Raw genomic sequence first — 55,409 nt, 5'->3', positions numbered from 1 at the left:
GTGCAGCGTCTGCGGACCGAACACCAGGTCGACGTACGGGGCACGCGCAACGATCGACGCGCCTTCCTGGCTCGCCACGCAGCCGCCCACGCCGATCACGAGATCGGGGCGCGCTTCCTTGAGCTCGCGTACGCGGCCGAGGTCGGAGAAGACCTTTTCCTGCGCCTTTTCGCGTACGGAGCAGGTGTTGAAGAGGATGACATCCGCGTCTTCGGGGGAGTCGGTCTTGACGAGACCTTGGGCGGCACCGAGCACGTCGACCATTTTGTCGGAGTCGTACTCGTTCATCTGGCAGCCGAAGGTCTTTACATACACTTTCTTGATCATGAAACTCGCCGTTCGCAGTGGTTGACCTGGGGGCGTTAGGGGGAAATGAATATTATAGCCGCTCGGCTTTTCCGGGCGCCGCGGGCGGCCCGCCCGCGGCCGCGTCGATGCCGGGCAGCCCTGCCCAGTCGCGCTCGACGCACGCGAACCGCTCGATCAGAAAGTCGAGCAGCGCGCGCACGCGTGGCGGCCGATAGCGATTGCGGTGAAACAGGGCGTGCAGCGGCGAATCGGGCGCATAGCGCCACTCGGGCAGCACCACCTGAAGCCTGCCCGTCCGCAGATCGGCGTCGATATCCCACAAGGACTTCAACACGATGCCATAGCCGTCGATGGCCCACGTGCGCGTGACGGCCCCGTCATTCGTCTCGCGCGAGCGCTCGAGCGGCACCGTGTACTGCTCCGTTTCGTCGCCGCGCACGAAGCGCCATTCGTTGAGCGGCCCCGACGCGATGACGAGCACGATGCAGTCAAAGCGCGCCAGATCGGCCGGCGAGGTCGGCCTGCCGTGGCGGGCCAGGTAGTCGGGCGAAGCGACGAGCACGCGCCGGTTCGATGCGAGCCGACGCGCGACCAGTGAACAGTCTTCGCGCGGCGCGCCGAAGCGGATCGCAAGGTCCAGATCGTCATTGAGCAAGTCCGAAACCGAATCCGATAGCGACAGCGCGAACGTGACGTCAGGGTGCAGCGCGTTGAATTCGTCGAGCCACGCCATCAGCAGATTGCGGCCGAAATCCGACGTGGTCGAGATGCGGATCTTGCCGCTCACGACGTTGCGGCCCGCCTGCAAGGCCGCGTCGGCATCGTCGAGCGCTTGCAGGGCCTGCATGCAGTGGCGCAGGTACAGGCGCCCCTCGTCGGTGAGCCGCAGCTGGCGCGTCGTGCGCTCGAACAAGCGCGTGGCGAGCGCCGCTTCGAGCTTGGCGAGGCGCGCACTGGCCGCAGCCGGTGTCACACCTAGCTTGCGGCCCGCCGCGGAGATGCCTCCCAGGCGGGCGGCTTCGACGAAAAGCCGGATGTCGCCGAGTCTGTCCATCGTTTATTCGATTTCAATTGAAAATGATTCAAACGATAGGCCAATTATCAAATCGGCGCAGCGTCGCGAGAATACGGCGGTCTCCTGTCCCCGTCTCCATCTCCTCGTATCGGACCGCATCCATGCCCATTCCCCTGCTCGCGCTCGCGTTGAGCGCCTTTGCCATCGGTACGACCGAATTCGTGATCATGGGCCTGCTACCCGAGGTCGCGCACGATCTGGCCGTCTCCATTCCTTCTGCGGGCCTGCTCGTGTCGGGCTATGCGCTCGGCGTCGCGGTGGGTGCACCCATACTCGCCGTGCTGACGAGCCGGCTGCCGCGCAAGGCCGCGCTGCAGCTTTTGATGGCCGTGTTCATCGTCGGCAATGTGCTGTGCGCGGCCGCCGGTGACTACCGCATGCTGATGATCGCGCGCATCGTCACGTCGTTTGCGCACGGCTCGTTCTTCGGCATCGGCGCCGTCGTCGCGGCCTCGCTCGTGCCGCGCGAGAAGCAGGCGAGCGCGATTGCGCTGATGTTCACGGGCCTGACGTTGGCCAATGTGCTGGGGGTGCCATTCGGTACCTTCGTCGGACAGAACTTCGGCTGGCGCATGTCGTTCTGGATCGTCGCAGGCCTCGGCGTGCTCGCGTTCGCCGGCGTCACGGCGCTCGTGCCCAATCGTCACGACTCGGGGCCCGTTGGTCTCGCGCGTGAAGTGCGCGTGCTCAAGGAGCCGCAGGTTTGGCTTGCGCTGGCCATGACGGTGCTCGGCTTCGGCGGCGTGTTCGTCGTGTTCACCTACATCGCGCCGATCCTCGAGCAGGTTACCGGCTTCTCGCCGCGCGCGGTCACACTGATCCTCGTGCTGTTCGGCGCGGGGCTCACGGTCGGCAACGTCGTGGGCGGCAAGCTCGCCGATCGTGCGCTGATGCCTTCGCTGATGGGCATGCTAGTCGCGCTCGCGCTCGTCATGGGCGTGTTCGCCAAGACCAGCCATCTGCCCGTGGCGGCGGCCGTCACCGTGTTCGTATGGGGCATTTTCGCGTTCGCGACCGTGCCGCCGCTGCAAATGCGCGTCGTCGAAAAGGCCCGGCATGCACCGCATCTGGCCTCGACGCTGAACATCGGCGCGTTCAACGTCGGCAATGCGGCCGGCGCGTGGCTCGGCGGACTGGCCCTCACGCACGGGCTCGGTCTCGATGCGCTGCCGTGGGTGGCGGCGGCCGTCTCGCTGGCGGCGCTCGTTGTTACGGCGCTGGCCGCGCGTCTGGATGGCGTGCGCGGCAAGCACGAAGCCGCGCCCGTGCCCGAACGCGTGTGCTGAGCGCGCTTGCTGTCGCCCGCGGGCTGGGTCGCCTGGTCAGGCGGGCCGCTTTTAGAGCCCGCGGTCGAGCCGAGGGTTGCTTCGCTGCAAGCGATTCACGTCTGTTGTATGCTCTTTCACGCCGGTCATCCGGCAACATTCAGTGCGTCTTCAGGGCGGGGTGAAATTCCCCACCGGCGGTAGGCCGGCCATGTGCCGGTGAGCCCGCGAGCGCCCGCGCGGAAATCGGCTTTACGCCGTTCGCGCGGGGTCAGCAGATCTGGTTAGAAGCCAGAGCCGACGGTTACAGTCCGGATGGAAGAAGATGCGCAGATAGTCACGTTCGTCACTTCACGTGCCGCGCGGCCCTCGAGCCTGGCGGCGGTGAGGCGTCGTTCTGTCTGTTTGCGATGCCCTGAAACGTTTTTCGCCCATTTTTGATTGCGAGGAGCGTTTCATATGTCCTTATCCGTTTCTACGGCGTTCGCCGAACTTCCCTTGCTGCAATCCGGGGCCGTCCCGGTTCCGCCGCGCATCGCTGCCGCGCTCGACGCATTGCGCGCGGGCCAAGCCGTCGTGCTGCTCGACGACGACGACCGCGAGAACGAAGCCGACCTGATCGTCGCGGTCGACCGCTTGAGCGTCCCGACGATGGCGCTGTTGATCCGCGAGTGCAGCGGCATCGTCTGCCTGTGCTTGACCGACGAAACGGTGCGCGCGCTCGAATTGCCGCCGATGGTCGCGCAGAATGAAAGCCGGCACGGCACGGCGTTCACGGTATCGATCGAAGCGCGTGAGGGGGTGACGACCGGCGTGTCGGCTGCCGACCGCGTGACGACGATCAAGGCCGCCATTGCCGACGGCGCCAAGCCCGAGGACATCGTGCGCCCAGGCCACGTGTTTCCGCTGCGCGCGGTGCCGGGCGGCGTGCTCGCACGCCGCGGCCACACCGAGGGCACGGTCGATCTGGCGATTCTGGCGGGCTTGAAGCCGGCTGGTGTGCTCTGTGAGCTGATGAATCCCGATGGCACGATGATGCGCGGCAGCGACGTCGACCGTTTCGCGGCGGCGCAAGGCATGCCGATTCTGACGGTCGAGGAGCTCGTCGCGTTCCGCCGCACGCTGGCAGCGGCAGCCGAACGCGAGCGCTGCGTCGAGCTGGCGTAAGCGCCGCACAGGCGAAGCCGGCGGTGCCAGCGCACGGTGGTGGTGCCGGCGCGCTGCCGGCGTACAGAGGATAGCGAGGGCGGTTGGGGTGCCCTCGCGCTCACGCCCGTCTTGCCCGTCTTACGACTGCAACTCCCCGAATTCCCCGCGCAAGCCCGCTGCGATCATTTCCGGCAGCTGTTCCATGTGCTCGATGATGCGTGTGACGCCGAGGTTGCGCAGTACCTGTGCATAGCCTTTCGGCACGTGGCTCGCGCCGACGAACGCGATCGTCTTCATGCCGGCCGCGCGCGCGGCATTGAGGCCCGTCACGCTGTCTTCGACGACGATGCAGCGCGACGGCTCGACGCCGAGCTGCTGCGCGGCGTGCAAATAGACATCAGGGTGGGGTTTGGGCCGACGCACCTGTTCGGCACTGAACAGGCGCGGGCCGAACAGATCGGTCAAGCCTGCGCGACGCAGCGAGGCGGCCACGCGCGCCAGACCGCTGTTCGAGACGACGGCCGCCGGCAGCGGCACGCGTCCCAGCGCATCGCGCACACCCGTGATCGGGGCGAGCGAACGCTTGAGCTCGGCGTCGATATTGCGCTCGACCGTGGCAAGAAAATCGTCGGGAATGTCGATGCCGAAGCGCGTTTCGAGGTCGGCGAGAAAAGCGGAGATCTGTTGGCCGAAAGCCGCTTTGGCGGCGACTTCGAAGTCGATGCCGGGAAATGCGTCGACCAACGATTGAACCAGCACCCGGTCGGCGATGACTTCACTGTCGACGAGCACGCCGTCGCAGTCGCAGATGAGATGATCGAACATGAAAGAGAGCGCACGCGTGTGGTCGGCCCAACCGTTGGCATGCTTTTTTGTCTATGAGATGCCAATGATACGAGCAATGCACGTGCGACGCTCTCTTATTTTGCGCTTACTTAATTCGCTCTCGAACGACCGCTCGGTCGTCCGAGATAGCCGTCTCAATGGATGTGCAGATAGAGCAGCGAGGCCAGCGCGCCGCCCGCGAGCGGGCCGGCGACGGGGATCCACGAGTAGCGCCAGTCGCTGTTGCGCTTGCCCGGGATCGGCAGCAGCGCGTGCATGATGCGCGGCGCGAGGTCACGCGCGGGGCTCATCGCGTAGCCGGTCGCGCCGCCCAGCGAGATGCCGATGCCGAGCACGAGCAGGCCGACGGGCAGTGCGTCGAGGGCGCCCAGGCCCACTTGCGGCGAGGCCAGGTACAGCACGCCGAGGATCAGCACGAACGTGCAGATCATTTCGGTCAGGACGTTGTGCACCACGCTGCGAATCGCAGGCGCCGTGCAGAAGCAGGCGAGCTTGATGTCGGCGTCCTCGGTGGCCGAGAAGTGCTGGCGATAAGCGAGCCAGACGACGAATGCACCGGCCATGCCGCCCAGCATTTGTGCCGCCACGTAGCCTGCGACCTTGCTCCAGGCGAACTTGCCGGCGATCGCGAGGCTCACGGTGACGACCGGGTTCAGGTGCGCACCGCTCGACGAGGCCGTCACGTAGACGGCGACGAACACGGCCATTGCCCAGCCCCAGACGATGACGATGAGGTCGGCGCCTTTGCCCTTGGTGCGCGCGAGCAGCACGTTGGCGACGGCACCGTTGCCGAGCAGCACGAGCAAGGCTGTGCCGAGGAATTCCGCGATTAAAGGCGACATGGTTGTCTCCGGTTTGTCTATGTGTTGTGTAAATTGTGTCGGGGACAGCCGGCGTGAGCCGGCTGGTCCGCATCATCGCCCACTGGCGGCGGCGCGCGCCGCCAGTGGGCGATGAGAATCAGCTCGCGTCGGCCCAGGCCTTCGCGGCCGTGACCGCGCGCTGCCAGCCGGCCAGGCACCCGTCGACGTTCGCGCGCTCCATCGCGGGCGAGAAGCGCTTGTCGAGTTGCCATTGGCTCTCGACTTCGCCGACGTTCTGCCAATAGCCGACCGCGAGGCCTGCCAGATAGGCCGCGCCGAGCGCCGTCGTTTCGCTGATGCGCGGACGCACGGTCGAGACGCCGAGCAGATCGGCCTGGAACTGCATGAGCAGGTTGTTCGCGCAAGCGCCGCCGTCCACGCGCAGTTCGCCGATGCGGATACCCGAGTCGGCTTCCATCGCCTTGAGCACGTCGAGCGATTGATACGCGATCGAATCGAGTGCTGCGCGAGCGACGTGCGCGTTCGTCGTGCCGCGCGTCATGCCGAACACGGTGCCGCGTGCGCGCGGATTCCAGTGCGGTGCACCCAGGCCCGCGAATGCCGGCACGAGGTAGACGCCGTCGCTGTGCGCAACGCTGGCCGCCAGTGCTTCGACTTCAGCCGAGGTCTTGATGATGCCGAGCCCGTCGCGCAACCACTGCACCACGGCGCCGGCGATGAAGATGCTGCCCTCGAGCGCGTAGTTCACTTCGTTGCCGATCTTCCAGGCGACCGTCGTGATGAGGTTGTTCTTCGACTCGATCGGCTTCGTACCGGTGTTCATCATCAGGAAGCAGCCGGTGCCGTAGGTGTTCTTCACCATGCCCGACTTCGTGCACATCTGGCCGAACAGCGCGGCCTGCTGGTCGCCCGCGATGCCGGCCAGTGGAATCTTCGAGGCGAACACGGTCGTGACCGTCGTGCCGTAGAGCTCCGACGACGAGCGCACTTCGGGCAGCATGCTGCGCGGAATGTCGAGCGCTTCGAGCAGGTCGTTGTCCCACTGCATCGTGTGGATGTTGAACAGCATCGTGCGCGATGCGTTCGTCACGTCGGTGATGTGCAGCGCGTGCTTCGTGAAGTTCCAGACCAGCCAGCTGTCGACCGTGCCGAACGCGAGCTTGCCTTGCTTGGCCTTCTCGCGCGCGCCTTCGACGTTATCGAGAATCCAGCGGATCTTGGTGGCCGAGAAGTACGCGTCGATCGGCAGGCCCGTCTTCGCGCGCACTTTCTCCTCGAGCCCTTGCGCCTTCAGCTCGTCGCACAGCTCGGCCGTGCGGCGGTCTTGCCAGACGATCGCGTTGTAGATCGGCTGACCCGTTTCGCGATCCCAGACGATGGTCGTTTCGCGTTGGTTCGTGATGCCGATCGCGGCAATCGACGTGCCGTTCAGGCCCGCGCGCGTGACGGCTTCAGCGGCGACGCCGGCTTGCGTCGACCAGATTTCCTGAGGATCGTGCTCGACCCAGCCCGGATGCGGATAGATCTGGCGGAATTCTTTTTGAGCGACCGAAACGATGTTGCCTTTTCGATCGAAGAGCATCGCGCGGGAGCTCGTGGTGCCTTGGTCGAGCGCGAGGATGTATTGATCCTGCATTGTCTCTTCTCCGTTCGTTGTCGTAATTCGCCGCGCTCGCGAGCGCGACGCTCCTGGTGGTAAAGCGCGTCCTGCGGGTGCTGCGTGAAAAGGGTCTTCGTGCGTGGTGCGTTGCGCGCTGTCTGCCTGCTCGCGGCGTTCGGCCGCGAGCGGCTAGGCCGTATGCGGCAGCGAGGCAGACGCGGCCGGCGAATGGGCGAACCAGTCGTCGATGTCGGCGCGCACGGCGCTCAGCGTGCCCGGTGCAAGATGCAGACCGAGCTTCGAGCGGCGCCATAGTACGTCATCGGCCGAGCGGGCCCATTCGACGTCGCGCAGGTAGCGCAGCTCGCATTCGTGAATGCCTGGCGCGAACGCATGGCCGAGGTCGGCCAGCGTCTTCGCCTGACCGATCACGCGCGTGGCGCGGGTGCCGTAGGCGCGCGCATAGCGGCGTGCCAGGTCGGCCGGCAGCCAGGGGTGCTCGCTCGCGAAGCGTGCGGCGAACGGCTCGAATTGCGCATTGGCGATGTCGCCGCCCGGCAGCGGCGCACCCGCGGTCCAGGTGCGCGCCGTGAGGCCGATCGTCGGACCCAGCAGGTCGACGGCTTCCTCGGCGAGCTTGCGAAACGTCGTGATCTTGCCGCCGAACACCGACAGGAGCGGTGCCTCGCCGGCGGGGGCATCGAGCTCGAGCTTGTAGTCGCGCGTGACGGCGGAAGGATTGTCCGCACCTTCCTCTTCGAGCAGCGGACGCACGCCCGCGTAGGTCCAGCAAACGTCGGTCGGGCTGATCTTGCGCTTGAAGTAGCGGTTGATCGAATCGCACAGGTAGCGCGTTTCGTCTTCGCTGATCGCCACCTGCGCCGGGTCGCCGTGGTATTCGACGTCGGTCGTGCCGATCAGCGTGTACTCGCGTTCGTAAGGAATCGCGAAGATGATGCGCTTATCGGGGTTCTGGAAGATGTAGGCGTGGTCGTGCTCGAACAGGCGCCGCGTGACGATGTGGCTGCCTTTCACGAGCCGGACGCTGTAGTGCGCGCCGCGGCCCAAGGCATTGTGCAGCAGCTGGCCGACCCACGGCCCTGCCGCGTTCGCGAGCGCGCCGGCGCGGATATCAAACCGCGTGCCATCGGCGCGCAGCAATTGTGCGTGCCATTCGCCGCCCGCACGCACGGCCGAGACGAGCTTCGTGCGCGTGGCGACCGTCGCGCCGCGTTCGGCCGCATCGAGGGCATTGAGCACGACGAGGCGCGCATCGTCGACCCAGCCGTCCGAGTAGACGAAACCGCGCGCGATCGAATCGACGAGCGGCGCGCCCGCCGGATGGCGGCGCATGACGATGCCGCGCGAGCCCGGCAGCAGTTCACGCCGGGCAAGGTGATCGTAAAGGAACAGGCCCGCCCGGATCAGCCAGGCCGGACGCAGGTTCGGCATGTGCGGCATCACGAAGCGCAGCGGCCACATGATGTGTGGCGCGGCACGCAGCAGCGTCTCACGCTCCTGCAGCGCCTTGCGAACGAGCCCGAATTCTTTGTATTCGAGATAGCGCAGGCCGCCATGGATGAGCTTCGTGCTCGACGAAGACGTGTGCGATGCCAGATCGTCTTGCTCGACCAGCAGCACGGACAGGCCGCGCCCTGCGGCATCGCGCGCGATACCCGCGCCATTGATCCCGCCGCCCACGACGAGTAGATCGTATCGGCTGCCTTGCGTCACTTGCGCTGTCCCCTGTATGCCAGACGGCTATGATGGAAAATAAAGCGAACCTATCATGTTCGTTTGCGAAATCTATCGAACATTATCGAAAAAGTAAAGATCGAGAATAAGGTTCGGATGCGAACCGCGCATGCGAACGGTCGTATCAGCCGCGAACGCGGCTAACATCTCGGGAAATTTCGTGCGAGGTCGGCGATGAGTGCAACCAAGGCAAAAGTGGTGATGGCAGCGGCAGGTGCAGCGGCGGTGCTGCTCGCCGGCTGCGCGGGCGTGGTGTTCGTCAGGCCATCGTTCACGGCGCTGCAGCAGGAGTGCGGCCCGGTGGCCGAATACGGCGAGGACGGTCCGGCCGTTTATTCGGCGTTTTTCGATGCCTACGTGGCCTATCGGCACGGGCGCGTTTCAAAAGACGAATACTGCGCGTTCGAGCGCGGGATCGCCGAGCATCATGCTGCGCTCGGGTCGCACGGTGCCCAGGGGCGCGGCGACTGGGCCACGTTTTTCAACGGTGAGCGCGTGAAGGCGATCGATTGGCGCGCGAGCGTCGATCCGACGTTGCGCGGCGGCTAAGGCGAAGGGGTCAGGTCAAGGGCCGAGCGGCGCGTCGCACCGGGCGCCCGACCGGCACGAAAGGTGCGCGCATCCCGCGGCGCCGTGCCGCGAGCGGGCGGCGCCGGGTCTTGCAAGAGAAATCGAAGCTAGGAAAACCGTTTGATGGCCTTGATGGCCGAGTCGCCTGACTCGGTCAGACGCCATTGCTGATGGCCGGAAGCGAGGCTCTCGAGTTGCACGAGCTGTTGCTCGAGCAGCGCGTCGAGCTCTTCGCGGTCCATGTCGACTTGGTTAGGGGCATCCTTGACGAGCAGCAGCGTGGCGAATTCATGCGGACTCAGCATCGTTCTCTCCGTGGCAATCGAATTAAATTGCCCTGACAGCCGGGTGCTTCGGCTGCCGGTACGCTCAACTATCGGGAGCGGGGAAGGGACACCGCAACACGTGCTCGGGTGGCATGCGTCGGGGAACTGGAGTGTAGTCAAGCCCCCGTTCTTATCCAAATCTCCCTTGAAAATTTTCCGTTTGACAAATATGGGCGCGCCAAGCGGTTCGAGCGGCGCCGCGATTTCGCGAAATGACTTGAGGTTTCGCTTGCGGCGCAGCACGGCGCCGGGCGATCGGGCATTGAGGCTGGCTTGCGGCCGAGCGGCGGCAGCCGTCAATCGGTCCCGGCGACGTACACCTGCGTTCCGGTTTGCGCGAACGTTTCGGCCATTTCAGGCGGCGTGGGCGCGTCGGTGAACAGCGCGTCGATCTGCGACAGGTGCCCCTGGCGCACGAGCGCAGGGCGGCCGAACTTCGAATGGTCGGCGACCAGGAAAACGGTGCGCGAATGCTCCATGATGGCCTCGGCCACCCGCACCTCGCGTGTGTCGAAGTCGCGCAGCGTGCCGTCGGTTTCGATGCTCGAGGTGCCGATGATCGCGAAGTCGACTTTGAACTGACGAATGAAGTCGATCGCCAACTCGCCGACGATGCCTTTGTCCCACGGCCGCACGATGCCGCCCGTCACGAGCACCTCGCAATCGGGGTAGCCGCTCATCATGTTGGCAACGTTCAGATTGTTCGTGATCACGCGCAGGCCGTGATGCCGGTTCAGCGCGCGGGCCACCTCTTCGGTCGTCGTGCCGAGGTTGATGAACAGCGACGCCTGATCCGGAATGTGCGTGGCCGACAGGGCCGCGATGCGCCGCTTTTCCTCATGGAACATGCGCTGGCGCGCCGTGTACGAAACGTTCTCCGAACTCGTCGGCAGGCTCGCACCACCGTGATAGCGGCGCAGCAGGTTCATGTCGGCCAGCCAGTTCACGTCGCGGCGGATCGTCTGCGGCGTCACCTCGAAGTGCGAGGCCAGGTCGTCGACCGTCACGAAGCCGTCGCGCTGTACCCACTCGAGCAGTTCTTGCTGGCGGGCGTTGAGGCTGAGGCGCGGATCTCGGGTCATGGCGTTGTCGGCGGCGCGGCAGTTGAAGTGAGCGTATTGTAAGACCTCCGCGCGATGTCTTTTTGGCGAGAAAAACGTTCCCACCCGCGAGACTACGACATGACCCGATTCGATTGGCACAATCCGTACCCGACGCTGCGCTTGCCCGTGTTTGCCCGCAACGTCGTTTCGACGTCGCACCCGCTCGCCGCACAGGCCGGCTTGCGCGTGCTGTGGCAGGGCGGTAATGCCGTCGATGCGGCCATCGCGGCGGCCGCTGCACTCACGATCGTCGAACCGGTTTCTTGCGGCCTGGGCGGCGACGCATTCGCGCTCGTGTGGGACGGCGCGAAACTGCACGGGCTCAACGCGTCGGGCGTGGCGCCGGCCGCCTGGAGCGTCGATTACTTCAAGCGCCGCCATGGCGAGAGCGACCGCGGCCTTGCGCACCAGCCCAGGCGCGGCTGGGACACGGTGACCGTGCCGGGCGTGGTGGCTGGCTGGGAGGCGCTGCATAGCAAGTTCGGCGTCCTGCCGTTTGCCGACCTGATGGCACCGGCGATCGAGATCGCCGAGCGCGGCCATGCGGTGGCGAGCATCGTCGCGCGCAAGTGGGCGGCGGCCACCCCCGAACTGCACGACCAGCCAGGCTTTGCCGACACCTTCATGCCATCCGGCCGCGCGCCGAACGTGAGCGAGCTCGTGCGCTTTCCCGACCACGCGAAAACGCTGCGGCTGCTGGCCAATTGCGGCCCGCGCGCGTTTTACGAGGGTGAGGCGGCCGAGCGCATCGCGGCGTTCGCGCGCGAAGGCGGCGGCGCGCTGACGCTCGGTGATCTGCGTGGCTACCGGGCCGAGTGGGTCGAGCCGATCGGCAAAGACTATCGCGGCTACACGGTCCACGAAATTCCGCCGAACGGCCAGGGCATCGCCGCGCTGATCGCGCTAGGCATCCTGGAGCATTTCGATCTGCGCGCGCTCGCGTGCGACGGCATCCATTCGCAGCACTTGCAGATCGAGGCGATGAAGCTTGCGTTTGCCGACGTGTATCGCTACGTGGCCGACCCGCGCGCAATGGAGCTCACCCCTGAGGCCATGCTCGATCCGGCCTATCTCGCATCGCGTGCGGCGCTGATCGATCCGCGCCGCGCTACGCACTTCGCTTCCGGCATGCCGCGAGCAGGCGGCACGATCTATCTGACGGCGGCCGATGAGCGCGGGATGATGGTGAGCTTTATTCAGTCCAACTACATGGGCTTCGGCTCCGGGGTCGTTGTGCCGCAGACGGGCATCGCGCTACAGAACCGTGGCTGCGGCTTTTCGATGGACCCGCGTTCGCCCAACGTCGTGGCGGGTGGCAAGCGGCCGTTTCACACGATTATTCCGGCGTTCGTGACCGAGTGCATCGATGGCCGCCGGCAGCCCGTCATGAGCTTCGGCGTGATGGGCGGCGACATGCAGCCGCAGGGGCACCTGCAATCGATCGTGCGCATGCTCGACTACGATCAGCAGCCGCAGGCCGCGTGCGATGCGCCGCGCTGGAAGGTGAATCGCGATTTCACGCTCGACGTCGAGGCCACTTTCGATCGCGATGTGGCGCGCGAATTGCAACAGCGTGGTCACCGCATCGAAGCGATCGACGATCCTTATATGGATTTCGGCTCGGGCCAGTACATCTGGAAGCTCAATCGCATGGACTCCGAGCGCGGCTACGTGGCGGCCAGCGACAGCCGGCGCGACGGTCTCGCCGCGGGGTTCTAGCTGCCCGGCTTCACGCGGGTTCGCATCCGCGGCCCCGTGGAAGTCGTTATACATGGCGAGTCGAGGCATTCGTCTAATGCATGGGCGGTGCCAACGTATCGCCATTCGTCACAGGGCCGGAACCGGGCGTTCCTAATGTGGTCTTTACTTGAGAGCCGAAGCAGGTTCGGCCAAGTGCGGCTAACATGCCGGAAGATAAGGTTTAACGAATTCACGCACCGCATTCGATTCCCGCACGAGGTTCGTGCGTCGCGCGAGCTTTTGGCGCGGCATCGGGTGATCGACGACGGCTTTGGGAGCGCAACGATGCATACCGACTCCAACCATGTGATGCCCTGGCGTATCGAGGACATCGACCTGGACCGGATCGATCGCCAACGCGCCGCAGCCAACGAGGATCTGTTGCTGCTGCTATGCGCGGCCTCGTTTATCGAAAGCGGCACCGATCTTTACACGAGCAATCTTACTGAATATTTCCACGGCGACCCCGAAGTGTCCGCCTGGCTCAACAACGAATGGGAGCCCGAGGAGCTTCAGCACGGGCGAGCGCTGAAGGCCTATATTCATCACGTCTGGCCGGAGTTCGACTGGGACACGGCGTTTCACCATTTCTTCGAGGAGTACTCGAAGACGTGTTCGGTCGAAGAGTTCGAGAAGACGCGTGCGTTGGAGATGGTGGCGCGCTGCGTCGTCGAAACGGGCACGGCCACGCTCTATCGCGCGATCAACGAGTGCTCGGACGAGCCCGTGCTCAAGGAGCTGACCGATCACATCCGCACCGACGAAGTGCGCCATTACAAGCACTTTTTCAAATACTTCAAGAAGTACAACCGGATCGAGGGCCATGGCCGGCTTGCGGTGCTCGGCGCGTTGATGCGGCGGGTCATGGAGATCAAGAGCGAGGATTCCGAGATCGCGCTGCGTCACGTGTTCGCGGTTCGTTATCCCGAGCGCGCACACGATAGCGCATACAACCGCGAACGGGTAGCACGCATTAGCGCACTCGTGCGGCACAATCTGTCGGCTGACATGTGCGTGAAGATGCTGCTCAAGCCACTCGATATTCCCGCACGCATTCAGCCTGGCGTGCACTATCCGCTCGCCAAGATCACGCAGCACGTGTTCTTTCGTTGATCGCTGCCCATGACCGATTCCGCTTCCCGTGAGCGCGCGCTCGAACAAACCGTTTTCGACGAATGGCCGACCGAGCTGCGTGCGCTATTTGACGGCACGTCGCTCGAGACGAAGGCCGGCTTCACGGCTTCGTTGATTCTTTGCGAGGCCAATGGCCATCTGCGCACGTCGCTGCTCGGCGTGGGCGAGCTCTATGCGCCCGATGCGCGCACGCTGGCCTTCGCGTTGTGGCCGAGCTCGCGCGCTGCGCGAGCGTTGCGCGAGCAGGCTGCGCGTGGGCGTGCGCAGGCCGGGCTCACGTTCGTGTATGAGGCGGCGTTTTATCAGGTGCAGCTCGATGTGAGGCCGCTGTCCGATGCAGACGGTGAGCGTGGCGCGCAGGACGCGCTCGCGTGCTTCGTCGCTTCGATCGAGACGGGGGAGGCGCAGCAGGTCCGTTATGCGCGCTTGAACAGTGGCATCACGTTCGAGCTGGGTGCGACGAAGCCGGCAGTGCTCGAACGATGGGGGCAGCAGGTTGGGCGCTTGAGGCAGGCTCTGCTGGGGGCGCGCTAGGCAGCAAGGAGCGACCGTCCGGGCAGTGAATGGCCGCGGGTGATTCAGGCAATGACAAAGGGGCCACGAAGGCCCCTTTGTCATGGTGCGGAAGCGAAGCTGGTCGGCACATCGGCGGCGAGCTTCCTAAGCATTGCGCTCAGCGCCCCCGCGGGCCGTTGCCGGTCGGCGAAGACGGGCGTGGCTTGCCGCCGAGCAGCGCGCCCGGGTTGCTCGACTGCTTGCGGCCGCCGTGGGCGGGCGCGTTGCCGTTGCCACTTTCAGCTCGCGCAGCCTGCGGCTTCGCGGGCCGTGCTTCATGACGCGCTGCGGGTTCGCGCTTCTGCTGCGGGCGCGCTTGCGGCTGCTGTTGCCGCTGCTGCGATTGCGCACCACGCGCGCCACCGTTGTCGTTGCCATTGGCATTGCCACTGCGTTCGCGGCGTGCGGGTTGAGCGGCCTTCGTCGCTTGCTCGCTGCGCCCACGGTTCTCACCTCCGCCTTCACGGCGCGCATTCTGAGCCGGCCGCGCGTTCGACTCCTGGCGCCCACGCGGCTGAGCCTGCCCTTGCTCCTCGCGCGGCTTGCGCGCGCCGCCTTGCTGTTGCCCGCGACGCTGCTGGATCGGCTCGGGCTTCGCGTTCGGATCGGGCTCGAAGCCAGGAATCACTTCCTGCGGCACCGTGCGCTTGATGAGCTTTTCGATGTCCTTCAACAACTGCTTCTCGTCGACGCACACGAGCGAGACGGCTTCACCGCTCGCTCCGGCGCGGCCCGTGCGGCCGATGCGGTGCACGTAGTCTTCGGGCACGTTCGGCAGGTCGAAGTTGACGACGTGGGGCAGCTGATCGATGTCGATGCCGCGCGCCGCGATGTCGGTCGCGACGAGCACTTGCAGCGTGCCGTCCTTGAACTCGGCCAACGCGCGCGTGCGGGCCGACTGGCTCTTGTTGCCGTGAATGGCCAGTGAGCTGATGCCGTCCTTGGTCAGCTGTTCGGCCAGGCGATTGGCGCCGTGCTTCGTGCGCGTGAACACGAGCACCTGGAACCAGTCATGTTGGCGGATCAGATGCGTGAGCAGCTCGCGCTTACGATCGCGATCGACAGGGTAGACCTTCTGGTCGACGAGTTCGGTCGTGGTATTGCGGCGCGCGACTTCGATCAGTGCCGGCGCATCGAGCAAGCTGTCGGCGAGCGCTTTGATCTCGTCGGAGAACGTCGCCGAAAACAGCAAGTTCTGGCGCTGCGCCGGCAGCCGGGCCAGCACGCGCTTGATGTCGTGGATGAAGCCCATGTCGAGCATGCGATCGGCTTCGTCGAGCACGAGGATCTCGAGCGAGGACACGTCAATCGTCTTTTGCTGCATGTGATCGAGCAGGCGGCCAGGCGTCGCAACGACGATCTCGACGCCGCGCTTGAGCGCGTCGATCTGGGGATTGATGCCGACGCCGCCGAACAGCACCGTCGACTTGAGCTTCAGGTACTTGCCGTAGGCACGCACGCTCTCTTCGACCTGCGCGGCGAGTTCGCGCGTCGGCGTGAGGATCAGCGCGCGTACGGCGCGCCGGGCCGGCGCACCATTGGCGTTCGCCGAGGCCAGACGTTGCAGGATCGGCAGCGTGAAGCCGGCGGTCTTGCCAGTGCCCGTCTGCGCGCCGGCGAGCAGGTCACCGCCCGCGAGCACGGCCGGAATCGCTTGCTTCTGGATGGGAGTCGGCGAGGTGTAGCCGAGTTCATTGACGGCTCGTACCAGCGGTTCGGACAAGCCTAGGGAATCAAAGGACATAAAGGGTTCTTAGCAATGCGGGTATGGCGGCCGGCTGGAGAGTCGCAACGCGCGGCGCTTGTGGCGCCGGCTGGCCGCTTGCGTCCGGGTGCGGCCGATTTGCCGCGCCGGAAATGCGAAGGGGCGCGGCCGCGGTTTCCCGCAGCCGCGCCCCTGGTGCGTCATGCGCTTAATCGAGCGGCGCCGAACGCAGGTCGACGATTTGCTGCGGCGATACCGGCGTACCGTGGTTGCCCCACGACATACGGATATACGTCACGACCGCAGCGACTTCCTGATTCGACAGCGATTGCGCGAACGGCGGCATGCCGTACGGCTTCGAGTTGGTGGCCGTGCTCGGCGGATAGCCGCCGTTCAGCACCATGCGAATCGGATTGACCGCCGACGGCATCTGGATCGACTGGTTGTTCGCGAGCGGCGGGAAGTTCGGCGGCATGCCGAGGCCGTTATCGGCGTGGCACTTCGCGCAGTTGTCCGCGTACACCTTCTTGCCTTGCTGCAGCAGTGCGTCGCCGAATTTCTCCGACGTCTCGTACTGCATCGATTCAGGCGCTTCGCTCTTTTGCGGGATCGTCTTCAGGTACGTCGACATCGCGCGGATGTCTTCGTCCGACAGATACTGCAAGCTGTTGTGCACGACTTCGGCCATCGGACCGAACACGGCACCGCGTTGCGACACGCCCGTCTTCAGCAGATCGGCGATGTCCTTGACTTCCCAGTCGCCGAGGCCGGCTTCCTTGTTCGACGTCAGCGACGGCGCGTACCAGTTCTGCAGCGGGATCAGGCCGCCTGCAAACGCCGCCGAGTTCACGGGGCCGCCCATCGCGTTGATCGACGTGTGGCACATGCTGCAGTGGCCGAGGCCTTCAACCAGATAGGCACCGCGGTTCCATTCGACCGACTTCGTCGGATCGGCCTTGTACTCGCCTTCGCGGAAGAACAGCGTGCGCCAGCCGATCAGCAGGTTGCGGTTGTTGAACGGGAAGCGCAGCTCGTGCGGACGGCTCGGCACCGCGACCGGCGCAACCGAGCGCAGGTACGCGTAGATCGCGTCCGAATCGGCGCGCGTGACCTTCGTGTAGCTCGCGAACGGGAAGCCCGGGTAGAGCAGGCTGCCGTCCTTCGAACGGCCCGTGTGCATCGCGCGATAGAAGTCGTCGGACGTCCACTTGCCGATGCCGTTTTGATCGTCGGGCGTGATGTTGGGCGTGTACATCGTGCCGAACGGCGTCGCCATCGGCAGGCCGCCCGCGAACTGCTTGCCGCCGCGAACGGTGTGGCAAGCGATACAGTCGCCGGCACGGGCCAGGTACTCGCCGCGCTTGATCAGCGCTGCTTGATCGGCCGGCGTGGCCGCGGCCGCCGTGCCGTTATGCAGGTTGTCGCCGCCCGACCACAGGACGGGAACGAGCGCAGCGGCCGCCACGACGACGGCCGACAGCGCGAACAGGGACTTGCGTTTCATGAGTAGGTCTCTCCTCGCGCTTTATTGCGGTTCGCTGCCGCAGGTAAGCGGAGTCTTCATCGAGCGGGCCGGGGCCGGGACAGGGTTCTGCGGAGCAGGCTGCGTGGACAGCCACGCGGCGACGGCGCTCACGTCTTCGTCGGTCAGGCGCGTGGCGATCTCGTGCATGCAGTCGGGCGCGATCGCGTGACGCGTGCCCGAGCGCCAGGCGCCCAGCTGCGCGCTGATGTAGTCGGCGTGCAGGCCGACCAGACCCGGAATCGCCGGCTCCATGCCCGTCAGCGCCTTGCCGTGGCAGGCCGCGCAGGCAGGGATGTTCTTCGACGGATCGCCGTTCAGGACGATCTGCTTGCCGCGCTTGACCGTGTCATCGGACGCCGCTGCCTTGGCCGGCTGCGGATACGGCGGGCGCTGCTGCGAGAAGTAGGTCGCGATTTGATGCAGATAGTCGTCCGAAAGGTACGTGACGAGGTAGTTCATCGGCGGGTACTTGCGCCGGCCCTCGCGGAAGTTCTGCAACTGGTTGTACAGGTAGTCGGCCGGCTTGCCCGCGAGGCGCGGGAAGTAGTCGTTGTCGGTACCCTGGCCGTGCGAGCCGTGGCAGGCCGTGCAGCCTTGCACGCGCGCTTCCATCGTATCGGGGGCTTTGGGCTGAGTCTGCGCTTGCGCAGCGCTGAAGACGCCGGCACCGCCAATCAACAGAAGGGCGAGTAGCGGGCGAAAAATGCGTCTTGAAGACACGCGTAACTCCATCGTTATCGGGGACCTACCGGGCTTCGATCGGCACGGTATGGCGCTGTGACTTGGTCTTGACTACGGGTGCGAAGAGGTTGCCAGGCAGGCAGCCGGGCGCTGCGACGCAGCATTCTATCATTGATGGCAAGCCCCGGCTATTCAGGCTGGACGGCATGTTTGGGGGCTGTCGACGGCGCGCGACAATTTGCCGCGTGACCCAAGCAGGTCGCCGCTACTCCGTCACTGCCGCACGTCGCCGGTGCTGGCTGCGCGATGCGCTCGCGTCGCGGCCGCCGCCCGGCGTACACTCTCGGCTTCACAGCCGGGCCGCTCGCCCGCGCGCGGCGTTTGGCGCGGTCCGGCTCCCTCCGTTTGCAGATTTTCCCCCGTTTTGCCAATGAAGCTCAATTCGCCGTTCCGTGTGGTGCCTCTTTCCGCGCTTGCCGCGCCTCGTCGCGCTTCGACACTGCAACGGATGGGCATGCGATGAACCTGGACGGCCTCTCGATCGGACAAGTCGCGCTTGCCGCGTTGATGGATGTCGCGTTTGCTTTCGCGCTCGGCTCGGCGCTGTTGGAAGGCTGGCTCGCCCGGGACGGCGCGGGCATGCGCAGCGCGCCGTCGCACGCAGCCTGGCATCGCGCGCGCGGCTCGCTCGTGGCGGCGGCGTTCGCGCTCGTGCTCGCCGACGCCGGCTGGTTTTTCTACCAGGCGGCCTCGATGAGCGGGACCGGGCTCGTCGCGGCGATCGGCGTCGTGCCGACGGCGATCGCGAAGACGCATGTCGGCCACGCATGGTGCGCCGCTTTCGCGGGCTCGGTGTTGCTGCTGCTGGCGGCGCTCTCGCACCGGGGCGGCCGGGTGGGGCGGATCGCGTTCTGGTTGGCGGCGCTCGTCGTGGCGGCGAGCAAGGCGTCGCTCGGTCATGCGGCCGACGCGGGCGCCTGGTCGGCCGCCGTCGGCATCCATGCACTGCATGTGCTCGCGACCGGCGTGTGGGGCGGAATCGTGCTGGCGGGCGGCTTCGTCGTATTGCCGGCGCTCGATGGGTCGCCGGCGCGGGGCGCGCTGATTCGTCTTGCCTCGCGGGTGTCGCAGGCCTCGCTCGTGGCGCTCGGCGTCGTCGTGCTGACGGGTTCGCTCAATGCCGAGCGCGGCCTCGGCGGCTCGGTCGCGTCGCTTCAGTCGAGCGCCTGGGGGCATCTGCTGACGCTCAAGCTCGCGCTCGTGCTGCTGGCCGTGGTGCTGGGCGGGCTCAATCGAATTTCCGCGCTGCCGCGCCTGCGGCGCACGGCGGCGACGACGGACGCCCATACGTTCAACAACGTGCTGCACCTCGAAGCGCTGGCGATGGTCGCGATCTTCATCGCCGCCGCCGTGCTGGCGCATACTGCGCCGGCCGCGTGACCGGCGACGCCGTGGCAAGGCGGCAAGGCAGTGCCCGCTCACCACTCGGCGACGCTGCCATCCTCATGACGCCAGACCGGATTGCGCCAGCGGTGGCCGACCTTCGCCATCTCGCGCACCTTGTCCTCGTCGACTTCGATGCCGAGCCCGGGCCCTTGCGGAATTGAGACGAAGCCGCCCTCGTACTTGAACACCTCGGGGTTGCGCAGGTAGTCGAGCAGGTCGTTGCCTTGGTTGTAGTGGATGCCGAGGCTCTGCTCCTGGATGAACGCGTTGTAGCTGACGGCATCGAGTTGCAGGCACGCCGCGAGCGCGATCGGGCCGAGCGGGCAGTGCAGCGCGATGCCCACGTCATAGGCCTCGGCCATCGATGCGATCTTGCGGCACTCGGTGATGCCGCCCGCGTGCGAGGCGTCGGGTTGCAGGATGTCGACGTAGCCGCCGGCCAGAATGTGCTTGAAGTCCCAGCGCGAATAGAGCCGCTCGCCGAGCGCGATCGGCGTGTTCGTCTGGTTGACGATGTCGCGCAGCGCCTCGACGTTCTCCGACAGCACGGGCTCCTCGATGAACAGCAGCTTGTACGGGTCGAGCTCCTTGGCGAGCACCTTGGCCATCGGCTTGTGGATGCGGCCGTGGAAATCGACGCCGATGCCCACGTGCGGGCCGACGGCCTCGCGCACGGCCGCGACGTTCGCGATCACGCGCTCGACCTTATCGAACGTATCGACGATCTGCACTTCCTCGGAGCCGTTCATCTTGAGCGCCTTGAAGCCGCGCTCGACGACGGCGCGCGCGTTGTTGGCGACGTCGTGCGGGCGGTCGCCGCCGATCCACGAGTAGATCTTGATGCGATCGCGCACCTGGCCGCCGAGCAGCGCGTGCACGGGCACGCCGTGGTGCTTGCCTTTGATGTCCCACAGCGCCTGGTCGATGCCGGCGATCGCGCTCATCGAGATCGGGCCGCCGCGATAGAAGCCCGCACGGTACATGACCTGCCAGTGGTCCTCGATCAACAACGGGTCCTTGCCGACGAGGTAGTCGGCCAATTCGTGTACGGCCGCCTCGACCGTATGCGCGCGGCCTTCGACGACGGGCTCGCCCCAGCCGATCACGCCCTCGTCGGTCTCGATCTTCAGAAACAGCCAGCGCGGCGGCACGACGAACGTTTCGAGCTTGGTGATTCTCATAGTGCAATCTCCTCCTGAAGCGGTGCGCGGTTCGGCCGATGGCGGGCGTGAACTTCGGCGACCGACGTCGACGACGGAAACCCGCATCCTACCGCAAATCGATAAACAGTACTATTAATAGTACTGTTTGAGAGGGCGAAAGCCTCGGGCTTTGCACGCGTCGGCTTGCCAATTCGGCGCGGGCCGCGATAATCGCTCGTCGCGGTGGGCCAGGTCCTTCGCCTGGCGTTCCGCTCAACTTTTCTGCTTTCAGCTTTCCAGGAGAACGATCATTCAGCGCGATCTGCACGGCCGTGTGACTTATCTGCTCGCGACGGCGATCCTGCGCGGCGACTACGCGCCCGACACCACGCTGCCGCGCGAGGCTGAGCTGATGGCGTCGTTCGGCGTGAGCCGCACGGTGCTGCGCGAGGCCCTGCGGACGCTGACCTCGAAGGGCCTGGTGGAGTCGCGGCCCAAGGTCGGCACGCGTGTGCGGCCTCCCGGCGCGTGGAACCTGCTCGACGCGGACCTGCTCGAGTGGTACTCGGAAGTGGCGCCGCCTTTAGCGTTCGCGCTGAAGCTGCAGGAGATGCGCGAGATGATCGAGCCTTATGCGGCCGGGCTCGCGGCCCGCGCCCATACCGACGCGACGCTTGCTGCGCTCGCCGCGGCGCATGCGTCGATGGAGGCGGCGCGTCACGTCGACGAATGGGTGCGCGCCGATCTGCGTTTTCACCTGGGCGTGCTGGCCGCGACGGGCAACGAACTCCTGCTGCCGCTCGGCGCGCTGATCGAGCGCACACTCGAAGCGCAGCTGCGGCTCAACGCGAAACGCGCAGACGTCTTCAATGCGTCGTTGGCCGAGCACACGGCCGTGTTCGACGCGATTCGTGCACGCAATGCGCAAGGGGCGCATGAGGCGATGGCGTCGTTGCTCGGCGTAACACGCAAGCGCATCGAGAAATAAGGTTTGAAGGGCGCGTATGCGGCAGCGCGCCTCACACGAGCAGCACGGACGAACCACTCACCAGCGAGGGGCGATATGGATGAAAAGACCTTGTCGGTCTACGACGCAGCGGCGGCGAAATTCGCGCAGGACTGGGTCGAGCAGCCGGCACCCGAGGACATGTACAGCTTGCTGCGCACGTACTTCAAGCCGGGCTCGACGGCCGACATCGGCTGCGGCGCAGGCCGCGATACCGCGTGGCTGGCCGGGCACGGCTTCGACGCATGCGGCTACGACGCGTCGGCCGGCTTGCTGCGCGAGGCCGCAGCGCGTTATCCGGGCGTGCGCTTCGGGCTCGCGGCGCTGCCCGAGCTGCCTGGCGTCGCTTCGGCTTCGTTCGAGAACGTGCTGTGCGAGACGGTGCTCATGCATCTGGAGCCGACTGCGATCGGCCCATCGGTACGCCGCCTCATGGAGATCCTCAAGCCGGGCGGCACGCTCTATCTGAGTTGGCGTGTGACCGAAGGGGCGTCCGAGCGCGACAAGCACGGGCGGCTCTATGCGGCGTTCGACAAGCGGCTCGTCAGCGACGCGCTCGGTACGTCATGCACGGTGCTCGTCGATCGTGAAGAGGTCAGCGAATCGTCGGGTAAGCGCATTCACCGCTTGATCGTGCGTAAGGCGTAGCGGCGTGTGCCTCAGATCATCGATGTTTTCGGCGCGACTTGCGCAGATTCGTCGTCCCGATCGTTCTTGCTTCCGGCTTTCCGCTTTTGCGCAGCATCGAAAGGTTTTGTGCGCGCAGGCCTGTTTAACCGAAAGGCCGTGCCTCCTATAGTGGCAAGCAATTCACCACGACATGCCGCAGGAGGCCAGATGTTCGCAGTCCGTATCGATCGCTATGGTCCGCCCGACGCGCTGTCCGCCGGCGAAGTGCCGATGCCCGCTCCAGGCCCGCACGATGTGCTCGTGCGCGTGCACGCGAGCGGCGTCAACCGGCTCGATTTGTTGCTGCGCGAAGGCAACGTCTTCCAAGTGCCGTTGCCGCGCATTCCCGGTTCCGACTTCGCAGGTGAGATCGTCGCGCTCGGCGCCGAGGTGACGGACCGCCGTATCGGCGAGCGTGTGTTCGCCGCGCCGATTCTGTCTTGCGGACGCTGTGAGCATTGCCTGCGCGGCGAAGATAACTTGTGCCGAACCTTCGGCACGGTCGGCTCGACGATCGATGGCGGCTATGCCGAGTATGCGGTGCTGCCCGCGCGCAACGCCGTGCCGCTGCCCATGAGTATGGACTGGCACGTCGGCGCGAGCTTCGGCCTGACGTACGCGACCGCTGCCGCCATGCTGCGTCGCGGCCGTTTGCTGGCCGGCGAATCGGTGCTGATCCTCGGTGCGAACGGCGGCCTGGGCTTTGCCGCCGTCGAGCTTGCACGCGACATGGGCGCGCATGTGATCGCGGTGAGCCGCGAGCCCGAGGCGAAGGCGCAACTGCTCGCACGTGGCGCGCAAGCCGTCGTCGCGCCGGGGCCCGACATGGCGCAAGCGGTGCGCGACGCGACCGGCGGGCGCGGTGCCGAGCTCGTGTTCGAGCATGTGGGGGCCGCAACGTTCGAGCAGTCGATCGCCGCACTCGCCATGGATGGCCGGCTCGTGCTCGGCGGCGTAACGACGGGCATCGAATCGAAGCTGGACCTCAAGGCCATATTTACGAAGCGTCTCGAGATCCTCGGCTGCCGCGGCAGCGGCCGTCGCGATCTCGACGATGTGCTCGTGCGCGTCGCACGTGGCGGCGTGAATCCGCACATTCAGCGTATCCTGCCGCTCGCGCATGCCGCACAAGCGCACCGTCTGCTCGACGGCCCGGGCGTCCTCGGCAAAATCGTTCTGACCGCATGAATCGTCGTTGCCAATCAAAAGAAGGAGAAACCATGTTTATCGTCATGCTGCATTACCTCCAGCCGATCCCGGTCGTCGAACAGCACGTGGAACAGCATCGCGCCTTTCTCGATCGCCACTACGCCGCAGGTCATTTCATCGCGTCGGGGCCGCAAGTGCCGCGCATTGGCGGCGTGATCCTCGCGCAGGGCCTCACGCGCGAAGCGCTCGACCAAGTGCTGGCCGAAGATCCGTTCTATCGCGAAGGTGTCGCGCAGTATCAGGTCGTCGAATTCGTGCCGCGCAAGTTCGCGCCGGCCCTCGCGCCGCTCTTCGCCGCCGAGCAATAACGCGCGGGCCGATCACGCATGGACATGCTCTTTGCAATGCGCGTCTTTCAGCGTGTAGCGACGACGCGTAGCTTCACCGATACGGGTGAGCTGCTCGGTGTCGCGACGTCGAGCGTTTCGCGCCACATCGATGCGCTCGAATCGTTTCTCGGCGTGAAGCTGCTCACGCGCAGCACGCGCCGGCTGTCGCTGACCGACACGGGACGTACCTACAAGGAACAGGTCGACGCGCTGCTCGCCGATCTCGACGCGATGCACGAGAACATCGCCGCGAACGGCGCCGAGCCGCGCGGGCGCTTGAAGGTCAGCGCGCCCCGCGTGTTCGGCAAGCGCCTGCTGACGCCGCTCGTGCCCGCGTTTCTGAAGGCGCACCCGAAGATCACGCTCGAACTGTCGCTGACCGACGACTACGTCGACCTGATCGAGACCGATACCGATCTCGCGATCCGCATCGGCGCGCTCGGCGATTCGAGCCTCGTGAGCCGCGCGCTGGGACGCTATCGCCGTGTACTGTGCTGCCATCCGTCGTATCTCGAGGGCCGCGAGGTACCGCGCGTGCCCAGCGATCTCGCGCGCCATAACTGCCTGCGCTATCGCCGCTCGGGCGAGCGCGTCGTATGGACTTTCTCGCGGCCCGATAGCGGCGAGACGTTCGAATTCACGCCGCAAGGCGACCTGGCCGCCAACGATGTCGAGGTGCTGTTCGAAGCCGCGTCGGCGGGTACCGGCATCGCGCAGCTGCCTCATTGGCTCGTGCACGATGCACTCGGGCGTGGCGAGCTCGTCCAGGTGCTGCCCGAGCATCCGCTTGCGAGCAGCCTGCAGGCGGCCGGCATTCACTTCGTCTATACGCTGAACCGGCGTAAATCGCGCAAAGTGCACGCGTTCATGGAGTACGTGCTCGCAAAGACGAGTACGCTGCTCGTCTGAACAGGCCCTACAATACGGCGGTCCCTGGAATCTTGATCCGGCCGCCGGTTGGCGGGCGGCACGCGCGATGCTCGCAGAACAACGTCATCAATACATTCTCACGCGCGTCGCGCAAAGCGGCGCGCTGTCCGTTGCCGAACTCGTCGGCGAGCTCAACGTCTCGCGCGAAACGATCCGTCGCGATCTGCATGCGCTGGCCGCTCGCGGGTTGCTCGTCACGACGCACGGCGGTGCGCTCGCCAACGATCGGCACGAGCCCGACCTCGACGTGCGCGAAGCGGCGCATGCCGCAGCCAAGCTCGCGATCGGCGAACGCACGGCGCAGTTCGTGCCCGACGGTGCATCGGTCGTCATCGACTCGGGTAGCACGACGCAGGCGGTCGCGCGTGCATTGGCTGGGCATCACCGGCTCACCGTCTACACGAACGACTGGCGCATCGCGCTGCTGCTGGGGCGGCGCAACGACAACCGCATCGTGCTGCTGGGCGGCGAGCTGTCCGACAACGAAGACGCCGCGTTCGGCCTCGATACCGTGCAGCAGCTCTCGCAGTACCACGCCGATCTGGCGATCGTGGGCGCGGGAGGCATCACCGACGACGGCCACCTGACCGACTACACGCGCATGGCGGCCGAAGTGCGCTCGCGCATGCTGCTCTCGGCCGGGACGGCCATCGTCGTCGCCGATCATTCGAAGTTCGGTCACGTCACGCCCGTGCGCGTCGCGGGCTTCGAACATGCGCGCTATCTCGTCACCGAGCGCGCGCCCACGCGCGCGACAGCGAAGGCGATTGCCGCGCACGGTACGAAGATCGTCACGGCATAAGTAGCCCGCGCGTCCGCGGGCACCGTCAGGCGTGGTGCTACGCCAGTTCGGGGGCGCGCACGCGAATGCCGAGTTGCTTCGTCGCCGTATCGATGGCGGCCACGGCGCGGCGCATGTCGTGCTCGTCGATGGCGCCGATACAGCCGACGCGGAACGTTTCCAGACGCGTGAGCTTGCCCGGATACAGGATGAAGCCGGCCTCGCGCACCGCTGCGTAGAACGCGGCGAAGTCCCAATGCGGATCGTTGGGCGCATGAAACGTCACGATCACGGGCGCCTGCACGTCAGCCGGCAGGAACGGCACAAAGCCGAGTGCCGCCATGCCCTCGACGAGCGTTGCACAGTTGTGTGCATAGCGTGCGCCGCGTGCCGGTCGCCCGCCTTCCTTCAAGAAGCGATCGAGCGCCTCGCGTAGTGCCGCGACGACGTGCGTGGGCGGCGTGAAGCGCCACTGCGACGTCTTCTTCATATAAACCCACTGATCGTGCAAATCGAGGGCAAGCGACGGTGAGCGCCCCTCGCACGTTTCGAGCAGCGCGCGGCGGGCGATCACGAAGCCCATGCCCGGCACGCCCTCGAGGCACTTGCCGCTGGCCGAGACCAACGCGTCGATGCCGCCCTTGCGCAAATCGATCGGCAGCGCGCCGAACGAGCTCATCGCATCGACGATGAGGCGCTTGTCATGCCGCGCGCATACCTCTGCGATCGCCTCGAGCGGATTGAGCAGGCCCGCGCTCGTTTCCAGGTGAACCTGCGCAACGTGCGTGATGTGCGCGTGCTCTTTGAAGGCGGCCTCGATCGCTGCGGCGGTGACGGGCTCGTCGTCGGCGAGCGGCAGTGTCACATGGGCAATGCCTAGCCGCTCGAGGATGCGCACGATGCGTGTGCAGTAGGCGCCGTTGACGGGAACGAGCACGCAGCCGTCGCGCGGCACGAGCGTGCCGAGAGCGGCCTCGACCGAGAATGTGCCGCTGCCTTGCATAGGAATACAGACGAATTCGTCTTCGCCATGCGCGATCGCGAGCAGATCGGCGCAGACGCTTTGCGTCAGACGATTGAAGGCGGCATCCCACGAACCCCAGTCGCGCAGCATCGCGGCGCGGGTGGCGGGCTCGGTCGTCAGCGGTCCCGGTGTAAGCAGGATGGGTTCGTTTTCAGGCATGACACGGTCTCCGTTCAAAAGCAGTCGTCACAAAGAGGGGATCAAAAAGTGGATCCGAAGCGATGTGCAATTTAGTGGCATTGTGTGTCATTTTGAGGAATTTGTGGGCGTCGTCATCGCTTTGTCACCAAACCCTGTGATCCTTGCGTTGCCGATTCGATGGAGCGCCATCGCGATCGCGCCGTCCGGATTGTCGGCAATCTGCAATCGATGCAGCGTTGCGATGTGCCCGGGCGCTCTGAATCACTACGGGAAACAATCGGGTTGCCCGGCAAACGGGCTTATGCCTTGGAGAGAGCGACATGACAAGCAAGCATCCCCTTCGTGCGAGCGCCGGTTTCGTGCGCAAGCTGCTGCCGGCCCTGGCCGCAGCCCTGGTGTTCGAAACCCTCGCCATGCCGGCCCATGCGGCAGGCGCGGTGGTGCTCTATACCGCGGACGGGCTCGAGAACCTGTACAAGGATGTCCTGCCGGCCTTCGAAAAGCAGGAAGGCGTGAAGGTCAACATCGTGACGGCCGGTAGCGGCGAAGTCGTGAACCGCGCGACGATCGAGAAGGATGCGCCGAAGGCCGACGTGATCGTCACGCTGCCGCCGTTCATTCAGCAAGCCGACCAGAGCGGTCTCCTGCAGCCGTATCAGAGCGTGAACTACACGAACGTGCCGGCGATCGCGAAGGCCTCGAACGGCGCCTGGGCGACGTTCGTCAACAACTACTTCTCGTTCGCGATCAATCCTGAGGTCGTGAAGAGCCAGCCGAAGACGTTCGCTGACCTGCTGCATCCCGACTACAGCGGCAAGATCGCCTACTCGAACCCGGCCACGGCCGGCGACGGCATGGCCGTCATCATCCTGACGACGTCGCTGATGGGCGAAGACAAGGCGTTCGACTACCTGAAGAAGCTCGAGCAGAGCGCGAAGTTCCATACGAAGGGCACGGGCTACCTCGACGTGCTGCTCTCGCGCAACGAGATCTCGGTGGCCAACGGCGACCTGCAGATGGACCTCGACGATGCTGCGAATGGCGGCCTGACGCTGAAGCCGATCTTCCTCGCGGCGACCGCGGGCGGCCAGCCGACGACGTTCCAACTGCCGTATGCCATCGGCCTCATCAAGAACGGTCCGAGCCAAGCTGAAGGCAAGAAACTGATCGACTACCTGATGTCGACCGAAGTGCAGGCCAAGGTGCCGGACATCTTCGGCATCCCGGGCCGTACCGACGTGAAGCTCGCCGGCAAGAACGGTGAGGCGGTCAAGCAGGCGATCGCGGGCGTCAAGCTGATTCCGGTCGACTGGAACATGGTGATGGCGAAGAAGGCCGACTGGACTGCGCGCTGGAAGAACGACGTGATCGGTTCGTCGGGCAAGCAGCTCGATGTCGTGAAGCCGAAGCAGTAAGCCGTTCATTGCAAGCAGGAGGACGAACCTGGTGAACACCGCCATCCTTGCCAGCTCCGGCGCGCCGAATATCGGGCGTGCGGCGCACGAGAAGACGCACGCGGGCGCGCCCGGCGGCGTGCAGATCGACCACCTGAGCGTGCGTTTCGGCACGCGTACGGTGCTCGACGATCTGTCGCTGTCGATCGGGCGCGGCGAGTTGCTGACGGTGCTGGGCCGCAGCGGCTGTGGCAAGACCACGCTGCTGCGGTTCATCGCCGGGTTCGCGCAGGCCACGAGCGTCAGCGGAAACCTGACCATTGCCGGTCAAGATCTGACGCACGTGCCGCCGCACAAGCGCAACCTCGGGCTGCTGTTTCAAAGCTACGCGCTGTTTCCGCACCTGAACGTGTTCGAGAACGTCGCGTTCGGGCTGCGCGCGCGGCGCTTGCCCAGCGCCGAAGTCACGCGCCGTGTGACCGATGCGCTCAAGCTCGTGCAGCTCAGCGATTGCGAGCACGTGATGCCCGCGCAGTTGTCGGGCGGCATGCAGCAGCGCGTGGCGCTCGCGCGTGCACTCGTCATTGAGCCCGACGTGTTGCTGCTCGACGAGCCGTTGTCGGCGCTCGATGCGAACCTGCGTGCGTCGGTGCGCTCTGAAATCAAGGCGCTGCATGAGCGCTTGCCGAATCTCACGATCGTCTGCGTCACGCACGATCAGGACGATGCGCTTGTCCTGTCCGATCGCACGCTGTTGATGCGCGATGGCCGCATCGCGCAGCTCGGCACGCCGCAGCAGCTGTACGACACTCCCATCGACGCATTCGTCGCGCGCTATCTGGGCGCGGCGAACCTGCTGCCGCCGCGCGTCGCGTTCGCGCTCGGCGATGCCCGCTACAGCGAGCGTGAGCGGCTCGCATGCCTGCGCCCCGAGGCACTGCGCATCGTGCCGCTCGGCGAAGGCCACTTGCATGGCGTGATCGCATCCGTCGACTGGTACGGCGCGGTGTTGTCGGTATCCGTCGTGCTCGATGCGATGCCGGCGACGCCGGTGCTCGTCACGGCACCGCGCGGGCAGGGTATGACGCCCGAGAAGGGCGCGCGCGTGTCATTGCGTTATGAGGCTGACGATGTCGTCCTGGTTCAGCCCTGATACCGCGCCGCAAGCCGGCGCGTCGAGCGACGACGTCCGGCAGGCCAGTGCGGCCGCACACGCGGCGCAGGCCCGTCGCCGTGAACGGATCGCGCAAGGTCATCTGCTTTTCATCGCACTCGTCGTGCTCGCGCCGCTCGTCGCGTATCCGCTGCTCAGGCTCGTGTTGTTGAGCCTGAGCGGTGCGCATGGCTTGACGCTGGACGCGTATGCGAAGTTCTTCTCCAATCCCGATGCGCGTGGCGTGATCGGCACGACGGTGTGGATTCTGGCCGCGAGCGCGGGCATTGCGTCGGTGCTCGGCGTCGCGTTGGCGGCGCTGCTTTTCTTCAAGCCGTTTCCGGGCGCAAGCCTCGTGACGCGGTTTCTCGAACTGTTCGTCGCGTTCCCGTCGTTTCTCGTCGCGTTCACGCTGATCTTTCTGTATGGCTCGCAAGGCTCTGTCAGCATCGGTCTGCAACGGTTGCTGAATCTGCAGCAACCGCCGCTCGATTTTCTGTTCGGTGCCGGCGGCGTCATACTGGCCGAGGTCGTGTTCTATGCGCCGTTCGTCGTGCGCCCGACGCTGGCCTCGTTCGCTTTGATCGACCTGCGGCTCGTCGAAGCGGCGCGCAGTCTCGGTGCCAATGCCTCGATGGTGGCGCTGCGCGTGATTTTGCCGCTCGCGTGGCCCGGCATCGCGGCGGGCACGATCCTGTGTTTTCTGTTGACGCTGAACGAGTTCGGCATTCTGCTCGTGCTCGGCAGCGCGCATCTCGTGACACTGCCTGTCGCGATCTACAGTTCCGCCACCGTCGATCTCGATCTGCCGACGGCCGCGGCCGGCGCGGTTGTGATGCTGGCGATGTCGCTGTCGCTGTATGCGCTGTATCGCCGCGTCAATCGTCGTTCGTTGCAAGGAGTGTCCCGTGGCCGCTGATCCGATCCGGACCGTTGCCGCCCCCGCGCTTGCCGCGCTGCGCGTGCCTCACTGCAAGCTCGGGCGAGTGGTGAGCGCCACGCTGCTGGCCTGCGCCGCGTTGCTGTGTGTCTGGCTGTTCGTCTTGCCTGTCGCGGTGGTGGCGCTTTCGAGCGTCGCCGCGCACTGGTCCGGCACGATCGTGCCCGATGGCTTTAGTCTGCGCTGGTTCGAACGCCTCGACGGCAGCGACTTCGATGCGATCGCCACGAGCCTCGAAATCGGCTTCGGCGTCGCCGTGCTCGGTACGGCGCTGGGCCTGTGGCTCGCGCTCGCGCTCGAAGGGCGCGATCGCCGCGGCCTCGGCGCGCTCGTCGACACGATTGCGATGATGCCCAACGGGGTGCCGAGCGTCGTGTTGGGGCTGTCCGTGCTGATCGCCTATCACAAGGCCCCGCTCGACCTGTCGAGCTCGGCCGCGATTGTCGTATTCGTGCAGCTCGCGCTCGTGTTGCCGTTTTGCTATCGCTGCGCCGCAGCCGCGCTGCGTCCCGAGCTCACCGTGCTGCGCGAAGCGGCCGCGAGCCTCGGCGCGCCACCCGCGATGGTGCTGCTGCGTGTCGTGCTGCCGCAACTGGTGCCGGCCATTCGCGCAAGTCTTGCATTGGGCTTCGCGTTGTCGCTCGGTGAGCTTGGTGCGACGCTGACCGTCTATCCGCCCGGCTTTGCGACGGTGCCGATCGTCGTGGTGGGACAGGTCGAACGCGGTTATTACCTGCCTGCATCCGCACTGTCACTGATTTTGCTGGCCGTGTCGCTCGCGGCACTGATGCTCATCGCGGCCCGCGCGCCGCGCCGCCGCCAGGACTAACCCGAGCGCTGAAAGAGCGTTTTTCATGCCAGACCTGACGATGCCGCGTCGAGCGGCATCCATTTCGCTCGCGGAATAATGTGGCAAAAATTGGCGATATGACCGAAAATATGCAAATCGACCTGACCGATCCGATCGCGGTGGTCCGCAGTCGTTCGCTGACGACGCTCGTGCGCGAGGCGATCGAGCGCCACATCGCCGAAGGTGCGCTTGCGCCGGGCGAGAAGCTGACCGAAGCCGATTGGGCCGCGCGTCTGCATGTGTCGCGCGGGCCTGTGCGCGAGGCGTTTCGCTCGCTCGAAGAGCTAGGCCTAGTGCGCATCGAGAAGAATCGGGGCGTGTTCGTGCGGACGGTTTCGCTGGCCGAGGCCGACGAGATCTACGAATTGCGCGCGGTGCTGGAAGCCGGCGCATGCCGGCTCGCTTGCGCGCGCATCGATGCGATCGGTCTGGCTCGCTTGGACCGCTGCGTCGAGGCCATGGAGGCTGCGTGCGCGGCGAGTGACCGCGATAGCTATGCGCGCGCGAACGTCGAGTTTCACGACGCGATCGTCGCGGCCGCTGGCAACGCGAAGCTGTACGACACGTATCGACGCCTGGTCGGCGAACTCAATCTGTTCCGCCGTGCCGCGCTGGGTGCGCATGCGGGGGCCATCGAGCATTCGCTGGCCGAACATCGCGCGATGCTGGCCGCGCTCGGGGCGCAGGATGGCGAGCGTATGGCGCAGCTCATGCACGAGCATGTGAGCGGCGGCAGACGGCGCGCGCACGAAGCCTATGCGCGGCAGGCGGGAGAAGACATGGCGGGCTGACCCGCATGACGCCGGCCGTGCACGACCTGCGTCACCTTGGATCGACGCGAACGCGCGCAACAAAGCCACGAACGCGACAACGTAACACCGCAACACCGAAACGCAATTACGACACCGCACGAGAATCCCACCATGCAAGAGTCCAACGAACGCGACATCGACGCGTCTTCCATCGTCGTCAACGGCCGTGCCTATCGCACGGCACACCTGGACGCACGGCCCGTGGCGGTCGTGTGCGTGGATGGCTGCGAGTACGACTATCTCGAGGCGGCCGTCGCTTCCGGTTCCGCTCCGTTCATCGCGCGCATGCTGCGTGAAGGCACGGCGCTGCAAGGCGATGGCGTGATGCCGTCGTTCACGAACCCGAACAACCTGTCGATCGTGTGTGGCGTGCCGCCATCGGTGCACGGCATCTGCGGCAACTACTTCTGGGATCCGCACGCGAACGGCGGTGCCGGTGCCGAAGTGATGATGAACGACCCCGCCTACCTGCGCGCGGGCACGATCCTCGCGCAAGCCGCCCAGGTGGGCGCACGCGTGGCCGTCGTCACGGCGAAGGACAAGCTGCGCCGTCTGCTCGGCTGGCAGCTGCAGGGGATTTGTTTCTCGGCGGAGAAGGCGCATCTGGCCACGCGCGAGGAGAACGGCCTCGAGCACGTGCCCGAGTTCGTCGGCTTGCCGGTGCCCGACGTCTACAGCGCGGGGCTGTCCGAATTCGTGTTCGCGGCCGGCGTCCGTCTGGCCGAGGCCGGCTTGGCCAATCTCATGTATCTGTCGACGACCGACTACGTGCAGCACAAGAGCGAGCCGGGCAGCAGCGACGCGAACGCGTTCTACGCGATGATGGATCGCTACCTGGCACGACTCGACGCGCTGGGCTGGACGCTCGCGATCACGGCCGATCACGGCATGAATGCGAAGCACGATGCGCGCACGGGCTTGCCCAACGTCATCTATCTCCAGGACGTGCTCGATACCTGGTTCGGCAGCGGCGCCACACGCGTGATCCTGCCGATCACCGATCCGTACGTCGTGCATCACGGCGCGCTGGGCTCGTTTGCCACCGTGTATTTGCGCGAGCAGGAGAAGGCCGCGATGCCTGAGACGATCGCGCGCCTCGCCGCACTCGACGGCATCGAGGTCGTGCTCGACAACGCGAGCGCGTGCGAGCGCTTCGAGCTGCCGCGCGATCGCGTCGGCGACATCGTCGTCATCGGCCGTCGCGATGTCGCGCTGGGCACGCGCCAAGCCGAGCACGATCTGTCGGGTCTCACGGTGCCGCTGCGCTCGCATGGCGGGCTGTCGGAGCAGACGGTGCCGCTGGTTTTCAACCGCAAGCTCGTTGCGCTCGAACAGCTCGAAGGCGGCCGGCGCCTGCGCAACTTCGATGTATTCGATATCGCCTTGAACCAAGCGAGCACGTTATGAATGCCCTCTTCCAGACGACCTCGGGCGACCATCCCGACTTTCGTGTCGAAGCGCTGCGCTGGTGCGGCGAACGCGCAATGCGCGCGCGGACCTTCGACGTGTTCGACCCGTTCACGGGGCTGCGCGTCGGCACCGTGCCGTGCGCGAGCGTCGACGACGTCCGCGCGGCCTTCGACTATGCCGCGGCTTATCGCTCGACGCTGACACGCTATGAGCGTGCGCAGATTCTCGAACGCGCGGCCACGCTGCTGCGCGAGCGTACCGAGCAGGCATCGGATCTGATTACGCTCGAGTCGGGGCTTTCGAAGGAAGACTCGTGCTACGAGATCGGACGCGTGGCCGACGTGTTGAAGTTCGCGGCGATCGAAGCACTGCGCGACGACGGGCAGTCCTTCTCCTGCGATCTGACGCCGCACGGCAAGAAGCGGCGCGTGTTCACGCAACGCGAGCCGCTCGCGGGTGTGATCGTGGCGATCACGCCGTTCAACCATCCGATGAACCAGGTCGCGCACAAGGTGGCGCCGGCCATCGCGACGAACAATCGCGTGTTGCTCAAGCCTTCCGAGAAGGTGCCGCTATCGGCGCTGTGGTTCGCGGACCTGCTCTACGAGGCAGGGCTGCCTGCACCGATGCTGCAAGTGCTGACCGGTGACCCGCGCGAGATCGCCGACGAACTCGTCACGCACCCGCTGGCCGAGCTCGTGACGTTCACGGGCGGGGTGGCGATCGGCAAGCACATCGCGGCGAGGGCCGGCTATCGACGCGTCGTGCTCGAGCTCGGCGGCAACGATCCGCTGATCGTGCTCGACGATGCCGACGTCGAGCGCGCCGCGTTGTTGGCCGCGCAGGGCTCGTACAAGAATTCGGGCCAACGCTGCACGGCCGTCAAGCGCATGCTGGTTCAGCGCGGCATCCTGGCGCGCTTTACCGAATGCCTCGTCGAGAAGACGCGTGCATGGACCTACGGCGATCCGTTCGACGCCGGCAACCGCATGGGTACCGTCATCGACGAAGCGGCCGCGCGGTATTTCGAAGCGCGCGTCGACGAAGCGGTGGCGCAGGGTGCGCGCGTGCTGGCAGGCCATCGGCGCGAAGGCGCGCTGTATGCGCCGACCGTCGTCGACGGAGTGCTGCCGCACATGACATTGGTGCGCGAGGAAACGTTCGGCCCGGTCTCGCCGATCATCGCGTTCGATACGCTCGACGAAGCGATCGCGATTGCCAATGGGACGGCGTTTGGACTGTCATCAGGTTTGTGCACGAACCGTCAGGATGCGATTGCACGTTGCGTGAATGAACTGCGCGTCGGGACCGTCAATGTGTGGGAGGTGCCCGGCTATCGGATCGAGCTCACACCGTTCGGCGGCATCAAGGATTCGGGGCTCGGCTACAAGGAAGGCGTGCAGGAGGCCATGAAAAGCTTCACGAATCTCAAGACGTTTTCTCTTCCGTGGGAGTAGAGCAGCATGGCGTTGAGTCTCGACGATATCGGCTATCTGTTCGAACGGCACGGCGATATCGCCTATAGCGGCGAGCCTGTCACGCAGCGTGCGCACGCGCTGCAAAGCGGCTCGCTCGCCCAGCAGGACGGCGCTGACGACGCGCTCGTTGCCGCTGCGTTCCTGCACGATCTCGGGCATCTATTGAATCTGCAAGGCGAGACGCCGAGCGAACACGGCATCGACGATCAGCATCAGTACTTCGTGCTGCCGTTCCTGCGGGCCGTGCTGCCTGATAGCGTGCTCGAGCCGATTCGTCTGCATGTCGATGCGAAGCGCTATCTGTGCGCGGTGGATGAGGGCTACTTCGAGCGTTTGTCGCCCGATTCGAAGCGCAGCCTCGTGTTGCAAGGCGGCGTGTTCTCGGCGAGCGAGGCGCAGGCGTTCATCGCGAAGCCGTATGCGACCGATGCCGTACGTCTGCGTCTGTGGGACGACGTGGCGAAGGATCCGGGTATGAGCACGCCGGATGTCGTGCATTTTTTGGCCGTCGTTGCACGGGTGATGCTGCCGCAGCACGTGTAGGGTGTGTTCCAAGCGCGTGGCTTTTGATCGCACGTTTCGTCAGATCGAAGCGCGCGTATCTGACGTTGCAGCGCAACAGGCGCCGTGTCACATTCGTAGGGAGGAACCGGGGCGACGCATCGTTCATGGCGCTCGCTTGCCGTGACGACGATTCGCCCCTGCGAGGCACCGCTTTGCCTCGACGGCCCGACATGCCCACACCACGCTCGCGTTGATCCATATCAACGCGTTGCGTATTCGCACATTGTGCAGTGCATCGTCGAAACCCCAATATCATCGGACGTTGGTGCTGCGATACGATAGGCGTCCTTTCGTGGAGCGCGCCGGCGTGGCTGCGCTACGCCGTTTCACGCCATTGCGTGCCTCTTTTTTCGCGCAGCGTCATCCATGTTCAGTCCCGTCGCTCTCGTCGGCATTGCGATCATGTCCTGCGTGATGAGCGTCGCGGTATTGGGCTCGCTGCTGCGAGCTTCCGTGCAGGGGCTCACACGCTGGTTCGCTGCCTATAGCATCCTCACCCTCGCATTTCTGCTCCTGCTGATCGGCCCGACGCCGCAGCCGCCGCTCGCGGCCATCGTTGGCGCCAACGTGCTGCTGATCGTGGCCGCGTTCATGATCCTGCAAGGCACGCGGCAATTCTTCGGACGTCCGGCCACGTCGTGGCTCGAATGTGCGGGCGTCGGCGCGTTGCTCGTCGGTGTCGTGCATGGAGCGTTCGTGTCGCCGGATCTCAGCGTGCGCGTGGCGATCACCTCGGGATTCTTCGGCTATGTGCGCGTCGTCATCTCGTGGATGGCCTGCCGGCTGCGGCCCGCGAATCGTCCGCGCTACAGCTACTGGTTCGTCAGCGGTGCGGCGCTCGCGGGCGCGCTCGTGCACCTCGCGCGCTTTTTCGTCTATGGATTCGGCCACGGACAGCAGACGAGCGTGTTCGATCCGTCAGCGCTGAACGTGACGTTTCTGGGCCTCGGCATTCTGTCGCTGCCCTGCCTGTCGATCGGCATGGTGATGCTCGCGCACGATCGCCTCGCACAGCGCATGGAGCGGCTTGCAACCATCGACGAGCTCACCGGCGCGTTCGTGCGCCGCGCGTTTTTTGCGCAGGCGCAGGGCCTGTTGAGCCACGCGCGTGCCGCGCATGAGCCGCTGTCGGTTGCCATTCTCGACCTTGACCACTTCAAATCCATCAACGATCGCTTCGGGCATGCCGCGGGCGACCAGGCGCTCGCGAGCTTTGCCGCGGTGATCCAGTTGCGGATGCGACCCGGCGATTTGTTCGGGCGCCTCGGCGGCGAGGAGTTTGCGCTGGTGTTTCCCGATACCGGCAAGGACGAGGCGATTGCTCTGACGAACGCGCTGCGCATCGAGGTCGAAACGTCGCTGCGAGGTGAGGCCGCGTGTACGTTCAGCGCGGGCGTCGAAGCGTGCGAGGCGGGCGACACGCTTACCGTAGCGATGGCGCGAGCCGATGCGGCACTCTATGCGGCCAAGGCGATGGGCCGTAACTGCGTCATGATGGCCTCCGGCAGCGAGCCGGCAGCCGAGGGCTTGGACGCTGCGTAGTACTGCCGACACGCATGGGTGATTTGCACAGCGCGCGGCAGGGTGAGCGCCCCTTGTGCTACCGTCCATCGCTTACCGCTCGCTAGCCGCTTCGCCACTGACGGCTGCGTGCTCCCTTCACGTCCCATGAATAGGCTTGCGATGATGCTGCGTCAGCCGGTCGTTGCTGCTTCGTTCGTCGCCGCGGCGACACTCATGCTCATGCCCGCCGCCCCTGCTGCGGCCTACCCCGTCAGGCTGCAACCCGATTACGGCAGCGCTTTCGTCGCGATCTGCGTCGATGCGAACACGACGGTGCAGGTCGCCGCGCTCGTGCGTGCGCGCCGGCGCGAAGGGGACTTCTCCTACGAATGGCTCCGCAAGTACAAGGCGCTCAAGCGGCAGGGGCAATGCGTCGAGGATCACGGCAGCCGCGTGCGTGTGCTCACCTCGAAGACGATCTCAACGGGGGACGCCACGTACGACTTGCTGCAAGTCGCGGTCGACGGCCAGTTCTACGATCGCTACTACGTGCTCGAGCGCAATGCCGTGCCCATTACCGAACGCGAGCTCGAATCGGCAAAAGGCAAGCGCTTCGGGCGCTGAGCGCGGTTCGGCTCCGGCGCCGCGCAACGTACGATGCGCGGCGTGCTGCGCGGCAAAACGGCCGCCGCGCAGCGGGAGGGGCTGATCAAGCTTGCTGCATGTGGCGCTTGAACTCCAAACGGAAGCGATGCAGCAACGGCTCCGTGTAGCCGCTCGGTTGCTCGCGACCTTGCAGTGCGAGCGTGCATGCGGCGCGGAACGCGAACGATGCCTCGTAGTTCGGTGCCATCGGACGATAGTTCGGATCGTCGGCGTTCTGCTTGTCGACGACGATGGCCATGCGTTTGAACGTTTCCTCGACGAGCTCGCGCGTCACGATGCCGTGATGCAGCCAGTTCGCGATGTGCTGGCTCGAGATACGCAGCGTCGCGCGGTCTTCCATGAGGCCGACGTTGTTGATGTCGGGCACCTTCGAACAGCCGACGCCCTGATCCACCCAGCGCACCACGTAACCGAGAATGCCTTGCGTGTTGTTCTCGAGTTCGCGACGGATGTCCTCTTGCGACCACGCGGCCTGTTCGACGACCGGGATCGTCAGCAGGCCGTCGAGCAGCGCATCGCGTTCGCTAGCGTAGTCGATGCGTTCGAGTTCGGCTTGCACGGTTTGCACGTCGACTTCGTGATAGTGCAGCGCATGCAGCGTGGCCGCTGTCGGCGACGGCACCCATGCGGTGTTCGCGCCCGCGCGCAACTGCGCGCCTTTCTGCTCGAGCATCGCGCGCATGAGGTCCGGCATCGCCCACATACCCTTGCCGATCTGTGCGCGGCCGCGCAAACCGCACGCGAGACCGACGAGCACGTTGCTGCGCTCATAGGCCGTGATCCACGTCGAGGTCTTCATGTCGCCCTTGCGCATCATCGGGCCCGCTTCCATCGCCGTGTGCATTTCGTCGCCAGTGCGATCGAGGAAGCCGGTGTTGATGAACGCCACGCGTCCGCTGGCGGCCGCGATACAGGCCGCGAGGTTCACACTCGTGCGACGCTCCTCGTCCATGATGCCGATCTTGATCGTGTGACGCGGCAAGCCGTACAGGTCCTCGACACGATCGAACAGCTCGTTGGAGAACGCGACTTCGGCCGGGCCATGCATCTTCGGCTTGACGATGTAGATCGCACCCGTGCGCGAGTTGCGCTTGTTTTGCCGATCGTGCAGCGCACACAGCGTCGTCACGACCGCGTCGAGGATGCCTTCGGGAATCTCGTTGCCGTCACGATCGAGCGCGGCGCCGTTCGTCATCAGGTGGCCCACGTTACGCACGAACAGCAGCGAGCGGCCGTGGAGCGTCAGCGGTGCACCGCCGGGCGTTTGATAGGTGCGGTCTTCGTTGAGCTTGCGCGTGAAGGTCTTGCCGCCCTTGGTCATCTCCTCGGTCAGCGTGCCTTGCATGAGGCCGAGCCAGTTGCGATAGAGCAGCACCTTGTCGGCAGCGTCGACGGCTGCGACCGAGTCCTCGCAGTCGATGATCGTCGTGATCGCCGATTCGATCAGCACGTCCTTCACGTGTGCCGGGTCGCTCTTGCCGATCGGTGCATTCGCGTCGATCTGGATCTCGACGTGCAGGCCATGGTGCTTGAGCAGGATCGCGCTCGGCGCATCGGCCGAGCCTTGGAAGCCGGCGAACTGTGCGGGGGAAGCCAGCGTCGTCGTGCCGCCGTTCGTATCGACGGCAACGTGACCGTCGCGCACGGCGTAGCGCGTCGCGTCGCGGTGCGAGCCAGACGCGAGCGGGGCGATGCGGTCGAGGAACGCGCGCGCGTAGTCGATCACGCGTTGGCCACGTACCGGGTTGTAGCCGCCGGCACGCGTGGTGCCGTCGTCTTCGGGCAGCGCGTCGGTGCCGTACAGCGCATCGTAGAGGCTACCCCAGCGCGCGTTGGCCGCGTTCAGCGCATAGCGCGGATTCGAGAGCGGCACGACCAGCTGCGGTCCTGCCTGCTCGGAAATTTCCGTATCGACGCCAGCGGTGCTGACGGCGACCTGTGCCGGCGGCGGGACCAGGTAGCCGATTTCTTCGAGATGCGCGCGGAACGCGCGCGTATCGCGCACCGGGCCGGGATGCGCGCGATGCCAGCTATCGAGCGCCGTTTGTAGACGGTCGCGTTCGGCGAGCAGCGCGCGGTTCTTCGGCGCGAGCGCGTGAACGATATCGGAGAAGCCTTGCCAGAAAACCGCGCGGTCGATGCCTGTACCCGGCATCGCTTCTCGTTCGATGAACTGCTCGAGCACGGAGGCAACCCGCAGCCCGTGATGGTCGGTCATGTCATGCATGGTGTCTGCCTTGTTACTGTCGTTAAGAAAACGGCTCATTCCGCGACGCACTGCGCCCCCGCTTTCGCGATCTGCGCATCCTGATCGGACTTCACGCCCGATACGCCGATCGCGCCGACGACTTGTCCGTCGACGACGACCGGCACCCCGCCTTCGAGCGTGCCCGCTAATGGTGCACTCAGAAATGCGACGCGGCCGCCGTTGATCATATCTTCGTATGCTTTCGATTCGCGCCTGCCGAGTGCCGAAGTGCGTGCCTTCTCTAATGCAATGTAGGCGCTTGACGGGGAGGCGCCGTCGAGCCTGAGCAACGCGAGCGGGTGGCCGCCGTCGTCGACGACCACGATGGAGACAGCCCAGCCGTGTCGGTCAGCCTCGGCGCGTGCGGCCGCTGTCATCCGGCTCACTTCGGCGAGGCCGAGTACGGATTTCGTGTTCATGATCGATTTCCCAGGAAGTCAGGGAGGTGAACTCGATTGCCAAGTGTTGGACCGGCGGGCACCCCGAGCCGTTCAGGCTGGGTTCGTGGGTTGTCCAGCTATGGGCAAGCCTGCTCCGGCCGCGTGACGGACCGACTTATTTCGGCTGCGAGCGCGTCGTCATGGACGGGGGCATGCGAGCAAGGGCCTGGAGTACGCCGATGTCGCGATACCCGGCATCGGCCTGTTGTCGGAGGATGCAGCCGAACTCGAGCAGGAGCGCGGCTCTTTTACATCGCCGCGACGCGCTCGACGGATCGACTGCTCGTGACTGGCAGCGGCGATTCGCTATTCATGCGCAAGCTGTTTCTGCAGTCGGCTTCGGCAGGGTGAGCACAGACATCGGGCGGCCTCGGTCGGCGCCCGATGAGGTTGATGCGGTCAAATGATGGAGTCAGATGACGCGCAGGTTGCGAATGCGACCGATTTGCGGCGAGCGTTGCCGGATCAAGTCGGTCAAGTATTCGGGTAGTAGCGCGCGCGGAATGTCTGAGGGAACGTCCGAGACCAATTGCGATGGCACGTGGACAATGAAGTTGTCCGGATCAGTCGCAAGACTGTGTTCGTAGGTGACGCGGTAGTCCACGATGGTTTGCCGTAACCGTTTTAGTGAATGTCGAGCGCGAGCGAATCTCGCACCAATTCGGTTGGCCCCGCACCGTCGGCCTTTTCCTTTTGTATCGATCGATTGATCGAGGGGGCCGAAGATGTACAACCGTTGCAAGCGTTGGCTTGCACCCCGTGTTTTTGTTGGCGGCGCAATCGCGGAGGGGGAGCCGGATGGCGCTTCGAATCTGCTGCCGTGCGCCTTGCGCGATCTTGAGGATGGCGCAAGGCGGCAACAGGCGTGCGGTGATGGTATCACGGGGCCGACGTCGATCCGACCTGCACGGATCCCGGGTCGTGCTGATCTGCACGGCGAATACAACCAAAGAGAATGCGGCTCGGCCTGCTGCATCAGTCGCGTCATGCTCAAGTATCGGTGTCCGACGTGCGCTTGACCGAAACAGGTTGACGGGGTGGTTGACGAAGCGTAGGTTGCGTAGTTGAAGTCCTCAAGAAGCGCGATTGCTGCTCATCACTGACCGCGGACCGCGGTATTCGTTGTCCTCTCCCTCCTTGATTCTTTTTTGCGCCCTCGTATCGGGGTGCATACCTTCATTTGTTTTCAGGAGATCTTTATGGATACCGGTACCGTCAAGTGGTTCGACGAGGGCAGGGGCTTTGGTTTCATCACGCCGGACAAAGGCGGCGATGACCTGTTCGCACACTTCTCCGAGATTCGCGGTGATGGGTTCAGAACGCTCACTGACCATCAAAAAGTGAGCTACGAGACGAAGCGTGGCCCCAAGGGGTTGCAAGCGGCGAACATCACCCCGCTGTAAGTTGCGTCAGGCGCCGGCCCCGAATGCGGGACCGGTTGCGTAGGCTACTTTTTTGCGCATCACGCACCTGCATTGCAGGTGCGAGCGGTCCACCGTGAGTTCATCACGACTACCGCTCGGCATCCGAACGACCCGTGCGCATAGACGCGTATGTACCGTGCCAGGAAAGCGGCGAGTGCGTCGCGATATCGGTGGCGCATGGCCAATCCGTTCGAGCGTGGGGCGCGCCTGCGAACGTGCGTCGCACCCTGCGTCCCAATGCCGGACTCCCGTGCTTGGGCGCACCGCGTTGCGGCGCCGATGAAAGGGAGTCGATGTCGCCGGCCCGATGCTTGAAATGCATCGAGATCCTCACTGGAAATAGGCGTTGGACATGCTACGCCACGCGCGTATGATGGCCACATCAGAGCAGTCATCTGTCGAGCGCCCCTCCTGACTGCTTGCCGCCTCATCTATCTGATTGTTGCGTCGCGCCTCCCCCTCCCGCGCGCATTGTTTAACCCCCGCACTCTCGCCTATCGCACTGACAGTGCCGATATCGGCTTGACTGCCTTCGTCCGTACGATCCGATGTTGTCGATCGCCAGGAGTTCATCATGAGTACGCATGTGTACCGCGGATTCGAAATATATCCGCTAATTTATTCTCACCTCCCGCCCCAAGATGGTCGGGCTCACGACTACGAAGCCGGTTTCGACGCGGCAGTCAAGATTTGCCTTCGTGGCACCGACACGACGATTACCCGAAGCCAGACCTTCAAGCTTCTCGACGATTCGCCGTTTGCCAGTGCCGGCGATGCGCGCCGCGCTTCACTGCACTATGCCGAAGGCATCATCGACCGAAACCGAGGCGAGCAGTGGACGCTTGCCGAGGTTCTTTCATAAGGCGCTCCGATTAGGCGCGAGCGGCCAGCGACATGCGGTGCCGAGGTACCGCCAAATTGATTCGCAATCCTTATTATTTAGTTGGGTGTGCTTGCGCCCAATTTCGGGGTATCCCATTGCTCGCTTCGTCGATGTCACCTGCTCGCTAACGGGCCATGCACTGGCCGCTTCGAAGTTGACGAGCAGGTTGTTTCAGCGAAAGATTCGTCGAATAAACAGAACCGTCCATGAAAATCGAACACAGTTCCATTCCCTACTACCTTGTTCTTCGTGCAGGCTGGGCACCGTATGTGTTGAATGCAGACCGCCTGGTGCTCCGCCGTGAAGCGAGTCCGCTGTTGCGGGCGTTTGCGCGAACTCGCGGAAGGTTCGCACATATCGATGGCGTCGCGTGGAACGACTTCTCGGACGCTGAAGGCGTTTCGGTGGTCGAGCGTCAGGAGACAGGGTTCTATGCGCTGATTAAAGGGACTGAGACCGAGCATCAATTGCGATTGCTGGTCACCCTCTGACGTCGCTGTTGGGGCGGCCGTACGACTATACGGAAGCTCATCTTCCATGCCGCATTCCTTGCGGGCGGTCGCGAGGAGGTGGGAAATGATCGGCTAGCCCGGGCCGGATCGCGAGCGCGCCAGGAACGCCGTCGGCAAATCGAGCAAGTTGAACGCCGAACGCCGCGAACTACGCGTAATGGACCGGCCACTCAGATCGGGCTTAGACCTTTGTGCGACTCGAAGTCAGAGGTGGGCGCAAGACACGGCTATGTCTGCGGCCCCTTAGTCAGAATCAACCCCCAGTATCCAGCCCTCGACTTCCGCAACAGCTTGCGTCGCTGGGTCCAGACGCGGATGAAGCACCGCTTGCAATCGCCCCTCCTGGTCTGCACGCCGCAGCCACGCCGCTACAGTGTAGGCGTCGTGTTGATCGTTGGTCATGCCTTCCTGCGCGGCGAAAGCATGCCGCCACATCGATGGATAGGCCTCGACGATCGCGGAACGACCCGACGGAATGTCCCACCCGTCGAACGGCCAGAAGTGAACCCTATCGCCAAGCTGTCGATGCAGATACAGCAGCCACGGCAGGCCTGAGTGCGTCGATTTGGCAACCGAGCCTTGTACGTCGAAGTGGAACACCGACTTGGCCTTGCAGCGCTGTTCGCTGATACGCCGCCACTTGGCGCTCCCCTGTCGTGCCGAGCCATTGCCAGCGAGGCCGTCGCGGACGAAATCGACGTAGACGTATGGCTCGTCAGTTGGCCAATGCTTCTGAAAGTCCTCAAGGAAGACGTACCAGTCGAGCTCCAATTGATGAGCCTCGAAGTAGCGCAGAGGGAAGGAGAAGCTATGGTCGATGCCGACAATCGTGGGAATGTCCTCCCGCAGGAGGTCCGCCAGCCACATCGCGAGGCCACGCCGAGTCCAATATTTGCGCGGGCTGGGCGGAGGGAAAACCTCCGCAGGCTCGGCATGCTCATGGTCGGCCATGTAGGCTCGCAGGCCCTTGAGGCTGTCGCTGGGTGTCTGGGCACCGGAATAATCGATGCCCACGTAGCGTCGAAAAGTAGTCGACATGCTGAGCTTTCGTTCGAGGTTTAAAGCCGTAATGAGATGACCAACATCGACGTGGCGAAACTCACTTCACCGGGGTGGCGGGTCATTCTGACGGTCTTCAACCGTGCGCAGTGAAGCTGCGAACAACCGAGTCTGCCACGCCGCCTGGATTGATATTGGGCGTTGTCACCTACGATGACAACGCCTCACACGAGCGCTGAAAAATCGACTTTTCAGCCTGGCAATGATGGTGTGGGAACAACAGGTCCTACCAGCCAGTACTCCTGAGGAGGCTGCGAATCTGCCATGGAGCAACGGTGGGCACGACGCTCCATGCCCCATGCCCATGCAACGGTCTTCAGCTCACTTGCTTCTTCGTGCCGAGCCCCAACCAGCACATGGCGCTTCCCGCCAAGAGCAGCATGACCGCTGTGCCGATCGACCAGTGCATACCCGTCATGAACGCTTGCTGCCCGGTATCACGCACCAAGTAGCCGAACACTGCAACGCCGAGCAAGCCTCCGACCTGCCGGGCCGAATTGAGCACGCCCGACGCGACACCTGCTCGCGAGGCGTCCACTGACGACAGCGTGACGTTGGTCATGGTTGGGACCATCAACGCGACGCCGCTGGCCGCCATGAGCATGGGCACCACCAGCCAGCCATAGGCGCCGTCGATACGAACAGGTAAGAGCAGCAGGTATCCCGACGCGGCGATGAGCAAGCCCAGCACCATCAACGGCCTTGCCCCTACCCGGGTGATGAGACGACCAGCGAGTACGTTGACCGCCATCAACACGATCGTCATAGGCAGGAATGCCATCCCCGTTTGCTCGGGTGACAGCCGCTGCTCGATCTGAAAGAAGAGGCTGAACACGAAGATCAGCCCGTAGTAAGCGAAATTGACGATGACGCCGGAGATCGAAGAGATCGAGAACGCCGGTACACGAAACAGTCCCAGCTGTAGCATGGGTGACTTGCTGCGTGACTCGATGCAGATGAATCCGGCAACGCCGACTACTGCCAGCAGCAAACCGCCTTGCACCCAGGCACTCCCCCAGCCCAGGCGGCCCACCTCCGTGAGTGAGGCCGTCAGTGCCGCCAACGAAAGAACTGCGGCAATCTGCCCAGGCCAGTCCAGACTACGGTTATGCCCCGCACCGTCGGCGGCGGCATATCGAAGCGTGAGGAAACCACCGAGTAGTCCGATCGGCAGATTGACGAGAAAGATGCTGCGCCAGCCCCAATGCGTGACCAGCACGCCACCGAGCACCGGTCCCGCCGCCAGCGAGATACCGCCGATGGCGCTCCACCAGCCCACGGCGCGGCTGCGCTGGAGCTTGTCCGGAAAAGCGCGCTGAAGCATGGCGAGCGAATTGGGAACCAGCAGCGATGCCCCAACGCCCTGGATCAGCCGAGCACCGACCAGCATCGTCAGATCGGTGGCCAGACCACAGGCGACGGAAGCTAGCGTGAAGAGCGTGAAACCGCAGAGGAAGACACGCCGAGACCCAAAGCGGTCACCCAATACACCGCTGGTCAACAACAGTGCGGCGAATACCAGCGTGTAGGCGTTGAGTACCCATTGCAGCCCGGCCACGTCGGTGGCGAACTCGCGGCGCAATGCGTCGAGCGCGACATTCACGACACTGACGTCCAACAACACGACTACGAAGCCAAGCGCGGCCGCAATGAGCGTGCCATTCGGCGAAGATGAAGAAGACGATAAAGAAGACGCAGAAGACGAGGAAGGCATAGATAGTCATCCGGAACATTGAACAAGACGGATGCTATGCTTCGGCGATCTCCGCGTAAATTCCCTAAAACTGCAAGCCAAGGTGGAGAAAACGCACCGATGTTCGATTGGGAAAACCTGCGTCATTTCCTCGCCGTGGGCCGAGCTGGAACTCTGTCTGGCGCAGCGCGGTCGCTGCGCGTGGATCACGCCACCGTCAGCCGCCGGTTGGCGGCGCTGGAGGATGAGCTGAAAGTCGCCCTAGTCGAGCGATTGCCTCGTGCCTGTCGGCTGACGCCCGCTGGCATTCAGGTTTTCGAGCAGGCCAAGGCCATGGAGGCGGCTGCCTTTGCCGTCGAACGGCATACCCGCGCGAGCCAGGCGCCCTTGAGCGGCAAGGTCACGCTCAGCGCGCCACCCGTGCTGGTTACGCATTTTCTGGCCACCCGCCTGGCGGATTTCCAGACTGCCTACCCGGGCATCCAGCTTTCCATCACGGCCGAAGCGCGGCAGGTGTCGCTAACTCGCCGGGAAGCGGATGTGGCATTGAGGCTGGTACGCCCGAAGGAATCCAGCAACGTCATCCGCCGCATCGGCCGCATGCCGTTCGCGTTGTACGCCAGCCGCCGCTACTCAGCCCTGAGCGAACCGAGCCGTTGGACCTTCATCGCCTATGACGAGCAGTTCGCTGACATGCCACAGCAGCAATGGCTGCTGAATATCGCCGGGCAACGCCCCGTGAGTTGCGAGCTTAGCGACATCAGCAGTCATCTGATTGCGGCTCGGGCCGGAGCGGGGGTGGCGGGCTTGCCGTGCTTTCTTGGTGATACCGACAAGCAACTGGTCAGAGTCGATGATCAAGGCGCTCCCTTCGCGCGCGACATCTGGCTAGTCACCCATCGGGATCTCAGGCGCTCGGAAACCGTACGGGCAGTCATGGATTACTTGAGTGAAGCCTTTCGGAGCGACACCGCGTTTGGAGAGGCGGGGTAACTTGCGCATGGGAATGACGCACCAAGTGAACCCCGAATGCAAAAAGCCCCATGTAACCGATTGGATGCATGGGGCTTTTTGCATTTGGTGGCGAATCAGGGACTCGAACCCCTCGGGTTTGCGCGGTAGTCTGGAAAGCAGGGCTAGATAGAGGTGTCGTTGACGCTTTGTTGAATCGTCTCATCCTGTGCTGGGTGATCCAGGCGGGAGTTCTTCAGCGCACGGTTGCCGGCGGTCGCCGGTGGCGAGCGGATCGCGGCTGCATACTGATGACGTATATACTTCCTCTGTACTTCCCGGCGTTGAGGCGACCATGATGAAAGAGGCTATTTTCACTATGAAGTTGGAATCTGATCTGCGCGATGCCTTTATGGCTGAGGCGAAGGCAGCGCATCGGCCGGCGTCACAAGTCGTTCGCGATTTGATGCGTGATTTCGTCCAGCGTCAGCGTGAAGCGCGGGAGTACAACGACTTCTTGCGTCGCAAGGTTGAGGTTGCACGTGCCTCGGTGCGAGCAGGTCGGGGCCGATCCAATGAGGAAGTCGAGGCGGAAGCTGCTGAGTGGCGCGCGGAGATGTTGCGCAACGTTGGAGAGTCTGACACGTGAGGGTTATTTGGACGTCGGAGGCTCAACAGGACCGGAACGATGTCCGCGAACGTATTGCGGCCGACAATCCTCGTGCTGCGTTGCGGATGGACCAGCTTTTTAGCGACGCCGTTACGAAGCTGGCTGATTTCCCGAATGTGGGGCGGTTAGGCGAGATTACCGGCACGCGCGAACTGATTCCGCATGAGAGTTACCGCATTGTGTACGAAGCTGTGGATGACACCGTCTGGGTTTTGGCAGTGGTGCATACGGCTCGGCAGTGGCCACCAGTGGCTTAACAGAGGAGATCGAAGCAGCGGCTGGGAGGGATGAATTGCGGCGGGTGCGCGATTGAACTTTCGTTGAACCGCAGAAAAGAACAAGGGCCTAGCGCGAACGCTAAGCCCTTGGTAATGCTGGTGGCGAATCAGGGACTCGAACCCCGGACCTGCGGATTATGATTCCGTCGCTCTAACCAACTGAGCTAATTCGCCGAAGAGCCGAATTATGCTCACGGCGAGGCGGGCTGTCAACCCCTTATTATCGCCCGCCTACCGAGAGCGGTCTCCTGCACCCCAAACCCCGCTCAATCCCTCGCGTAGATGTCGGAATCCTTGGTCTCCTTCACGAACAGCATCCCGATCACGAACGTGATCAAGGCCACCACCACCGGATACCACAGCCCCGAGTAGATGTTGCCCTGCGCCGCGACGATCGCGAACGCCGTCGCCGGCAGGAAGCCGCCGAACCAGCCATTACCGATGTGATAGGGCAGCGACATCGACGTATAGCGGATGCGCGTCGGGAACATCTCCACGAGCATCGCCGCGATCGGCCCGTACACCATCGTCACGTAGATCACGAGCAGCGTCAGCACCACCACCGTCATCGGCCAGTTCAACTGCGCCGGATCGGCCTTGGGCGGATAGCCCGCGCTCTTGAGCGTCCCTCCGAGCGACTTCTCGAACGCCTTGGCCTTGTCCTTCGCGCCGGGGGCTTTGCCGTCATAGGTGTCGATCGTGGTGTCGCCGACCTTGATCTGCGCCAGCGTGCCCGCCGGCGCCGCCACGTTCGAGTAGTTCAAGCCGGCCTTGGAGAGCGCGCTCTTGGCGATGTCGCACGAGCTCGTGAACTTGGCCGTGCCGACCGGGTTGAACTGGAACGAGCACTCGTCGGGATTGGCCACCACGACGATCGGCGACTTCTGCGTCGCGGCCTCGAGCGCCGGGTTCGCATAGTGCGTCAGTGCCTTGAACAGTGGGAAGTAGGTCAGCGCAGCAATCAGGCACCCGGCCATGATGATCGGCTTGCGGCCGATGCGGTCCGACAGCGAGCCGAAGAACACGAAGAACGGTGTGCCGATCAGAAGCGCCAACGCAACCAGGATGTTGGCGCTTGCCCCATCGACTTTCAGCGTCTGGGTCAGGAAGAACAGCGCATAGAATTGGCCCGAGTACCACACCACCGCCTGGCCGGCCGTCAGGCCGATCAGCGCCAGAATCACGATCTTCAGGTTCCGCCATTGGCCGAACGACTCGGTCAGCGGCGCCTTCGACGTCTTGCCTTCGGCCTTGATGCGCATGAAAGCCGGCGATTCGCTCAGTTGCAGCCGGATCCACACCGAGACGCCGAGCAGGATCAGCGACGCGACGAACGGCACGCGCCAGCCCCAGGCACCAAATGCCTCTTCGCCTACCCACGTGCGCACGCCGAGAATAACGAGCAGCGACAGGAACAGGCCCAGCGTCGCCGTCGTCTGAATCCATGAGGTGTAGTAGCCGCGCCGGTGCGCGGGCGCGTGCTCAGCCACGTACGTCGCCGCGCCGCCGTACTCGCCGCCCAGCGCGAGCCCTTGCAGCAGCCGCATCGCGATGAAGATGACCGGCGAGGCGAAGCCGATCGCGGCATACCCGGGCAGGAAGCCGACGACGAACGTCGACAGCCCCATGATCACGATCGTGATGAGGAACGTGTACTTGCGCCCGACCATGTCGCCGAGCCGCCCGAATACGATCGCGCCGAACGGGCGCACTGCGAAGCCGGCCGCAAAGCCGAGTAGCGTGAAGATGAAGCCGGCTGTCGGATTCACGCCGGAGAAGAAGCTCTTGCTGATGTAAGCCGCCAGCGAGCCGGCCAGATAGAAGTCGTACCACTCGAAAACGGTGCCGAGCGACGACGCGAAGATTACCCGCTTCTCGTCGCCCGTCATCGGCGCGTCCGAAACGCGCCCGCCAACGGTTGCCATAAGTCGTCTCCAAATAATTTTGATATCGGTACGTGCGAGGCGCGCCCGGCGCACCTGTCGTCGATTATTGGAAGACTAGCTTACGGTGTACTGACGCGAAAGCGCATAGCGAAGCGGGTGTGGGTGAAGGCGCAGTTCTTTGAACGTCGCGTTTTGTTGTGCTTACATCCGCTAAAGTCGCGTAAATTGGCTGCTTGGTCGTGCATTCGTGCCCCGTTTTTGGGGGCTATCGGGGACGGCTTTAGGGTAAGTCCGGGGCCGGGGCATGCACCGGCAAGCTGACACGCACGAGCGTGCCCGCGAGGCGGGGCGAAGTCTGATAGACGTGGTCGTCGAGGGTCAGCGTGCCGCCGTGCATCGTTGCGATCTCGCGCACGATCGCCAGGCCGAGCCCGCTGCCGTCGCCTTCGCGGCCAAGGATGCGATAGAAGCGCTCGACCACTTTGGGCCGTTCGGCCGGCGCAATGCCTGGCCCGGTGTCCTCGACCTCGAGATGAACGAGGTTCTTCGCCGGCTCCGCCATCACGCGCACGGTGATACGGCCGTTCACCGGCGTGTAGCGGATGGCGTTGTCGATGACGTTCGACAGCATCTCGCGCAGCATCACGGGATTACCGTCGACGAAGACGGGCTCGCCGGGCCCTTCGTAGCCGAGGTCCATCTGCTTGGCGAGCGCCGCCTGCACCCATTCACGCACGGCGAGCCGCGCAAGATGCGCGACTTCGACCGGCGCGAAGACCTGCCCCGAGAGCCGGTTCTCGGCGCGTGCGAGCGCGAGCAGCTGCGTGACGAGACGCGCGGTCTGATCGGCGCCTGCCGCGATCTGCTCGAGCGAGTGCCGCACCTCGGGCGACACTTCTTGCCGCAGCGCCAGTTCGGCCTGCATCTGCAGGCCGGCAAGCGGCGTCTTCATCTGATGCGCGGCATCGGCGATGAAGCGCTTTTGCAGATCGATGTTCTGGGCAAGACGCGTGAGCAGATCGTTGAACGACGTGACGAGCGGTTCGATCTCGGGCGGAGCGCGCAGCGCGTCGAGCGGTGAGAGGTCATCGGGGCGGCGCGCGCGCAGGTTGGCCTGCAATGCCGTGAGCGGCGCGAGGCCGCGCGAGAGCCCGAACCACACGAGCACGATCGCGAGTGGCAGGATCACGAACTGCGGCAGGATCACGCCTTTGATGATGTCGTTCGCGAGTGCGCTGCGTTTGTCGAGCGTTTCGCCGATTTGAACGAGGGCGGAAGCAGCCTGCCCGCTGGCCGCCCCGCAGAGCGCCCCGGAGGGGTGGGCCAGGACGTCCTCACACGGGGGCGCGGCCGGAAACTCGACCGTTGTATAGGCGATGCGGATGTCGTTGCCGTGGAACGTCTCGTCACGAAATTCGACGAGCCCGGGCGGCGGGCGATCGTCTTCGGTGGGCAGCGGCATGTCGGCGGCACCGGCGACGAGTTCGCCGCGCGTGCCGAGCACCTGATAAAAGACCTTGTCGGTGTTGTCGCTGCCGAGGAAGTCGCGTGCCACGTCGGGCAGCGTCAGCGTCGCCACGCCGTTGACGGGATGGATCTGCCGCGCGAGCACATAGGCGTCGGTCTCGAGCGCGCGGTCGAACGGGCCATTCGCGATGGCCTTGGCCACGAGATAGGTGACGGCGATGCTCATCGGCCACAGTAATAACAGCGGCGCGAGCATCCAGTCGAGGATCTCGCCGAACAGCGAGCGGGGACGGGCGGTGGCCGTGCCTTCGGCCTCATCGGGCGGCGCGAACGGATTGGGGGGCGCGGCCTCGTGCTCGGTGTCGGGCGTATGCGCCGCAGGGTTCGGCTGTGCAGGGCGGGGGCCGTCGCGCGGCGCGTCGTCCTTCGTAGAGGCGGGCGAAGCCACGGAACAGCCTACTTCGGTGGTGCGGTCGCGGCGCTGTCCGCTGCCCCGGCAGGCGGCGCGGTACCGTTGGGCAACGGCGCCGCGGGCGTTTCGCCTGGCGCGGGCTGACTTGCGGCAGGCTTTTCCAGGCAGTAGCCGAGGCCGCGCACGGTGACGATACGCACGCCGCTCGGCTCGATCTTCTTGCGCAGCCGGTGCACGTACACTTCGATCGCGTTGTTGCTGACTTCCTCGCCCCATTCGCACAGGTGGTCGACGAGCTGCTCTTTCGAGACGAGCCGGCCGATCCGCTGCAGCAGCACTTCGAGCACGCCGAGTTCGCGTGCCGACAGTTCGAGCATCTGGTCGTTGACCGAGGCGACGCGGCCGACCTGATCGAACGCCAGCGAGCCGTGCCGCACGACGGTCGGACCGCCGCCCGAGCCTCGGCGCGTGAGCGCGCGCACGCGCGCTTCGAGTTCGTTCAGATGAAACGGCTTGGTCATGTAGTCGTCGGCGCCGAGATCGAGCCCCTTGACGCGCTCGTCGACGCCGTCGGCGGCCGTCAGGATCAGCACCGGCAGATTCGAATTGCGGGCGCGCAGGCGGCGCAGCACCTCGAGGCCCGTCATGCGCGGCAGGCCCAGATCGAGGATCAGCAGGTCGAATGTCTGCATCGACAGGGCCGCATCGGCTTCGGCGCCGCCCTTGACGTGGTCGACGGCATAGCCCGATTGGCGGAGTGATCGAACGAGGCCGTCCGCGAGTATGCTGTCGTCTTCGGCAATGAGTATTCGCATGATGCGCCGTTGGCTTGCCGGCGCAGTGCGGCCGGCCGCGCGGCTGTCTCCGGATGGTCTCGTATGGCCGCGGCTCCAGCGCATCGCTGCCTTGTTGCCACAACGCAAATCCGCACGCATCGGGCTTGCACAAAACCCTGTTTTTTTATACAGTGTCTGCGTTTCGTGCGCCGGCCGGCAAGCAGTGCTGCTGCAGCCCGTTCGCCCCACCTCAGACGCCGCTCATCATAGCAAAGGACGATTCATGGAAGAAAGCAAGAAAGGCTCGGCTGGACTGACTGCTGAAAAGAGCAAGGCACTCGCTGCAGCGCTCGCGCAGATTGAAAAGCAGTTCGGCAAGGGGTCGGTCATGCGGCTCGGCGACGGTGAGGTGGCCGAGGATATCCAGGTTGTGTCGACGGGCTCGCTGGGCCTTGATATCGCGTTGGGCGTCGGTGGTCTGCCGCGCGGCCGGGTGGTCGAAATCTACGGGCCGGAATCGTCGGGTAAGACCACGCTGACGCTGCAAGTCATCGCGGAAATGCAAAAGCTCGGCGGCACGGCGGCGTTCATCGATGCCGAGCACGCGCTCGATATCCAATATGCGGCGAAGCTCGGCGTGAACGTCGGCGATCTGCTCGTGTCGCAGCCCGACACCGGCGAGCAAGCGCTCGAAATCACCGACGCACTCGTGCGTTCGGGCTCGATCGACATGATCGTCATCGACTCGGTCGCGGCACTGGTGCCGAAGGCCGAAATCGAGGGCGAAATGGGCGACTCGCTGCCGGGCCTGCAGGCACGCCTGATGTCGCAGGCACTGCGTAAGCTCACGGGCACGATCAAGCGCACGAACTGCCTCGTCATCTTCATCAACCAGATCCGCATGAAGATCGGCGTGATGTTCGGCAACCCCGAAACGACGACGGGCGGTAACGCACTGAAGTTCTACGCATCGGTGCGGCTCGATATCCGTCGCGTCGGCTCGATCAAGAAGAACGACGAGGTGATCGGCAACGAAACGCGCGTGAAGGTGGTCAAGAACAAAGTGTCGCCGCCGTTCCGCGAAGCGATCTTCGACATCTTGTACGGCGAGGGCATTTCACGCCAAGGTGAAGTCATCGATCTCGGCGTGCAGGCGAAGATCGTCGACAAGGCCGGTGCCTGGTACAGCTACAACGGTGAACGTATCGGCCAGGGCAAGGACAACGCACGCGAATTCCTGCGTGAGAATCCCGAGATGGCTCGCGAAATCGAGAATCGCATCCGTGAATCGCTGGGCGTGAACGCGATGCCGGCGGCGCAAGGGGGCGATGTCGAACTGGCCGACGACGAAGAGTAAGTCTCGCGTGATACGTAAAGGGCGGGCTGCGCCGGGTGCCGATCGCGGCAGCCGGCGATATGGTGAGTCGGGCGATTCGCGCGATGGCGATACTGCCGAGCGTGGCTCGCTCGATCCGCTCGATCCCGCTTCGGGCTACGAGTCGCCGGAATCCTCCGAGTCGTCGCGCACTTCGCGCGAACGCGAGACGCGCTCGAACCGGCCCACTCGTTCGCTCAAAGCACGCGCGCTCGATTACCTGTCGAGGCGCGAATACAGCCGGACTGAACTTTCCCGCAAGCTGGCTCCGTTCGCCGAAGAGGGCGATTCACTCGACGCACTCATCGACACGCTCGAGCGCGAAGGCTGGCTCTCCGATGCGCGCTTTGCCGAGAGCGTCGTGCATCGACGTGCCGCGCGCATGGGCGCCAATCGCATCGTCAGCGAGCTGCGCCGTCATGCAGTCGACGATACCTTGATCGAAGCGGTTGGCGCGGAGCTGCGTGAGACTGAGTACTCACGCGCGCAGGCCGTATGGCGCAAGAAGTTTGGCGAGCTGCCGCAGACCCCGGCCGAACGCGCGAAGCAGGCGCGCTTTCTCGCGATGCGCGGGTTCTCGAGCGCGACGATCACCAAGATCCTCAAAGGCGACGACGACTGGGGCGAATGACTCGCGTCTACGTGTAGCGCCGTGGTGAGTGGTGGCCAGGGCCGGGGCTGATGTCGTCGCACCGTCAATCACTATCCGCCACGACCAGGTTGCGCCCAGTGCAACCACCCGTCGGAGGGTGGGGCAGGCCGACAGCGCGCTGCCCTCAGTCTGAAATACTCAGTATGCTAAAATTCAACGGTTTTCCTCTCCAGCCGTCTCCCCTCGCATGCCGCTTTCGCCGCCCGTGTCCCGCCACTTGCGCCATCGACGCGCAATTCGCGCGGAAGCTTTCGAGCGCGACGACGGTCTATGGGACATCGAGGCGTGCCTGACCGACCATAAGCCGCGCGACGTCGAGTTAGCGTCCGGCGTGCGGCAAAATGGTCTGCCGATCCATGAACTCTGGCTCCGCATCACCATCGACCGCAAGCTCACGATCGTCGACGCCGAGGCGTCGTCGGATTGGGTGCCATATCCCGGTCATTGTGAAGCTGCCTCTCCCGCCTACCGCGCCCTCATCGGGCTCAACCTGTTCGACGACTTCCGCCGCCAGGCAAACCGCTTGTTCGGCGGCACCGCAGGTTGCTCCCATCTCACCGAACTCTGCTCCATCCTGCCGACCGCCGCGATTCAAGCGTTCGCGGGCGACGTTTGGAGCACGCGCGACGTGGCCAGCGATGCCGGGAAAAGCGAAGCGAACGGATCGACGCGCGCTGCAGAGCAGGAAAAGCCGCCGTTTCAACTCGATCGCTGCCAGGCGCTGCGCTTTGACGGTGAGGCGGTGCGGCGTTTTTATCCGCGCTGGTACGGCTATACGCCGCGTCATGCGGCAACGCTTGACAGGGCGACCCACGAGGCAGCGGCACGCGCAAGCGATGCAGCGGTCGCGTCCGGCCCGACCAATGTCAGTGATCAAGAAGTTCAATCCAACTCAGACTGAAGGGAATCACGCATGAAGATTCACGAGTACCAGGGTAAAGAGATCCTGCGGAAATTCGGCGTCGCGGTACCGCGCGGCACGCCGGTATTCTCGGTGGACGACGCGGTCAAGGCCGCTGAAGAGCTCGGCGGCCCGGTGTGGGTCGTCAAGGCTCAGATCCACGCAGGTGGCCG

General features: G+C 64.7%; 54 protein-coding genes, 1 tRNA gene and 1 riboswitch (2 of these 56 only partly in view). Of the genes, 33 read left to right on the top strand and 22 right to left on the bottom strand.

Going from position 1 to position 55,409, the window contains the following annotated elements:
- Together miaB and D7S89_RS10065 are read right to left on the bottom strand one after the other, a co-directional pair.
- Window positions 1–327: the 5' portion of a tRNA (N6-isopentenyl adenosine(37)-C2)-methylthiotransferase MiaB gene (gene miaB, locus D7S89_RS10070; protein WP_121277528.1), read on the bottom strand. It extends 1,020 nt beyond the left edge of the window; 327 of the gene's 1,347 nt are visible here — the first part of the coding sequence; the start codon lies at window positions 325–327; its stop codon lies beyond the left edge, outside the window.
- A 52-nt stretch (window positions 328–379) separates the two neighbouring features.
- Window positions 380–1,363: a LysR family transcriptional regulator gene (locus tag D7S89_RS10065; protein WP_121277527.1), complete on the bottom strand. Its 984-nt coding sequence runs from the start codon at window positions 1,361–1,363 to the stop codon at window positions 380–382.
- A gap of 122 nt (window positions 1,364–1,485) precedes the next feature.
- On the opposite strand from D7S89_RS10065, the gene D7S89_RS10060 reads away from it, so the two are divergent.
- The gene (locus D7S89_RS10060; protein WP_121277526.1) at window positions 1,486–2,670 is read left to right on the top strand and encodes an MFS transporter; all 1,185 of its coding nucleotides are present in this window, start codon (window positions 1,486–1,488) and stop codon (window positions 2,668–2,670) included.
- A 142-nt stretch (window positions 2,671–2,812) separates the two neighbouring features.
- Window positions 2,813–2,980, top strand: a riboswitch (FMN riboswitch).
- A 128-nt stretch (window positions 2,981–3,108) separates the two neighbouring features.
- Window positions 3,109–3,816 (top strand): 3,4-dihydroxy-2-butanone-4-phosphate synthase, encoded by a 708-nt coding sequence (gene ribB, locus D7S89_RS10055; RefSeq protein WP_121277525.1) that lies wholly within the window; start codon window positions 3,109–3,111, stop codon window positions 3,814–3,816.
- Window positions 3,817–3,936: 120 nt separating this feature from the next.
- Here the strand turns inward: ribB and D7S89_RS10050 are convergent, their stop codons facing one another.
- From D7S89_RS10050 to glpD, 4 genes are all read right to left on the bottom strand, one after another.
- Window positions 3,937–4,623, bottom strand: a complete 687-nt coding sequence (locus D7S89_RS10050; protein ID WP_121277524.1) for an HAD family hydrolase — start codon at window positions 4,621–4,623, stop codon at window positions 3,937–3,939.
- Between the two features lie 155 nt (window positions 4,624–4,778).
- On the bottom strand, window positions 4,779–5,486 hold the full coding sequence (locus tag D7S89_RS10045; RefSeq protein WP_121277523.1) for an MIP/aquaporin family protein: 708 nt from the start codon (window positions 5,484–5,486) through the stop codon (window positions 4,779–4,781).
- A 118-nt stretch (window positions 5,487–5,604) separates the two neighbouring features.
- Window positions 5,605–7,104 carry a glycerol kinase GlpK gene (glpK, locus tag D7S89_RS10040; RefSeq protein WP_121277522.1) on the bottom strand — a complete coding sequence of 500 codons (1,500 nt, stop codon included), beginning with the start codon at window positions 7,102–7,104 and terminating at the stop codon, window positions 5,605–5,607.
- A 153-nt stretch (window positions 7,105–7,257) separates the two neighbouring features.
- A complete protein-coding gene (gene glpD, locus D7S89_RS10035; RefSeq protein WP_121277521.1) occupies window positions 7,258–8,802 on the bottom strand; it encodes a glycerol-3-phosphate dehydrogenase in 1,545 nt (514 codons plus the stop codon).
- Window positions 8,803–8,997: 195 nt separating this feature from the next.
- Between glpD and D7S89_RS10030 the strand changes: the two genes are divergently transcribed.
- Window positions 8,998–9,372: a hypothetical protein gene (locus D7S89_RS10030; protein WP_245982794.1), complete on the top strand. Its 375-nt coding sequence runs from the start codon at window positions 8,998–9,000 to the stop codon at window positions 9,370–9,372.
- A 128-nt stretch (window positions 9,373–9,500) separates the two neighbouring features.
- On the opposite strand, the gene D7S89_RS10025 is transcribed toward D7S89_RS10030, so the two are convergent.
- Complete coding sequence (locus D7S89_RS10025; protein ID WP_121277520.1) at window positions 9,501–9,698, bottom strand: hypothetical protein; 198 nt, start codon at window positions 9,696–9,698, stop codon at window positions 9,501–9,503.
- Between the two features lie 317 nt (window positions 9,699–10,015).
- A complete protein-coding gene (locus tag D7S89_RS10020) occupies window positions 10,016–10,801 on the bottom strand; it encodes a DeoR/GlpR family DNA-binding transcription regulator (protein ID WP_121277519.1) in 786 nt (261 codons plus the stop codon).
- Window positions 10,802–10,900: 99 nt separating this feature from the next.
- On the opposite strand from D7S89_RS10020, the gene D7S89_RS10015 reads away from it, so the two are divergent.
- The 3 genes from D7S89_RS10015 (at window position 10,901) to D7S89_RS10005 (ending at window position 14,230) form a co-directional block, all read left to right on the top strand.
- Entirely contained in the window at window positions 10,901–12,541 is a 1,641-nt protein-coding gene (locus D7S89_RS10015; RefSeq protein WP_121277518.1) for a gamma-glutamyltransferase family protein, read from the top strand.
- Between the two features lie 306 nt (window positions 12,542–12,847).
- Window positions 12,848–13,675, top strand: a complete 828-nt coding sequence (locus tag D7S89_RS10010) for a ferritin-like domain-containing protein (RefSeq protein ID WP_121277902.1) — start codon at window positions 12,848–12,850, stop codon at window positions 13,673–13,675.
- Between the two features lie 9 nt (window positions 13,676–13,684).
- Window positions 13,685–14,230: a hypothetical protein gene (locus D7S89_RS10005; RefSeq protein ID WP_121277517.1), complete on the top strand. Its 546-nt coding sequence runs from the start codon at window positions 13,685–13,687 to the stop codon at window positions 14,228–14,230.
- Window positions 14,231–14,369: 139 nt separating this feature from the next.
- On the opposite strand, the gene D7S89_RS10000 is transcribed toward D7S89_RS10005, so the two are convergent.
- The 3 genes from D7S89_RS10000 to D7S89_RS09990 form a co-directional block, all read right to left on the bottom strand.
- Window positions 14,370–15,995 (bottom strand): DEAD/DEAH box helicase, encoded by a 1,626-nt coding sequence (locus tag D7S89_RS10000; protein ID WP_121277516.1) that lies wholly within the window; start codon window positions 15,993–15,995, stop codon window positions 14,370–14,372.
- Between the two features lie 169 nt (window positions 15,996–16,164).
- Window positions 16,165–17,460: a cytochrome c gene (locus D7S89_RS09995; protein WP_121277515.1), complete on the bottom strand. Its 1,296-nt coding sequence runs from the start codon at window positions 17,458–17,460 to the stop codon at window positions 16,165–16,167.
- A 21-nt stretch (window positions 17,461–17,481) separates the two neighbouring features.
- The gene (locus D7S89_RS09990) at window positions 17,482–18,213 is read right to left on the bottom strand and encodes a c-type cytochrome (protein ID WP_121277514.1); all 732 of its coding nucleotides are present in this window, start codon (window positions 18,211–18,213) and stop codon (window positions 17,482–17,484) included.
- 468 nt (window positions 18,214–18,681) lie between these two features.
- On the opposite strand from D7S89_RS09990, the gene D7S89_RS09980 reads away from it, so the two are divergent.
- Window positions 18,682–19,602: a CopD family protein gene (locus tag D7S89_RS09980; protein ID WP_121277512.1), complete on the top strand. Its 921-nt coding sequence runs from the start codon at window positions 18,682–18,684 to the stop codon at window positions 19,600–19,602.
- 38 nt (window positions 19,603–19,640) lie between these two features.
- On the opposite strand, the gene dgoD is transcribed toward D7S89_RS09980, so the two are convergent.
- Window positions 19,641–20,789: a galactonate dehydratase gene (gene dgoD / locus D7S89_RS09975; protein WP_121277511.1), complete on the bottom strand. Its 1,149-nt coding sequence runs from the start codon at window positions 20,787–20,789 to the stop codon at window positions 19,641–19,643.
- A 268-nt stretch (window positions 20,790–21,057) separates the two neighbouring features.
- Here dgoD and D7S89_RS09970 point away from each other — a divergent pair, with 268 nt between their 5' ends.
- From D7S89_RS09970 to D7S89_RS09945, 6 genes are all read left to right on the top strand, one after another.
- Window positions 21,058–21,738 carry a FadR/GntR family transcriptional regulator gene (locus D7S89_RS09970; RefSeq protein WP_121277901.1) on the top strand — a complete coding sequence of 227 codons (681 nt, stop codon included), beginning with the start codon at window positions 21,058–21,060 and terminating at the stop codon, window positions 21,736–21,738.
- Window positions 21,739–21,813: 75 nt separating this feature from the next.
- Window positions 21,814–22,404, top strand: coding sequence for a class I SAM-dependent methyltransferase (locus tag D7S89_RS09965; RefSeq protein WP_121277510.1), 591 nt, complete (start codon window positions 21,814–21,816; stop codon window positions 22,402–22,404).
- Between the two features lie 189 nt (window positions 22,405–22,593).
- Window positions 22,594–23,613: an alcohol dehydrogenase catalytic domain-containing protein gene (locus D7S89_RS09960; RefSeq protein WP_121277509.1), complete on the top strand. Its 1,020-nt coding sequence runs from the start codon at window positions 22,594–22,596 to the stop codon at window positions 23,611–23,613.
- A 32-nt stretch (window positions 23,614–23,645) separates the two neighbouring features.
- The gene (locus D7S89_RS09955) at window positions 23,646–23,942 is read left to right on the top strand and encodes a YciI family protein (protein WP_121277508.1); all 297 of its coding nucleotides are present in this window, start codon (window positions 23,646–23,648) and stop codon (window positions 23,940–23,942) included.
- Between the two features lie 18 nt (window positions 23,943–23,960).
- Window positions 23,961–24,872, top strand: coding sequence for a LysR family transcriptional regulator (locus tag D7S89_RS09950; protein WP_121277507.1), 912 nt, complete (start codon window positions 23,961–23,963; stop codon window positions 24,870–24,872).
- A gap of 67 nt (window positions 24,873–24,939) precedes the next feature.
- Window positions 24,940–25,695 (top strand): DeoR/GlpR family DNA-binding transcription regulator, encoded by a 756-nt coding sequence (locus D7S89_RS09945; RefSeq protein ID WP_121277506.1) that lies wholly within the window; start codon window positions 24,940–24,942, stop codon window positions 25,693–25,695.
- 37 nt (window positions 25,696–25,732) lie between these two features.
- On the opposite strand, the gene D7S89_RS09940 is transcribed toward D7S89_RS09945, so the two are convergent.
- Window positions 25,733–26,857: a 2-aminoethylphosphonate--pyruvate transaminase gene (locus D7S89_RS09940; protein WP_121277505.1), complete on the bottom strand. Its 1,125-nt coding sequence runs from the start codon at window positions 26,855–26,857 to the stop codon at window positions 25,733–25,735.
- A gap of 302 nt (window positions 26,858–27,159) precedes the next feature.
- Between D7S89_RS09940 and phnS the strand changes: the two genes are divergently transcribed.
- The 10 genes from phnS (at window position 27,160) to D7S89_RS09890 (ending at window position 37,567) form a co-directional block, all read left to right on the top strand.
- On the top strand, window positions 27,160–28,254 hold the full coding sequence (gene phnS / locus D7S89_RS09935; RefSeq protein ID WP_121277504.1) for a 2-aminoethylphosphonate ABC transporter substrate-binding protein: 1,095 nt from the start codon (window positions 27,160–27,162) through the stop codon (window positions 28,252–28,254).
- Window positions 28,255–28,285: 31 nt separating this feature from the next.
- Window positions 28,286–29,386 (top strand): 2-aminoethylphosphonate ABC transport system ATP-binding subunit PhnT, encoded by a 1,101-nt coding sequence (gene phnT, locus D7S89_RS09930; protein WP_121277503.1) that lies wholly within the window; start codon window positions 28,286–28,288, stop codon window positions 29,384–29,386.
- Window positions 29,364–30,305 (top strand): 2-aminoethylphosphonate ABC transporter permease subunit, encoded by a 942-nt coding sequence (gene phnU, locus D7S89_RS09925; protein WP_121277502.1) that lies wholly within the window; start codon window positions 29,364–29,366, stop codon window positions 30,303–30,305. Before phnT ends, phnU begins: the two co-directional genes overlap by 23 nt.
- Window positions 30,306–30,342: 37 nt before the next feature.
- Window positions 30,343–31,155: a 2-aminoethylphosphonate ABC transport system, membrane component PhnV gene (gene phnV, locus D7S89_RS09920; protein ID WP_245982819.1), complete on the top strand. Its 813-nt coding sequence runs from the start codon at window positions 30,343–30,345 to the stop codon at window positions 31,153–31,155.
- Window positions 31,156–31,253: 98 nt separating this feature from the next.
- The gene (locus D7S89_RS09915) at window positions 31,254–31,967 is read left to right on the top strand and encodes a phosphonate utilization associated transcriptional regulator (RefSeq protein ID WP_121277501.1); all 714 of its coding nucleotides are present in this window, start codon (window positions 31,254–31,256) and stop codon (window positions 31,965–31,967) included.
- A gap of 132 nt (window positions 31,968–32,099) precedes the next feature.
- Window positions 32,100–33,395 carry a phosphonoacetate hydrolase gene (gene phnA / locus D7S89_RS09910; RefSeq protein ID WP_121277500.1) on the top strand — a complete coding sequence of 432 codons (1,296 nt, stop codon included), beginning with the start codon at window positions 32,100–32,102 and terminating at the stop codon, window positions 33,393–33,395.
- Window positions 33,392–34,855: a phosphonoacetaldehyde dehydrogenase gene (gene phnY, locus D7S89_RS09905; RefSeq protein WP_121277499.1), complete on the top strand. Its 1,464-nt coding sequence runs from the start codon at window positions 33,392–33,394 to the stop codon at window positions 34,853–34,855. The genes phnA and phnY overlap by 4 nt, the downstream gene beginning before the upstream one ends.
- A gap of 6 nt (window positions 34,856–34,861) precedes the next feature.
- Window positions 34,862–35,419 carry a phosphonate degradation HD-domain oxygenase gene (locus tag D7S89_RS09900; RefSeq protein WP_121277498.1) on the top strand — a complete coding sequence of 186 codons (558 nt, stop codon included), beginning with the start codon at window positions 34,862–34,864 and terminating at the stop codon, window positions 35,417–35,419.
- Between the two features lie 387 nt (window positions 35,420–35,806).
- Window positions 35,807–36,982 (top strand): GGDEF domain-containing protein, encoded by a 1,176-nt coding sequence (locus tag D7S89_RS09895; protein ID WP_121277497.1) that lies wholly within the window; start codon window positions 35,807–35,809, stop codon window positions 36,980–36,982.
- A gap of 126 nt (window positions 36,983–37,108) precedes the next feature.
- Complete coding sequence (locus tag D7S89_RS09890) at window positions 37,109–37,567, top strand: hypothetical protein (RefSeq protein ID WP_121277496.1); 459 nt, start codon at window positions 37,109–37,111, stop codon at window positions 37,565–37,567.
- An 85-nt stretch (window positions 37,568–37,652) separates the two neighbouring features.
- On the opposite strand, the gene D7S89_RS09885 is transcribed toward D7S89_RS09890, so the two are convergent.
- The 3 genes from D7S89_RS09885 to D7S89_RS09875 all read right to left on the bottom strand — a co-directional run bounded on the left by D7S89_RS09885 (window position 37,653) and on the right by D7S89_RS09875 (window position 40,901).
- Entirely contained in the window at window positions 37,653–39,827 is a 2,175-nt protein-coding gene (locus tag D7S89_RS09885) for a malate synthase G (RefSeq protein ID WP_121277899.1), read from the bottom strand.
- Window positions 39,828–39,871: 44 nt separating this feature from the next.
- Window positions 39,872–40,276 (bottom strand): heme-binding protein, encoded by a 405-nt coding sequence (locus D7S89_RS09880; RefSeq protein ID WP_121277495.1) that lies wholly within the window; start codon window positions 40,274–40,276, stop codon window positions 39,872–39,874.
- A gap of 433 nt (window positions 40,277–40,709) precedes the next feature.
- On the bottom strand, window positions 40,710–40,901 hold the full coding sequence (locus D7S89_RS09875; protein ID WP_121277494.1) for a hypothetical protein: 192 nt from the start codon (window positions 40,899–40,901) through the stop codon (window positions 40,710–40,712).
- Between the two features lie 595 nt (window positions 40,902–41,496).
- Here D7S89_RS09875 and D7S89_RS09870 point away from each other — a divergent pair.
- The 3 genes from D7S89_RS09870 (at window position 41,497) to D7S89_RS09855 (ending at window position 43,095) form a co-directional block, all read left to right on the top strand.
- Window positions 41,497–41,700 carry a cold-shock protein gene (locus D7S89_RS09870; RefSeq protein ID WP_121277898.1) on the top strand — a complete coding sequence of 68 codons (204 nt, stop codon included), beginning with the start codon at window positions 41,497–41,499 and terminating at the stop codon, window positions 41,698–41,700.
- A 595-nt stretch (window positions 41,701–42,295) separates the two neighbouring features.
- The gene (locus D7S89_RS09860; protein WP_121277492.1) at window positions 42,296–42,583 is read left to right on the top strand and encodes a hypothetical protein; all 288 of its coding nucleotides are present in this window, start codon (window positions 42,296–42,298) and stop codon (window positions 42,581–42,583) included.
- Between the two features lie 227 nt (window positions 42,584–42,810).
- Entirely contained in the window at window positions 42,811–43,095 is a 285-nt protein-coding gene (locus tag D7S89_RS09855) for a hypothetical protein (protein WP_121277491.1), read from the top strand.
- Between the two features lie 264 nt (window positions 43,096–43,359).
- On the opposite strand, the gene D7S89_RS09850 is transcribed toward D7S89_RS09855, so the two are convergent.
- Both D7S89_RS09850 and D7S89_RS09845 read right to left on the bottom strand, forming a co-directional pair.
- Window positions 43,360–44,154 carry a hypothetical protein gene (locus tag D7S89_RS09850; RefSeq protein WP_121277490.1) on the bottom strand — a complete coding sequence of 265 codons (795 nt, stop codon included), beginning with the start codon at window positions 44,152–44,154 and terminating at the stop codon, window positions 43,360–43,362.
- A gap of 337 nt (window positions 44,155–44,491) precedes the next feature.
- Window positions 44,492–45,889, bottom strand: coding sequence for an MFS transporter (locus D7S89_RS09845; RefSeq protein WP_121277489.1), 1,398 nt, complete (start codon window positions 45,887–45,889; stop codon window positions 44,492–44,494).
- A 99-nt stretch (window positions 45,890–45,988) separates the two neighbouring features.
- On the opposite strand from D7S89_RS09845, the gene D7S89_RS09840 reads away from it, so the two are divergent.
- From D7S89_RS09840 to D7S89_RS09830, 3 genes are all read left to right on the top strand, one after another.
- Window positions 45,989–46,861 carry a LysR family transcriptional regulator gene (locus D7S89_RS09840; protein WP_121277488.1) on the top strand — a complete coding sequence of 291 codons (873 nt, stop codon included), beginning with the start codon at window positions 45,989–45,991 and terminating at the stop codon, window positions 46,859–46,861.
- Between the two features lie 316 nt (window positions 46,862–47,177).
- Window positions 47,178–47,468, top strand: coding sequence for an antitoxin of toxin-antitoxin stability system (locus D7S89_RS09835; protein ID WP_425470768.1), 291 nt, complete (start codon window positions 47,178–47,180; stop codon window positions 47,466–47,468).
- Entirely contained in the window at window positions 47,465–47,746 is a 282-nt protein-coding gene (locus tag D7S89_RS09830; protein ID WP_121277486.1) for a type II toxin-antitoxin system RelE/ParE family toxin, read from the top strand. The genes D7S89_RS09835 and D7S89_RS09830 overlap by 4 nt, the downstream gene beginning before the upstream one ends.
- A gap of 118 nt (window positions 47,747–47,864) precedes the next feature.
- On the opposite strand, the gene D7S89_RS09825 is transcribed toward D7S89_RS09830, so the two are convergent.
- The 4 genes from D7S89_RS09825 to D7S89_RS09810 all read right to left on the bottom strand — a co-directional run bounded on the left by D7S89_RS09825 (window position 47,865) and on the right by D7S89_RS09810 (window position 52,347).
- Window positions 47,865–47,941, bottom strand: a tRNA-Met gene (locus D7S89_RS09825).
- A 92-nt stretch (window positions 47,942–48,033) separates the two neighbouring features.
- Window positions 48,034–49,692: an MFS transporter gene (locus D7S89_RS09820; protein WP_121277485.1), complete on the bottom strand. Its 1,659-nt coding sequence runs from the start codon at window positions 49,690–49,692 to the stop codon at window positions 48,034–48,036.
- A 241-nt stretch (window positions 49,693–49,933) separates the two neighbouring features.
- Window positions 49,934–51,568 (bottom strand): sensor histidine kinase, encoded by a 1,635-nt coding sequence (locus D7S89_RS09815; RefSeq protein ID WP_121277484.1) that lies wholly within the window; start codon window positions 51,566–51,568, stop codon window positions 49,934–49,936.
- Window positions 51,569–51,576: 8 nt separating this feature from the next.
- Entirely contained in the window at window positions 51,577–52,347 is a 771-nt protein-coding gene (locus tag D7S89_RS09810) for a response regulator transcription factor (RefSeq protein ID WP_121277897.1), read from the bottom strand.
- A gap of 244 nt (window positions 52,348–52,591) precedes the next feature.
- On the opposite strand from D7S89_RS09810, the gene recA reads away from it, so the two are divergent.
- From recA to sucC, 4 genes are all read left to right on the top strand, one after another.
- On the top strand, window positions 52,592–53,665 hold the full coding sequence (recA, locus tag D7S89_RS09805) for a recombinase RecA (RefSeq protein ID WP_121277483.1): 1,074 nt from the start codon (window positions 52,592–52,594) through the stop codon (window positions 53,663–53,665).
- A gap of 7 nt (window positions 53,666–53,672) precedes the next feature.
- Entirely contained in the window at window positions 53,673–54,314 is a 642-nt protein-coding gene (gene recX / locus D7S89_RS09800) for a recombination regulator RecX (protein ID WP_121277896.1), read from the top strand.
- Window positions 54,315–54,522: 208 nt separating this feature from the next.
- Window positions 54,523–55,236 carry a DUF2889 domain-containing protein gene (locus tag D7S89_RS09795; RefSeq protein WP_183085143.1) on the top strand — a complete coding sequence of 238 codons (714 nt, stop codon included), beginning with the start codon at window positions 54,523–54,525 and terminating at the stop codon, window positions 55,234–55,236.
- A gap of 12 nt (window positions 55,237–55,248) precedes the next feature.
- Window positions 55,249–55,409 carry the 5' end (the start) of an ADP-forming succinate--CoA ligase subunit beta gene (gene sucC / locus D7S89_RS09790; protein ID WP_121277482.1) on the top strand. 1,009 nt of this gene lie beyond the right edge of the window, so only the first 161 of its 1,170 coding nucleotides appear in the window; it begins with the start codon at window positions 55,249–55,251; the stop codon falls past the right edge of the window.

It is taken from the genome of Trinickia fusca, assembly GCF_003628145.1.
Classification (GTDB): domain Bacteria; phylum Pseudomonadota; class Gammaproteobacteria; order Burkholderiales; family Burkholderiaceae; genus Trinickia; species Trinickia fusca.
This window is presented reverse-complemented; position numbering and strand designations above follow the sequence as displayed.

What these genes read in the sequence shown, in the direction of transcription:
- D7S89_RS10065 (WP_121277527.1), bottom strand. Translation starts at nt 1,363, where the DNA reads ATGGACAGACTCGGCGACATCCGGCTTTTCGTCGAAGCCGCCCGCCTG.
- D7S89_RS10060 (WP_121277526.1), top strand. Translation starts at nt 1,486, where the DNA reads ATGCCCATTCCCCTGCTCGCGCTCGCGTTGAGCGCCTTTGCCATCGGT.
- ribB (WP_121277525.1), top strand. Translation starts at nt 3,109, where the DNA reads ATGTCCTTATCCGTTTCTACGGCGTTCGCCGAACTTCCCTTGCTGCAA.
- D7S89_RS10050 (WP_121277524.1), bottom strand. Translation starts at nt 4,623, where the DNA reads ATGTTCGATCATCTCATCTGCGACTGCGACGGCGTGCTCGTCGACAGT.
- D7S89_RS10045 (WP_121277523.1), bottom strand. Translation starts at nt 5,486, where the DNA reads ATGTCGCCTTTAATCGCGGAATTCCTCGGCACAGCCTTGCTCGTGCTG.
- glpK (WP_121277522.1), bottom strand. Translation starts at nt 7,104, where the DNA reads ATGCAGGATCAATACATCCTCGCGCTCGACCAAGGCACCACGAGCTCC.
- D7S89_RS10030 (WP_245982794.1), top strand. Translation starts at nt 8,998, where the DNA reads ATGAGTGCAACCAAGGCAAAAGTGGTGATGGCAGCGGCAGGTGCAGCG.
- D7S89_RS10025 (WP_121277520.1), bottom strand. Translation starts at nt 9,698, where the DNA reads ATGCTGAGTCCGCATGAATTCGCCACGCTGCTGCTCGTCAAGGATGCC.
- D7S89_RS10020 (WP_121277519.1), bottom strand. Translation starts at nt 10,801, where the DNA reads ATGACCCGAGATCCGCGCCTCAGCCTCAACGCCCGCCAGCAAGAACTG.
- D7S89_RS10015 (WP_121277518.1), top strand. Translation starts at nt 10,901, where the DNA reads ATGACCCGATTCGATTGGCACAATCCGTACCCGACGCTGCGCTTGCCC.
- D7S89_RS10010 (WP_121277902.1), top strand. Translation starts at nt 12,848, where the DNA reads ATGCATACCGACTCCAACCATGTGATGCCCTGGCGTATCGAGGACATC.
- D7S89_RS10005 (WP_121277517.1), top strand. Translation starts at nt 13,685, where the DNA reads ATGACCGATTCCGCTTCCCGTGAGCGCGCGCTCGAACAAACCGTTTTC.
- D7S89_RS10000 (WP_121277516.1), bottom strand. Translation starts at nt 15,995, where the DNA reads ATGTCCTTTGATTCCCTAGGCTTGTCCGAACCGCTGGTACGAGCCGTC.
- D7S89_RS09995 (WP_121277515.1), bottom strand. Translation starts at nt 17,460, where the DNA reads ATGAAACGCAAGTCCCTGTTCGCGCTGTCGGCCGTCGTCGTGGCGGCC.
- D7S89_RS09990 (WP_121277514.1), bottom strand. Translation starts at nt 18,213, where the DNA reads ATGGAGTTACGCGTGTCTTCAAGACGCATTTTTCGCCCGCTACTCGCC.
- D7S89_RS09980 (WP_121277512.1), top strand. Translation starts at nt 18,682, where the DNA reads ATGAACCTGGACGGCCTCTCGATCGGACAAGTCGCGCTTGCCGCGTTG.
- dgoD (WP_121277511.1), bottom strand. Translation starts at nt 20,789, where the DNA reads ATGAGAATCACCAAGCTCGAAACGTTCGTCGTGCCGCCGCGCTGGCTG.
- D7S89_RS09965 (WP_121277510.1), top strand. Translation starts at nt 21,814, where the DNA reads ATGGATGAAAAGACCTTGTCGGTCTACGACGCAGCGGCGGCGAAATTC.
- D7S89_RS09960 (WP_121277509.1), top strand. Translation starts at nt 22,594, where the DNA reads ATGTTCGCAGTCCGTATCGATCGCTATGGTCCGCCCGACGCGCTGTCC.
- D7S89_RS09955 (WP_121277508.1), top strand. Translation starts at nt 23,646, where the DNA reads ATGTTTATCGTCATGCTGCATTACCTCCAGCCGATCCCGGTCGTCGAA.
- D7S89_RS09950 (WP_121277507.1), top strand. Translation starts at nt 23,961, where the DNA reads ATGGACATGCTCTTTGCAATGCGCGTCTTTCAGCGTGTAGCGACGACG.
- D7S89_RS09945 (WP_121277506.1), top strand. Translation starts at nt 24,940, where the DNA reads ATGCTCGCAGAACAACGTCATCAATACATTCTCACGCGCGTCGCGCAA.
- D7S89_RS09940 (WP_121277505.1), bottom strand. Translation starts at nt 26,857, where the DNA reads ATGCCTGAAAACGAACCCATCCTGCTTACACCGGGACCGCTGACGACC.
- phnS (WP_121277504.1), top strand. Translation starts at nt 27,160, where the DNA reads ATGACAAGCAAGCATCCCCTTCGTGCGAGCGCCGGTTTCGTGCGCAAG.
- phnU (WP_121277502.1), top strand. Translation starts at nt 29,364, where the DNA reads ATGTCGTCCTGGTTCAGCCCTGATACCGCGCCGCAAGCCGGCGCGTCG.
- D7S89_RS09915 (WP_121277501.1), top strand. Translation starts at nt 31,254, where the DNA reads ATGACCGAAAATATGCAAATCGACCTGACCGATCCGATCGCGGTGGTC.
- phnA (WP_121277500.1), top strand. Translation starts at nt 32,100, where the DNA reads ATGCAAGAGTCCAACGAACGCGACATCGACGCGTCTTCCATCGTCGTC.
- phnY (WP_121277499.1), top strand. Translation starts at nt 33,392, where the DNA reads ATGAATGCCCTCTTCCAGACGACCTCGGGCGACCATCCCGACTTTCGT.
- D7S89_RS09900 (WP_121277498.1), top strand. Translation starts at nt 34,862, where the DNA reads ATGGCGTTGAGTCTCGACGATATCGGCTATCTGTTCGAACGGCACGGC.
- D7S89_RS09895 (WP_121277497.1), top strand. Translation starts at nt 35,807, where the DNA reads ATGTTCAGTCCCGTCGCTCTCGTCGGCATTGCGATCATGTCCTGCGTG.
- D7S89_RS09890 (WP_121277496.1), top strand. Translation starts at nt 37,109, where the DNA reads ATGAATAGGCTTGCGATGATGCTGCGTCAGCCGGTCGTTGCTGCTTCG.
- D7S89_RS09885 (WP_121277899.1), bottom strand. Translation starts at nt 39,827, where the DNA reads ATGACCGACCATCACGGGCTGCGGGTTGCCTCCGTGCTCGAGCAGTTC.
- D7S89_RS09880 (WP_121277495.1), bottom strand. Translation starts at nt 40,276, where the DNA reads ATGAACACGAAATCCGTACTCGGCCTCGCCGAAGTGAGCCGGATGACA.
- D7S89_RS09870 (WP_121277898.1), top strand. Translation starts at nt 41,497, where the DNA reads ATGGATACCGGTACCGTCAAGTGGTTCGACGAGGGCAGGGGCTTTGGT.
- D7S89_RS09860 (WP_121277492.1), top strand. Translation starts at nt 42,296, where the DNA reads ATGAGTACGCATGTGTACCGCGGATTCGAAATATATCCGCTAATTTAT.
- D7S89_RS09855 (WP_121277491.1), top strand. Translation starts at nt 42,811, where the DNA reads ATGAAAATCGAACACAGTTCCATTCCCTACTACCTTGTTCTTCGTGCA.
- D7S89_RS09850 (WP_121277490.1), bottom strand. Translation starts at nt 44,154, where the DNA reads ATGTCGACTACTTTTCGACGCTACGTGGGCATCGATTATTCCGGTGCC.
- D7S89_RS09845 (WP_121277489.1), bottom strand. Translation starts at nt 45,889, where the DNA reads ATGCCTTCCTCGTCTTCTGCGTCTTCTTTATCGTCTTCTTCATCTTCG.
- D7S89_RS09840 (WP_121277488.1), top strand. Translation starts at nt 45,989, where the DNA reads ATGTTCGATTGGGAAAACCTGCGTCATTTCCTCGCCGTGGGCCGAGCT.
- D7S89_RS09835 (WP_425470768.1), top strand. Translation starts at nt 47,178, where the DNA reads ATGAAAGAGGCTATTTTCACTATGAAGTTGGAATCTGATCTGCGCGAT.
- D7S89_RS09820 (WP_121277485.1), bottom strand. Translation starts at nt 49,692, where the DNA reads ATGGCAACCGTTGGCGGGCGCGTTTCGGACGCGCCGATGACGGGCGAC.
- D7S89_RS09810 (WP_121277897.1), bottom strand. Translation starts at nt 52,347, where the DNA reads ATGCGAATACTCATTGCCGAAGACGACAGCATACTCGCGGACGGCCTC.
- recA (WP_121277483.1), top strand. Translation starts at nt 52,592, where the DNA reads ATGGAAGAAAGCAAGAAAGGCTCGGCTGGACTGACTGCTGAAAAGAGC.
- D7S89_RS09795 (WP_183085143.1), top strand. Translation starts at nt 54,523, where the DNA reads ATGCCGCTTTCGCCGCCCGTGTCCCGCCACTTGCGCCATCGACGCGCA.